This is a genomic window from Jeotgalibacillus sp. S-D1 (assembly GCF_004358665.1).
GTDB lineage: Bacteria > Bacillota > Bacilli > Bacillales > Jeotgalibacillaceae > Jeotgalibacillus.
In genome coordinates this window covers 1-56,740 of sequence record NZ_SMZR01000009.1, presented here as the reverse complement: position 1 = coordinate 56,740, position 56,740 = coordinate 1, and the positions used below count along the sequence as shown (strand labels likewise).

Sequence of the window (56,740 nt, the reverse complement as noted above, 5' to 3'; positions counted from 1 at the left end):
CTTTCAATGGATGAGGCGCGTAAATTAGGCCATTCCTACGTGGGAACTGAACATATTCTTCTGGGGTTGATCCGTGAAGGAGAAGGTGTAGCAGCACGTGTACTGAATAATTTAGGTGTCAGCCTAAATAAAGCCCGCCAGCAAGTGCTTCAGCTTCTGGGAAGCAATGAGGCAAGCGGACATCAGGGCAGTTCAAATGCAAATGCAAATACGCCGACTTTAGATGGCCTTGCCCGCGATTTAACGGTTATTGCCAGAGAGGGCAGCCTGGATCCGGTCATTGGAAGAAGCAAGGAAATTCAGCGTGTTATTGAAGTGTTGAGCCGACGTACCAAGAACAATCCTGTTCTAATCGGGGAACCCGGTGTAGGTAAAACAGCGATCGCTGAAGGGCTGGCGCAGCAGATTGTGCAAAATGAAGTGCCTGAAATTCTTCGCGACAAACGAGTAATGACGCTCGATATGGGTACTGTGGTTGCAGGAACCAAATACCGCGGTGAATTTGAAGACCGCTTGAAAAAGGTTATGGATGAAATACGCCAGGCTGGCAATATTATTTTGTTTATTGATGAACTGCATACACTTATTGGTGCCGGCGGTGCTGAGGGAGCAATCGATGCATCCAATATCCTTAAGCCGTCCCTTGCGCGCGGTGAGCTTCAATGTATTGGAGCTACAACGCTTGATGAATACCGTAAATATATTGAAAAGGATGCCGCTCTGGAACGCCGTTTTCAGCCAATTCAAGTTGATGAACCTACAGCTGAAGAGTCAGTGCTTATTCTGAAGGGTCTTCGCGACCGTTACGAAGCCCATCACCGCGTATCGATTACAGATGCGGCAATTGACGCAGCTGTTAAGCTTTCAGACCGCTATATTTCAGACCGGTTCCTTCCGGATAAAGCGATTGATTTAATTGATGAGGCAGGGTCCAAGGTTCGCCTGCGTTCTTATACAACACCACCAAATCTGAAGGATCTGGAGTCTAAGCTAGAGGGGATCCGAAAAGAAAAGGACGCTGCTGTTCAAAGTCAGGAGTTTGAAAAAGCCGCTTCATTACGTGATTCTGAGCAAAAGACAAAGGAAAAGCTGGATGAGACGAAAAAGATCTGGAAAGAAAAACAGGGCCAGGAAAATACAGAAGTAACTGTAGAGGACATTGCACATGTTGTGTCTACCTGGACTGGTGTACCGGTTTCCCGTCTTGCTGAAACCGAAACGCAAAAGCTGTTGAATCTGGAGGAAACACTTCATGGTCGTGTAATTGGCCAAAGTGATGCAGTAACTGCCATTTCCAAAGCGGTGCGCCGTGCCCGTGCTGGCCTAAAAGATCCGAAGCGGCCAATTGGCTCCTTTATTTTTCTTGGTCCTACAGGGGTAGGTAAGACGGAGCTTGCAAGAGCATTGGCTGAGTCCATGTTTGGTGATGAGGATGCGATGATTCGCATTGACATGTCTGAATACATGGAAAAGCACTCTACCTCCCGTTTAGTGGGGTCTCCTCCAGGATATGTCGGATACGAAGAAGGCGGCCAGCTGACGGAAAAGGTGCGCCGCAAGCCATACTCTGTTGTTCTATTAGATGAGATTGAAAAAGCGCATCCGGATGTATTTAATATTCTGCTTCAAGTGCTTGAGGATGGCCGTTTAACGGATTCTAAAGGCCGTACGGTCGATTTTAGAAACGTTGTGCTGATTCTTACATCTAATGTGGGAGCTAACGCCCTTAAATACAATAAAAATGTTGGGTTCAACGTACAGGACTCCAAGCAGGATTATAAGGATATGAAAGGCCAAGTAATGGAAGAGCTGAAAAAAGCGTTCCGCCCAGAGTTCCTGAACCGGATTGATGAGATGATCGTATTCCACTCACTTGAGAAGAGTCACTTGAAAGAAATTGTGACACTTATGTCTAATGAACTGGTAAAACGTCTGAAGGAGCAGGACATCAACCTGACCATTACCGAGGTTGCCAAGGATAAAATTGCAGATGAAGGATACGATCCTGAATACGGTGCAAGACCGCTGCGCCGCGCAATTCAAAAGCACATCGAAGACCGTTTGTCGGAAGAACTTCTAAAAGGCAAGGTGCTTACCGGCTACACAATCGAAATCGATGTGGAAAATGGAGAATTTGTTGTAAATAGAAAGCAAGAAGCTGGTTCAGCAACGAACTAGAACACCTTAAGGATGGTGCACGTGTTTTAACGCAACACGTGCACTATTTTTTACTTTATTAATATCAGAGGAGCTGAAAGTAAGCGTGGCAAAAAAGAAAACAAAATTCATGTGCCAGTCCTGTGGATATGAATCTGCTAAATGGATGGGGAAATGTCCGGGGTGCGGAGAATGGAACACGATGGTCGAGGACGTCTCGATTACAGGAAAACAACCAAGAAAATCTTTTACTCATACACCTGAAGGAAGCTCGGGCAAAGCTACACCATTAGTATCAGTCGAATCAATTGAAGAGCCGAGGGTGAAAACAAAAATTGCCGAGCTGAATCGCGTACTTGGCGGGGGAGTAGTCCCAGGCTCCTTAATTTTAATCGGGGGAGATCCAGGTATCGGAAAATCCACCTTGCTGCTCCAGGTTTCATCACAGCTTGCGGAAACAGATAATACAGTGCTTTATATTTCAGGTGAGGAGTCAGTCAAGCAGACAAAACTGCGATCTGACAGGTTGAATGTTACATCTAAGGATTTATTTGTGTATGCAGAAACCAATTTAGAGTCCATCCACCAATCCATCGAACAATTATCCCCTGATTTTGTAGTAATCGATTCCATCCAAACCGTCTATCATCCTGAAGTCACTTCGGCTCCAGGCAGTGTAACGCAGGTGCGTGAGTGTACAGCTGAGCTTATGCGGATTGCCAAAATGAAAAATATTGCAATTTTTATCGTTGGCCATGTGACAAAAGAAGGTTCCATTGCGGGTCCGAGAATATTGGAGCATATGGTCGATACTGTGCTTTACTTTGAAGGAGAACGCCATCATACATACCGAATTTTACGGGCAGTAAAAAACCGGTTTGGTTCAACCAATGAAATGGGCATTTTTGAAATGAAAGAAACTGGATTGGAAGAAGTACTGAATCCTTCTGAAATCTTTTTAGAAGAGCGCTCCCAGGGAGCTGCTGGTTCCACTGTTGTAGCATCCATGGAGGGAACCAGGCCGATTCTCGTGGAAATTCAGGCACTTGTTACACCTACCAGCTTTAATAATCCGCGCAGAATGGCTACCGGAGTTGATCAAAGCCGTGTGTCTCTCCTGATGGCGGTGCTTGAAAAGCGTGTAGGCCTATTACTGCAGCAGCAGGATGCTTATTTAAAGGTGGCGGGGGGCGTGCGGCTGGATGAACCTGCGATCGACTTAGCGGTGGCAGTGAGCATTGCTTCAAGCTTTAAGGATCAGCCATCGAATGCATTTGACTGCATTATTGGGGAAGTTGGACTGACTGGTGAAGTCAGACGTGTGTCACGTATTGAGCAGCGGGTGCAGGAAGCGGCAAAGCTGGGATTTAAACGCGTTTTTGTACCGGCTAATAATATTGGCGGCTGGAAGTTTCCTGATGATATCCAGGTGATAGGGGTAGCAGATGTAAATCAGGCCCTGAAACAAATATTGGGGGATTAAATAATGGAAGAGAAAAAGAAGCATGATCGTTCAGTTGATATCGTTCAGCTGGTTGCTCCGGGAACCCCCTTTAGAGAGGGGCTTGACAATGTTCTGCGGGCAAATACGGGCGGATTAATTGTGGTGGGCTACAACGATAAAATGAAAGCGATTGTGGATGGCGGTTTTCAGATAAATTGTCCATTCTCACCAACCTATTTGTACGAACTTGCAAAAATGGACGGAGCCATTCTTTTAAATGAGGCAGGCAATCGAATATTAATTGCCAACGCCCAGCTTGCTCCCAGTCCGAGAATTCCATCATCTGAAACAGGCATGAGACATCGGACAGCTGAACGGGTTGCCCGCGAAACGGATGTTCTGGTTATTGCCATTTCACAGCGCCGGAATGTGATCACATTGTATAAGGCATCTTTCCGTTATGTCCTGAGAGAATTGTCGGTTATTTTGGCAAAAGCCAATCAGGCAGTTCAAACTCTTGAAAAATACCGGGTCGTGCTGGATCAAAGCATATCAAATTTAACTCTGCTGGAATTTGAAGAAATGGTCACTTTCCATGATGTTCTTCAGGTTCTCCACCGGTTTGAAATGGTGCTTCGGATTAAAAATGAATTATTGGTGTATTTGAAGGAGCTCGGAACGGAAGGAAGGCTTGTCCGCCTGCAAATGAATGAGCTTTTGGCTGATATGGAAGAAGAAGCGATGATGATTATACGGGATTATGCCAAAGAAAGACATGTAAAGTCATTTGAACCATTTGAAATGCTGCAGCGCTTTCAGGACCTGGTCACTTCAGATGTGCTCGATGATTCGGTGCTTTTAAAATTGCTCGGTCAACAGGGCTGTTTGGCAGAAGATGCGATCGAACCACGCGGATACAGGGTTTTAAATAAAATCCCCCGCCTTCCGATGGCCATTATTGAAAATCTGATTAACCGCTTTTTAAAGTTGAACCGTGTGGTAAAAGCCTCTGTTCAGGAGCTGGATAAAGTGGAAGGGATCGGAGAGGTAAGGGCAAGAAAAATTAAAGATGGACTGCGACTTATTAAAGATCAGTCGATTGCGGATAATCAGCTCTAATTGACGGATTGTTTCTTTTGTAGATTTATGATATGATATGTCGTTTTGTAAAAATTGACACCTTCTCTAAAATCGTGCTACTCTTTTGACAAGAGAAGGTTTTAATTTATTATTTGGAATATTTTATGATAATCAGGGGTTTGAAAAAAGTAAATTAGTAAATAATGAAACAAGGAGGTGAAGGAATGTTAAGAAGAATAGTTCAATCATGCTTTTTAATTATAGGTGGTACTTTAGGCGTATTTTTAATTCCGGAATTATTGCTGGGACCTTTTAATTTAGACCACGCACTTATTAATAATCCTTATGTCACCGCAATTTTAGGAGCTGTCATATTTTATATCCTTACATTTTGGCTGATTGATTACGTGGTTAATTTTGTAAAATGGTGTGAAGATACACTGGTTAAAGTCCCTGTAACGGATATTTTATTTGGTACGGTTGGTCTTATTATTGGGTTAATAGTGGCATTTCTTATCAGTGTGGCTGTAAATGGGATTGAAATTCCAATTGTTAACACAGTTGTGCCGATCCTGCTGACGCTCCTTTTAGGATATTTAGGTTTTCGGGTCGGGTTCACAAAAAGGGATGAGCTTATACAGCTGTTTACTCGAACATCCCCTAATAAAAAAGCACTGGATATTAATGGGCAGCAGATAACGTCTGAGCACCCTGCATCTAAGCGTCATAAGATCCTAGATACTAGTGTGATTATTGATGGAAGAATTGCAGACATCTGCCAGACCGGTTTTTTGGATGGGGAAATTGTTATTCCTCAGTTTGTACTGGGAGAGCTTCAGCATATTGCTGATTCCTCAGATGCATTAAAGCGAAACCGCGGCCGCAGAGGACTTGATATACTCAAGCGCATTCAGCGGGACATTCCGATTCAGGTGACGATTTATGAAGGTGATTTTGAAGAAATTCAAGAGGTTGACAGCAAGCTTGTTAAACTGGCAAAAGTGCTGAATGGGATTGTCGTAACGAATGATTTTAATTTAAACAAAGTGTGTGACCTGCAGGGTGTTCAAGTCCTAAATATTAATGATTTGGCAAATGCTGTAAAACCTGTCGTTCTTCCCGGTGAAGAGCTCCATGTCCAAATGATCAAAGATGGAAAAGAACAAAATCAGGGAATTGCTTATTTAGACGATGGTACAATGATTGTTGTGGAAGATGGAAAGAATTTTATCGGTAAACATATTGATGTCATTGTGACTAGTGTCCTGCAAACATCAGCAGGCAGGATGATCTTTGCAAAACCAAAAGCGTATGAAAAAGCGTTATAATATTCGCACTTGAACAGGGGTTAATGTGAAATGGAATATGAAGTGGTGATCCCCGCTGCAGGGCAGGGGAAACGAATGGGAGCAGATCGCAACAAGCTTCTGCTTGAAGTGGATGGAACGCCTATAATTGTGCATACGCTGAATGTTTTCGAACAAGACCATCAGTGCCGTGGGATCCTCCTGGCTATACACCCGGATGATCGGGCTCAACTGGAACAATTATTGAAAAAACACCACATTACAAAAGTGACCAGCATGGTGGATGGAGGAAAAGAACGCCAGCAAAGCGTTCATCATGCACTCCAGCACGCAAAAGAACCGATTGTGCTCGTTCATGACGGGGCACGCCCGTTTATCCAGTTAACAACAGTTCAGAAGCTTGTTTTAAAAGCCCATGATACAGGAGCAGCCATTGCAGCGGTGCCCGTAAAAGATACAATTAAAAAGGTGCTTAACGGAGTGGTTGATCAGACGATAGAACGTTCCAGCTTGTGGTCGATTCAGACACCACAGGCTTTTCGTTTTTCTTTGCTCATGAAAGCCTATGATGAAGCACAGCGGACAGGTTTTGCAGGAACGGATGATGCGTCTCTTGTAGAACAGCTGGGTGAAAATATTCAAGTCGTTGAAGCAGACTATGATAATATAAAACTGACAACAAAAGAAGATCTTGTTTTTGCTGAAGCGATCATGCGAAAAAGACGCACATAATTTCAGATCATCAGCTTTTTTAAGTTAACATCGCAGGCTTTCTTTCCGGGAGCGGCATATTAATTGAAGGGTAAAAGGAGGAACGTGAATGTTTCGAATTGGTCAGGGATATGATGTTCATCAGTTAACAGAAGGGCGGCCGCTCATACTTGGAGGAATCACGATCCCCCATGAAAAAGGGCTGCTTGGGCACTCTGATGCCGACGTATTGCTTCATGTAGTAGCAGATGCAGCGCTCGGAGCTATAGGAGCTGGGGATATAGGCAAGCATTTCCCGGACACGGACCCGGCGTTTAAAGGAGCAGATTCAGGCAAGCTCCTGACGCATGTTTGGGAACTTGTTAAAAAAGAGGGCTATTCATTAGGGAATATTGATTGTACAATAATTGCACAAAAGCCGAAAATGGCTCCACATATTGAATCGATGCAAAGACGGATAGCAGAGCTGTTAGAAGCTTCTCCCAACCAGGTGAATGTCAAAGCCACTACGACAGAAAAACTTGGCTTTGCAGGCCGTGAAGAAGGAATAGCAGCGCAGGCAACCATTCTGCTGCAGTCAACAAAATAGAATAAACACTTTTAGGAGGATTATTATGTCATCACAAGTTCGTGTGCGGTATGCACCAAGTCCAACCGGGCATTTACATATAGGAAATGCACGTACGGCATTGTTTAATTATTTATTCGCCAAAAACCAGGGCGGGAAGTTTATCATTCGCATAGAAGATACAGATCAAAAGCGTAATATTGAAGATGGAGAGCAATCTCAGCTGAACTATTTAAAATGGTTAGGAATTGACTGGGATGAAAGCATCGATATTGGCGGTGACTACGGTCCTTATCGTCAATCTGAGCGTAACGATATTTATTCCAAATACTATGATGAGCTTTTGGAAAAAGGCTTAGCATACAAATGCTACTGTACATCAGAAGAGCTTGAAGCAGAGCGGGAAGCACAAACTGCACGAAACGAAATGCCACGATACAGCGGGAAATGCCGCCATCTGACGGAGGAAGAACGCCAGGCACTTGAAGCCGAAGGACGCGAGCCGAGTATCCGATTTGCCGTGCCTGCCGGGAAAGTTTACACATTCAACGATATGGTAAAAGATGACGTATCATTTGAAAGCGACGGCATTGGCGACTTTGTTATTGTTAAAAAAGACGGAATTCCAACTTATAATTTTGCCGTAGCACTGGATGATCATTTTATGGAGATTTCTCACGTACTGCGGGGGGACGACCATATTTCCAATACGCCAAAGCAAATGATGATTTATGAAGCATTCGGCTGGGAAACACCTGTTTTCGGTCACATGACACTGATTGTAAACGAAAATCGCAAAAAGCTCAGCAAGCGCGATGAATCAATCATTCAATTTATCGAGCAGTACAAAGATCTTGGCTATCAGCCGGATGCGCTGTTTAATTTTATTGCCATGCTTGGCTGGTCACCTAAAGGAGAAGAAGAAATTTTTTCTAAAGAACAGTTTATCGAAATTTTTGATGCTGAACGTCTGTCCAAGTCTCCAGCTGTATTTGATACACAGAAGCTTGTGTGGATGAACAATCAGTACTTGAAAAACCTGGACCTGGATGAAGTGGTCGAACTGGCAGTGCCTCACCTAGAACAGGCAGAACGCATTTCTAAAAATCGTACTCCGGAAGAAGATGCATGGGTGCGCAGCCTGGTGGCCTTATATCAGGAACAAATGAGCTATGGCGCAGAAATTGTCGAGCTGTCTGAACTGTTTTTTAAAGAAGAACTTGCATATGATGAAGAAGCGAGTGCAGTACTGGCAGAGGAGCAAGTTCCTGAAGTCATGACTGAACTGCATAAGCAGCTGTCGTCGCTTGAATTATTTGAGGCTGCGGAGATTAAAAAAGCCATTAAGGCAGTCCAGAAAGAAACGGGGCATAAAGGGAAAAAATTATTTATGCCGATCCGTGTGGCTGTAACAGGCCAGACGCATGGTCCGGAACTGCCGAATGCGATTGAAGTATTAGGCAAGGAACGTGTTTTAACACGCATAAGCAAACTTTCAAATTAACATTTCAGCCAAGATAGTATATAGTATAATAAATAATAAATCAGACACCGTTTGCAGCAGCTGACGTTCACGTGAAAAATAGTCGTAAAGCTTAGATGAGGAAAAGTAAAATCAGGAACCCGATAAGAGAGAACCATCGCCAGGCTGAGAGTGGTTCAGGTATTTCCTGTTTTGAAGTGCCCCTCAGAGCCTTTTGCTGAAATTATAGTAAGCAAAAGCGGACCCAGACCGTTATTCTGATTAAGTGGGGAGCAGAATGTTTGCTTCAAACAGAGTGGAACCGCGCCATTACAAGCGTCTCTGTCAAATGACAGAGGCGCTTTTTCTGTCTTTATAAGTTGATATTTCCAATAAGAAAAGTAGGTTTTATCCGTTGGTCGTTATAAAAGGGGGGAGCAAGGTGTTTAAACGCATTAAAGAAGATATTGATACGGTCTTTGATCAAGACCCTGCAGCAAGATCCGCTTTTGAAATCATCTTAACGTACTCTGGTCTTCATGCCATTTGGGGCTACCGAATTGCTCATGTCTTTTATAAGCGAAAATTGTATTTTATTGCCCGGGTAATATCTCAGCTTTCCCGTTTCTTTACGGGTATTGAAATCCATCCTGCGGCTAAAATAGGAAGACGTTTTTTTATCGACCATGGCATGGGAGTAGTGATTGGAGAGACTTGTGAAATCGGCAATAACGTGACTGTTTTTCAAGGTGTCACACTGGGCGGCACGGGCAAGGAAAAAGGAAAGCGTCATCCGACATTAAAAGACAATGTTTTAATTGCTACAGGAGCAAAAGTATTAGGATCGATTGTGATTGGCGAAAATTCTAAAGTAGGTGCAGGTTCTGTTGTGCTGAATGATGTTCCTGAAAACTCTACAGTAGTAGGCATACCGGGGAAAGTGGTTGTGCGAAACGGAATGAAAGTGCGGCGGGATCTGGATCATCAGGATATGCCCGATCCAATATGGGACCGGATGCGTTACTTAGAAACCCAATTGGCTTTTGTAAAAGAGCAGTTGAAGAAGGAAAGAGAGAGGAGCTCGTAACAAATGAGCATTCAACTTTATAATACCGTAACAAGAAACAAAGAACTATTTAAGCCGATAGAAGAAGGAAAGGTCTCCATGTATGTGTGCGGCCCTACTGTTTATAACTATATCCATATTGGGAATGCACGCCCTGCGATTGTATTTGATACAGTCCGGCGTCATTTGGAGTATCGCGGATACGATGTGAAATTCGTGTCGAATTTTACGGATGTGGACGATAAATTAATTCGTGCTGCCAACGAGCTTGGGGAAGATGTCCCTACTGTTGCCCAGCGCTTTATCGAGGCTTACTTTGAAGACGTTGAGGCACTGGGATGCAAAAGAGGAAGCGTGCATCCCCGCGTGACCGAGAACATCGAGTTAATCATTGAATTCATTGAGTCGCTAATTAAAAAGGGATATGCCTACGAATCCAAAGGCGATGTTTACTACCGCACCCGTAAATTCAAGGGATACGGCAAACTCTCCCACCAGTCGATCGACGAGCTGAAAATCGGGGCAAGAATTGAATCGGATGACCGAAAAGATGACGCGCTTGACTTTGTTCTCTGGAAAGCGGCGAAAGAAGGGGAAATTTCCTGGGAAAGTCCATGGGGAGCGGGGCGTCCGGGATGGCATATTGAATGTTCCGCTATGGCAAAAAAATATCTGGGCGATACCATTGATATTCATGCAGGCGGTCAGGATCTTGCATTCCCTCACCACGAAAATGAAATTGCTCAATCAGAAGCGCTGACTGGCAAAACATTTGCAAACTACTGGATGCATAATGGATATATTAATATTGATAATGAAAAAATGTCGAAATCGCTCGGGAACTTTGTCTTAGTGAACGACATTTTAAAAGAGCATGATCCGCAAGTGCTGCGTTTCTTTATGCTGTCTGTCCATTATCGCCATCCAATCAATTATAATCTTGAGCTTTTAAATGCTGCGAAAGCGGGACTGGACCGCATTCGCACCTCCTATGATAATCTGCTTCACCGAAAGGCTTCCAGTGCAGGTCTGACAGAAAATGACAACCAATGGATAGAGGAAATTGATAAAACAAAAGAAGCCTTTGGCGCAGCAATGGATGACGATTTTAACACCGCAAACGCGATATCCATTTTATTTGACGTATCTCGCCAGGCGAACCTTTATCTTCGGGAGAAAAACACGTCATCAAATGTCATAAATGCCTTTATTGCTGCTTTTGATGAGCTCTCGGGCGTGCTTGGATTTTCGATGGTGAAACAAAAAGAGCTGCTTGATGAAGATATAGAAGCGCTAATCCAGAAACGGGAAACAGCGCGTAAGGAAAGAGACTTTAAAACGGCTGATGCCATTCGTGATCAGTTAAAAGATCTTAATATTCTATTGGAGGATACAGCGCAGGGTATTCGTTGGAGAAGAGGGTAAAGATATGAATGCAGAGAAAAATACACTTGATCCAAAACAACTGAATGCATTAGCTCTTGCTTACATGGGGGATGCCGTATACGAGCAATTCGTTCGGCATCACCTCCTACTTCAAGGGAAGGTAAGACCTAATTTCCTTCAAAAAGCATCTATTCAATTTGTTTCAGCCAAGGGTCAGTCTTACACCTTAAAAACTCTTGCTGGCAGAGGATTTTTTACAGAGACGGAAGAAGCGATTATTCGCAGAGGCCGCAATGCAAAATCGGGAACTGTGCCGAAAAATGTCGATGTGCAAACCTATCGTTACAGCACGGCTTTTGAAGCGTTGATCGGCTACTTGTATTTAACAAATCAGCAGGAACGCCTGGAGCAGGTTGTGTATGAATCGTTTGCCATCATGATGGACAAGCAGGAAGGAGAACAGCGATGAGTGAAGAGTTTATCGGCGGTAAAAACCCAGTCATAGAAGCTTTAAAAGCAGGACGGGAAATAAATAAGGTATGGATCGCAGAAGGCTCGCAAAAAGGCCAGATGCAGCAAGTCATTCATTTGGCGAAAGAAGCAGGTGTTCTTGTTCAGTTTGTACCAAAAAAGAAAGTGGATCAGCTGCTCGAAGGTCAGCACCAGGGCGTTGTGGCTTCTGTTGCAGCTTATCAGTATGCTGAAGTGGATGATATGCTCGCGCTTGCAAAAAGCCGGGATGAGCTTCCGTTTATCTTAATTTTGGATGAATTAGAAGATCCTCATAATCTGGGATCAATTATGCGTACGGCTGATGCCATCGGCGTACACGGTATCATTATTCCCAAACGCCGTTCAGTGGGGCTTACTGCCACTGTAGCTAAAGCATCCACGGGTGCCATTGAACATGTGCCTGTAGCGCGTGTAACCAATCTTGCCCGAACAATTGATGACTTGAAGCAGCAGGGCCTTTGGATTGCGGGGACAGATGCAAAAGAAAGTGAAGATTACCGGCGGTTTGACGGGACGATGCCGTTGGGGCTTGTGATCGGCAGTGAAGGTCGTGGTATGGGACGTTTAATCAGGGAAAAATGCGATTTCCTAATTCATCTGCCAATGACCGGACACGTAACATCACTAAATGCTTCCGTTGCAGCGAGCATTTTAATGTATGAAATCTACCGTAAACGCCATCCTTTAGATGGTTAATCAGCCATGAACAATGTTCTTCTTGTCGATGGTTACAATATCATCGGTGCATGGCCGGAACTAAACGCGCTAAAAACTCATAATCTTGCTGCAGCCCGTGACCGATTAATTGAATTAATGGCTGAATATCAGGGATACACAGGATATCGTGTCATTGTAGTATTCGATGCTCAATTTGTTCAAGGAATCGCAAAAAAACATAAAAACTACAAAGTTGATATTGTCTTTACACGCGAAGGTGAAACAGCAGACGAGCGGATTGAAAAACTGGCGATAGAACTAAATGATATTAAAACCCAGGTCATAGTGGCGACAAGCGACTTTACCGAACAATGGGTCATTTTCGGCCAGGGGGCGCTGAGAAAGTCAGCACGTGAATTTTTAATTGAAATGAAACAAATCGAAAAAAAGATAGCCAAAAGGGTCCGTCGGATTCAGGGAGAGCGCCCGGTTTCAAAGATTCCGCTTAGCGAGGAAGTAACCGAAATATTCGAAAAATGGCGACGGGGAGATAATTGAGTGGTTGACGCTTGAAAACATCGCACTGTATAATATTTCTATCTATTGTTTTCTGAGCGGTCGGGGGGATCCATTTGAATGATTACAAGCGGGTAACAAATGATCGGGAAATGTTTCAAGTAATGGAAGACGACTCAATTATTGAACTAGTTCACAATGGCAATACAGAAGCGTTAGATTATTTAATCACCAAGTATCGCAATTTTGTAAGGGCAAAAGCCCGGTCTTATTTTCTGATCGGTGCCGACAAGGAAGATATTATTCAAGAAGGCATGATTGGATTGTACAAAGCGATACGAGATTACAAAGGAGAGAAATTAACCTCCTTTAAGGCATTTGCTGAACTATGTATTACACGTCAGATTATTACGGCTATTAAAACTGCTACTCGGCAAAAACATATTCCTCTTAATTCTTATATCTCGCTTGATAAACCACTGTATGACGAAGAATCAGACCGGACTCTTATGGATGTTATCTCTGGTGCCAAACCAACAGATCCTGAAGCGCTGATTATTCATCGTGAAGAATTCAGCAAAATTGAAGATAAAATGGCAGAGCTGCTAAGCGACCTTGAACGGCAGGTTCTATCACTCTATCTGGATGGTCAATCCTATCAGGAAATTTCAAAAGAGTTGGATCGTCATGTCAAATCAATAGATAATGCACTGCAGCGTGTAAAACGTAAGCTCGAGCGCTATTTGGAGGCCCGTGAACTTACATTTTAAACCATGGTGATATTGACACTATTGTGACTAGATGTTATTTTTTAATGTGTTAGTTGTGCCATTGGCATCAGCATTTCCCTGGCGGATCTTCAGGTTCGTATGGGGGCAATATTTAGCCCAATTGAACTAATATGATTATAGCTGGTTGGAGCTGGATGATCTTTTATGTAACTATGTTTTATGGCCTATTTCCCCAAAAAGGAATGAAAATCGTGAGTAAAAAGTTGATTCTGGCTTGTTCCACTTGCGGTTCGCGGAATTACTCCGTACCTCAAGGGAAAAACAAGCAGTCCGATAGAATAGAAATAAATAAGTTTTGCCGCTACTGCAATGCCCATACATCTCATAAGCAGACGCTTTAGGGATGGGCAGTCCGCCGCTTTTACAAAGAAGGCTGCGGATCACCGAAATAATACTGGTTGGAGGGTACATCAGCATGGGGAAAATCAGCAACTTCTTCCGTAACGTGGCTATTGAAATGCGCAAGGTCAGCTGGCCGAAGCGCAAAGAGCTTACTCGTTATACGATTACGGTTTTAGGAACAGTCGTGTTTGTCGCTATATTCTTTGCAATTATTGACCAAGGTATTAATGCTATCATTAACTGGATTTTGTAATAGAAAATAGAGATTCTCTTCGTATGCGCAGCAATTTCGTGTACAATAGAGTATGAAATGCAGAAGCCCGTTTAACGGGTTTTTTCAATGGGCAAAAATGATAACCCGTGATCAGGCAAATAGTTTAAAGAAATCAGTGGTACCTGGTGCTCAAGTAAAAGGATATTTCAGATAGCATGCCGGCCTTAGCGAGCCGCGTGCACTTAGAGTTAAATCCGGCTGCAGCTTTACATTTAAGGAGGGATATTTTCGTGGAAAAAAATTGGTATGTTGTTCATACGTATTCAGGGTATGAAAACAAGGTTAAAATGAATTTAGAAAAACGCGTAGAGTCGATGGGTATGTCAGATAAGATCTTCCGCGTCGTCATTCCGGAAGAGGAAGAAACCGAGATTAAAGACGGCAAAGCAAAAACCGTTAAACGTAAAACGTTCCCAGGTTATGTGCTTGTTGAAATTGTGATGACGGATGATTCATGGTATGTTGTGCGGAATACGCCGGGCGTAACAGGATTTGTCGGGTCATCAGGCGGAGGCTCTAAACCGACTCCTTTACTGCCTGAGGAAGTGACGCAGCTTCTTAAGCAAATGGGTATGCAGGAACGTACGGTTGAGGTGGACTTCGAGCTTGGAGAAAGCGTAACCGTAAATGAAGGGCCGTTTGCTAACTTTGCAGGTGTCATTGAAGACATTGATACAGCTAAAGGCAAAGTGAAGGTTCTTGTCAATATGTTTGGCCGTGAAACACCGGTTGAGCTTGACTTTACGCAAATCAACAAAATATAATTAGAAAGATCTTGAATTCTGGTTCTAAAGGTGGTAACATCTTTTAAGTCAGTATGTCTCAATAGAGAGACTGAACTAACATTTACATTCTTTATATAAAAGAATTGGATTATTGAGTGGGAGGGTATCAAGCCCTATTACCACATCACGGACTTAAGGAGGTGTGTCTCGTGGCTAAAAAAGTTATTAAATTGGTAAAGCTTCAAATCCCAGCTGGTAAAGCTAATCCAGCTCCGCCGGTAGGTCCTGCATTGGGTCAAGCTGGTGTCAACATCATGGGATTCTGTAAAGAGTTCAACGCTCGTACAGCTGATCAAGCTGGTCTTATTATCCCTGTTGAAATCACGGTTTTTGAAGACCGTTCATTTACATTCATCACTAAAACTCCCCCTGCTGCCGTTCTTCTTAAGAAAGCAGCTGGTATCGAGTCAGGTTCTGGTGAACCTAACCGCAATAAAGTAGCAACTGTCAAACGTGACAAGGTGCGTGAAATCGCGGAAACAAAAATGCCTGACCTTAACGCAGCTAATGTCGAATCAGCTATGCGTATGGTTGAAGGTACGGCTCGCAGCATGGGAATTACGATTGAAGATTAATTGATGCATGTCTTGGACGAGGTTGCGAAGTTGAAAAGATCTTTCACTCGCAACCTTTATTCGTGGGAGGTTATTCCGCTAAAACCACAATCGAGGAGGAAACAACAAAATGGCTAAAAAAGGTAAAAAGTATGTTGAAGCAGCTAAACTTGTAGACCGTACTGCAAACTACGAGGTCAACGAAGCAATTGAGCTTGCAAAAAAAACTAGCGTCGTGAAATTTGATGCAACAGTAGAGGTAGCGTTCCGTCTTGGAATCGATACTCGTAAAAACGATCAGCAAATCCGTGGAGCAGTAGTTCTTCCAAACGGAACTGGTAAAACGCAAAGCGTACTTGTGTTCGCTAAAGGCGAAAAAGCAAAAGAAGCTGAAGCGGCTGGAGCTGACTTTGTCGGCGAAGGTGACCTTGTTCAAAAAATCCAAGGTGGCTGGTTCGATTTTGACGTAATCGTAGCTACACCGGATATGATGGGTGAAGTTGGTAAACTTGGACGTGTTCTTGGACCAAAAGGTTTAATGCCAAACCCTAAAACTGGTACTGTAACTTTTGACGTTGAAAAAGCTGTTAAAGAAATCAAGGCTGGTAAAGTTGAATACCGCGCTGAAAAAGCTGGTATCATCCATGTTCCAATCGGAAAAGTTTCTTTCGAGACTGACAAGCTTGTTGAAAACTTCAAAACAATTTTTGATACAGTGCAAAAATCTAAGCCTGCTTCATCTAAGGGAACTTACATGAAGTCTGTTGCGGTAACAACAACAATGGGCCCTGGAATTAAGATCGACGCATCTTCAGTTTCAGCGAAGTAATAAGCACAGAAAAATAATATTGACAGGACATTATACGTCTGATAAGATGTATAACGTTGTGAAAGTATATAACCATTTGTACCGTAGACAGTAGGTGTCACTTTGTTGACTTAATATCCTGCCGAGGTCATTGCGATTAAAAGAGTCTTCTTTTTATTGAAATGATACGCCTCAATGTCTGCATCAGACATTGAGGCTTTTTGTTTATAATGATCGAACGGTATAAATGACGCTCCAGATAAATCAACAGGAGGTGTTAAGATGAGCAGCATTATCGAGGTAAAGAAACAACTCGTAACAGAAATCCAGGAAAAACTTCAAGGAAGTGTATCAACAATCGTTGTTGACTACCGCGGACTTTCTGTTGCAGAAGTAACTGAACTGCGTAAGTCACTTCGGGAAGCTGGCGTTGAGTTCAAAGTTTACAAAAACTCAATGACTCGCCGTGCGGCTGAAGCAGCTGGTCTTGAAGGGTTGAATGAAAATCTGACTGGACCAAACGCGATTGCATTCTCTACTGAGGACGTAGTTGCACCTGCGAAAATCATTAATGAATTCGCTAAAAAACATGAAGCGCTTGAAATTAAAGCTGGTGTCATGGAAGGTAACGTAATCTCTGTTGAAGAAGTGAAAGCTCTTGCTGAACTTCCATCACGTGAAGGTCTTCTTTCTATGCTTCTTAGCGTGCTTCAAGCACCGATTCGCGGTCTTGCCGTTGCAACTCAAGCAATCGCAGATCAAAAAGAAGAAGAGCAAGGCGCTTAATCTTAAGCTCTTGCAAGCCGGATGACGAATCATCCAAACAAAAAACAAACATCCACTAAGGAGGAACTATATCATGACTAAAGAACAAATGATCGAAGCTATCAAAGAAATGACAGTTCTTGAACTAAACGACCTTGTTAAAGCAATCGAAGAAGAATTCGGCGTATCTGCTGCTGCTCCTGTAGCTGCTGCTGGTGCTGGTGGCGGAGAAGCTGCTGCTGAGCAAACTGAATTTGACGTAATCCTTACAAGTGCTGGATCACAAAAAATCAAAGTTATCAAAGCAGTTCGTGAAATCACTGGTCTTGGCTTGAAAGAAGCTAAAGAAATGGTTGATAACACTCCTAAAGCTGTTAAAGAAGGCGCTTCTAAAGAAGAGGCTGAAGAGCTTAAAGCTAAACTTGAAGAAGTTGGCGCTGGCGTAGAAGTTAAGTAATAACGATTTGAAGGAAAGCTCGCTTGAATAGGCGAGCTTTTTTTTACCTGTTTTATAGGCAGGGCAGCAGGGCTTAAGCAGCCGCCAGAAAATGAAAAAACGGGAGGGTGATCTGAGATGTCAGATCATTATTATTCCAAAACCCCGGGAACAGAAAGCAATCCGCGGTGGTGGAATTTCACTTTGCGCGGCCACACGATGCGTTTTAAAACAGACCAGGGTGTGTTTTCGAAAAATGAAGTTGATTTTGGTTCCAGGGTATTGATTGATGCTTTTAAGGAACCTGATGCAAAGGGGCCGTTTCTCGATGTGGGATGCGGGTACGGGCCAATCGGCCTATCGTTGGCAAAAAGCTTTAAAAATCGGGATGTCCATCTTGTTGATGTCAACAATCGTGCGCTAGACCTAGCGCGAGAGAATGCTGTGCAGAATGAAGTATCTTCTGTAAAAGTATATGAGAGTGATTGCCTTGACCAAGTAACATCTGCAGATTTCGCGGCAATTTTAACCAACCCTCCGATCAGAGCCGGCAAGAAGGTTGTTCACCGGATTTTGGAACAGAGTGCCGAGCGTTTAACTCTTGGCGGAGAGTTATGGGTTGTCATTCAGAAAAAACAGGGTGCACCGTCTGCCAAGGCGAAGCTGGAAGAGATTTTTGGCAACGTTGAAGTAGTTCAAAAAAATAAAGGCTACTTTATACTCAGGTCAAAAAGAGTTTGACCGGCTATTTTTAGTGTGATATTATAATAAGATGTAAAATTATTAAAGTCAGAAAGTATGTCCATTTGTATAAATGGTTCATTTCATGGCAATAATGGTTTAAATAATTGCTCTTTACGTAGAAAATGTGGTTATAATAGCCTCGTTTTCTATTTGTCTTATGTCCATTTTGTGATGACATTGAGCAGAATGGGCTCTATCAAAACGCTTGATTTGAGGGGTGAATCAGTTGACAGGTCAACTAGTTCAGTATGGACGACACCGCCAACGCAGAAGTTTTGCGCGTATCAGTGAGGTATTGGAGCTTCCGAATCTTATTGAGATTCAGACAGCTTCCTATGAGTGGTTTTTAGAAGAAGGATTGAGAGAAATGTTTCGCGATATTTCCCCAATCGAAGACTTCACTGGAAACCTATCACTAGAATTTATTGATTACAGCCTTGGTGAACCAAAGTATTCAGTAGATGAATCAAAAGAGCGCGACGTAACGTATTCTGCTCCGCTCCGTGTAAAAGTTCGACTGTTGAATAAGGAGTCTGGTGAAGTAAAAGATCAAGATGTGTTTATGGGAGATTTCCCTCTCATGACAGAAACAGGAACGTTTATCATTAATGGTGCTGAACGTGTAATTGTTTCTCAGCTTGTTCGATCGCCGAGTGTTTATTTCCACGGTAAATTAGATAAAAATGGTAAAAGAGGCTTTGGTGCAACGGTTATTCCTAACCGCGGTGCTTGGCTTGAGTATGAAACAGATGCAAAAGATGTTGTACATGTGCGTATTGATCGTACACGTAAGCTTCCTGTAACTGTTTTATTGCGTGCGCTTGGCTTTGGAACAGATCAGGAAATCATTGATCTGATCGGAGACAACGAATACCTCCGTAATACACTTGAAAAAGATAATACGGAAACCGTTGATAAAGCGCTGCTTGAAATTTACGAACGTCTGCGTCCTGGCGAGCCGCCAACCGTAGATAATGCAAAGAGTCTTTTAGAGTCCCGATTCTTTGATCCAAAGCGTTACGACCTTGCTAATGTAGGTCGTTATAAAATGAATAAAAAGCTTAATATTAAAAATCGTCTTTTCGGACAGGTGCTTGCTGAAACTCTAGCAGACCCTGAAACAGGCGAAATTATAGCAGAAAAAGGCACTACACTTGATCGACGTAATCTGGATAAGCTGATTCCTTATCTTGAGAACGGTGTAGGCTTTAAGACTGTCAACCATATGGGAAGTGTAATCGAGGAAGATTTAGTTCTTCAATCGATTAAAATTCAGGTTCCAAACTCTGACAGCGACCGTGAGATTAGTTTGATTGGAAATGCGTATGTAGATGATAGTGTCAAAAACATCACTGCTGCAGATATCATTTCTTCTATCAGCTATTTCTTTAATCTATTACATGGCGTCGGACTGACAGATGATATTGACCATCTGGGTAACCGCCGTCTGCGTTCTGTTGGTGAGCTTCTTCAAAACCAATTCCGTATCGGTCTTTCCCGTATGGAACGTGTTGTCCGTGAACGGATGTCCATCCAGGACACTAACACGATCACGCCTCAGCAATTAATTAACATCCGTCCTGTAATTGCGTCTATTAAAGAGTTCTTCGGAAGCTCTCAATTATCGCAGTTCATGGATCAAACAAACCCGCTGGCAGAATTGACTCATAAACGTCGTCTTTCTGCGCTTGGACCCGGTGGTTTGACGCGTGAACGCGCAGGCTTTGAAGTCCGTGACGTTCATTACTCCCACTATGGCCGTATGTGTCCGATTGAAACGCCTGAGGGACCAAACATCGGTTTGATCAACTCTCTTTCAAGTTTTGCCAAGGTTAACCGTTTCGGCTTCATTGAAACACCATACCGACGCGTAGACCCTGAGACAGGGAAGGTCACTGACCGCATTGATTATTTGACTGCCGATGAAGAAGATAACTATGTAGTGGCACAAGCTAATGCTCGTTTAGGGGAAGACGGTTCATTCCTGGATGACGAAGTTGTTTCCCGTTTCCGCGGAGAAAACACCGTTATCAGACGTGATCGTTTGGATTACATGGACGTTTCACCAAAACAAGTAGTATCTGCCGCAACTGCATGTATTCCTTTCCTGGAAAACGATGACTCCAACCGTGCCCTAATGGGAGCGAACATGCAGCGTCAGGCAGTTCCGCTATTGAATCCTGAAGCACCGTTCGTAGGTACTGGAATGGAGCACGTTTCAGCGAAAGATTCGGGTGCTGCTGTAATTAACAAGCACGAAGGTATTGTTGAACGCGTTCAGGCGAGCCAGGTTTGGGTTCGCAGAATTGTCGATGTAGATGGCAAGGAAACAGAAGGCGATGTAGATAAATACAAAATGCAAAAATTTATCCGTTCCAATCAGGGAACATGCTATAACCAGCGCCCGATTGTGGCAGTTGGAGACCGCGTTGTAAAAGGTGAAATTCTTGCGGATGGACCATCGATGGAAAAAGGTGAGCTTGCACTGGGAAGAAATGTGCTTGTTGGCTTCATGACATGGGATGGTTACAACTACGAGGATGCTGTCATCATGAGTGAGCGTCTGGTTAAAGATGATGTATACACCTCTATCCATATTGAAGAATATGAATCAGAGTCGCGTGATACAAAGCTTGGACCGGAAGAAATCACTCGTGATATTCCAAACGTCGGTGAAGATGCACTTCGCAATCTTGATGAGCGCGGAATCATCCGTATCGGTGCGGAAGTAAAAGACGGCGACATCTTAGTGGGGAAAGTTACACCTAAGGGAGTAACGGAATTAACTGCGGAGGAACGTTTGCTTCATGCCATTTTTGGTGAGAAGGCACGTGAAGTTCGTGATACTTCTCTTCGTGTACCTCATGGTGCCGGCGGAATTATCCTTGATGTGAAGATTTTCAACCGTGAAGACGGAGATGAACTTCCACCAGGAGTTAACCAATTAGTCCGTGCTTATATTGTTCAAAAGAGAAAAATCTCTGTTGGGGATAAAATGGCCGGACGTCACGGAAACAAAGGTGTTATCTCACGTATTCTTCCAGAAGAAGATATGCCGTATATGCCTGACGGAACGCCAATTGATATCATGTTAAACCCTCTTGGTGTACCATCACGTATGAACATCGGACAAGTTCTTGAAATGCACATGGGAATGGCTGCGCGCGCAATGGGAATCCATATCGCGACACCTGTTTTCGATGGAGCGAACGAGGAAGATGTCTGGGCAACAATCGAAGAAGCTGGAATGTCACGTGACGGGAAGACGGTTCTTTATGATGGAAGATCCGGTGACCCATTCGACAACCGTGTATCAGTTGGGGTTATGTATATGATCAAACTGGCCCACATGGTTGATGACAAACTTCACGCTCGTTCTACTGGACCGTATTCACTTGTTACTCAGCAGCCGCTGGGTGGTAAAGCGCAATTCGGTGGACAGCGTTTTGGTGAGATGGAAGTATGGGCACTTGAGGCTTATGGTGCCGCTTATACGCTGCAGGAAATCCTGACTGTGAAGTCGGATGATGTTGTAGGACGTGTGAAAACATACGAGGCCATCGTAAAAGGCGACAGCGTACCTGAACCGGGCGTACCTGAATCATTCAAAGTATTGATTAAAGAGCTTCAGAGCTTAGGTATGGACGTTAAGATGCTGTCAAGCAATGACGAAGAAATTGAAATGCGCGACATGGATGATGAAGAAGATATTCATCAGGCAGACGCATTGAACATCGCACCGGAAACCGATGCATTAACATCAGAAACCGTTGCGGCAAAAGAATGATCAAAACAACAACTTTGCAGATAACCGACAATAGGGCAAAACCTGTAAACGAAAAGGGAGGTAGGCTCCTTGATAGATGTTAATAATTTTGAGTATATGAAAATTGGTTTGGCAGCTCCTGACAAGATCCGTTCATGGTCTTTCGGGGAAGTTAAAAAGCCGGAAACCATTAACTATCGTACGTTGAAGCCTGAAAAAGATGGTCTATTCTGCGAGCGTATTTTCGGTCCGCAAAAGGACTGGGAATGTCATTGTGGGAAATACAAACGCGTCCGCTATAAGGGCGTCGTTTGTGACCGTTGTGGTGTAGAGGTAACACGTGCTAAAGTACGCCGTGAGCGTATGGGACACATTGAACTTGCAGCACCTGTATCTCATATCTGGTACTTCAAAGGAATTCCAAGCCGCATGGGGCTTGTTCTTGACATGTCCCCGCGTGCACTGGAAGAAGTAATTTACTTTGCTTCCTATGTAGTAACAGAGGCTGGCGATACAGCACTAGAGAAAAAGCAGCTGCTTTCAGAAAAAGAATATCGTGCATACCGCGATAAATACAGCAACAAATTCCAAGCTGCAATGGGTGCAGAAGCTATCAAAAAGCTTCTTCAGGACCTGGACTTGGATAAAGAAGCTGAAATGCTGAAAGAAGAGCTGAAAACAGCTCAAGGGCAGCGTCGTACCCGTGCGATTAAACGCCTTGAAGTTGTGGAATCATTCCGTAACTCAGGAAACTATCCTGACTGGATGATCCTTGATGTATTGCCGGTTATTCCACCGGAATTGCGTCCGATGGTGCAGCTGGATGGCGGACGTTTTGCAACTTCTGACTTAAATGACCTGTACCGACGGGTAATTAACCGGAACAACCGCCTTAAGCGTCTCCTGGATCTTGGTGCACCAAGCATTATCGTTCAGAATGAGAAGCGTATGCTGCAAGAAGCAGTTGATGCGCTGATTGATAATGGCCGTCGCGGACGTCCTGTAACAGGACCAGGTAACCGTCCATTAAAATCTTTATCTCATATGCTTAAAGGTAAGCAAGGTCGTTTCCGTCAGAATCTTTTAGGTAAACGTGTTGACTACTCAGGCCGTTCTGTAATTGTTGTAGGTCCAAACCTGAAAATGTATCAGTGTGGACTTCCAAAAGAGATGGCGCTTGAACTGTTCAAGCCGTTTGTAATGAAAGAACTTGTGGAACGCGGACTGGCACACAACATTAAAAGCGCGAAGCGTAAAATCGAACGCGTTCATAATGAAGTGTGGGATGTGCTGGAAGATGTAATTAAGGAACATCCGGTATTGCTTAACCGGGCACCAACACTTCACCGTCTTGGAATTCAAGCATTTGAACCAACTCTTGTAGAAGGCCGTGCGATCCGTCTTCATCCGCTTGTATGTACTGCATACAATGCCGATTTTGATGGTGACCAAATGGCAGTACACGTTCCGCTTTCATCCGAGGCTCAAGCTGAAGCGCGCCTGCTGATGCTGGCAGCACAAAACATCTTGAATCCAAAGGATGGAAAACCGGTTGTTACGCCGTCTCAGGATATGGTATTAGGTAACTATTACTTAACTCTTGAACGTAAAGATGCTGTTGGTGAAGGTAAAGTATATCGTGATGCTAATGAAGTGCTTCTTGCTTATCAAAACGGTTACGTCCACCTTCACAGCCGTATTGCGATTCACGCAAGCGCAGTGAAAAAAGAAAACTTTACGGAAGAACAAAATAAGAAACTTCTCTTAACAACACCAGGGAAGATTATCTTTAATGAAATTCTTCCGCAGTCGTTCCCTTACATCAATGAGCCGACGATGGAAAACCTTGAGGTGGCAACACCGGATAAGTTCTTTGTCGCGCCGACTACTGATGTGAAAGAATATATTAAAAACAGCGAATTGGTTTCGCCGTTTAAGAAAAAATATCTTGGAAATGTCATTGCTGAAGTATTTAAGAGATTCCATATCACGGATACCTCCAGAATGCTTGATAGCATGAAATCCCTTGGCTTTAAGCACTCTACACGTGCGGGAATTACAATTGGTATCGCTGATATCGTTGTATTGCCAGAAAAGCAGGGTATCTTAAACGAAGCGCAGGAAAAAGTAGATAAAGTGACAAAACAGTTCCGACGCGGTCTTATTACCGAAGAAGAACGTTACGATCGCGTTATCTCTATCTGGAGTGCAGCGAAAGATGTTATTCAGGATAAGCTTATGCTTACGCTGGACAGCCTGAACCCAATCTACATGATGAGTGATTCAGGTGCCCGTGGTAACGCATCTAACTTTACTCAGCTGGCTGGTATGCGTGGTCTGATGGCCAACCCGGCTGGACGTATCATCGAGCTTCCAATCAAATCAAGTTTCCGTGAGGGACTGACAGTACTTGAGTACTTTATTTCCACTCATGGTGCGCGTAAAGGTCTTGCCGATACAGCCTTGAAAACAGCTGACTCAGGTTACCTTACCCGCCGTCTTGTTGATGTGGCTCAGGATGTTATCGTACGTGAAGAGGATTGCGGCACCGATCGCGGACTTCGCGTAAAAGCATTGAAAGATGGCACTGAAACAATTGAACCACTTGAAGAGCGCCTTGAAGGACGCTATTCAAACCAAACAGTTAAACACCCTGGAACAGGCAAAGCACTTGTAAAACGGAATGAATTGATTACAGAAGATATCGCACGTCAAATTATCGAAGCAGGTATTGAAGAAGTATCGATCCGTTCTGCATTTACATGTAATACACGCCACGGGGTTTGTGAAAAATGTTATGGTAAAAACCTTGCAACTGGTGAAAAGGTTGAAGTGGGAGAAGCAGTTGGTATCATTGCTGCCCAGTCAATCGGTGAGCCGGGAACACAGTTAACAATGCGTACATTCCATACAGGTGGGGTAGCAGGGGACGATATTACACAAGGTCTTCCTCGTATCCAGGAGATTTTCGAAGCGCGTAATCCGAAAGGTCAAGCGGTTATCTCTGAAATCGATGGTGTCGTAACAGCAATCAGCGAAGGAAAAGATCGTCAGCAGGAAATCACAGTTAAAGGCGACGTTGAAACAAGAAGCTACAATGCTCCTTATACAGCCCGCTTAAAAGTGGCCATTGACGATACGATTGCTCGCGGTCAGGAGCTTACTGAAGGTTCGATCGATCCGAAAGAACTGATTAAGATCCGTGACGTTGCAGCTGTACAGGAATACTTATTGAAGGAAGTTCAAAAAGTATACCGTATGCAGGGCGTTGAAATCGGTGATAAGCACGTAGAAGTAATGGTACGCCAAATGCTTCGTAAAGTACGTGTTATTGAAGCCGGAGAAACAGAACTTCTGCCAGGTTCATTGCTTGATGTCCATCAATTTATGGAAGCAAACAGCAAAGTCCTGCTCGGAGGCAAAAAACCAGCTACAGGTCGCCCGCTGATTCTTGGAATCACAAAAGCGTCTCTTGAAACTGAATCCTTCCTTTCTGCCGCATCCTTCCAGGAGACAACTCGTGTCCTTACAGATGCAGCGATTAAAGGGAAGCGCGATGAACTTCTTGGTCTTAAAGAGAATGTTATCATCGGTAAGCTTGTTCCAGCCGGAACAGGTATGCAGCGCTATCGCCAAGCGGAGATCGAATCGGAAGACACTGCTGTTGAAGAAACAGTATCAGTCGAGTAGATCGGTTCATGCTTATGTCAGTCCTTCCTTTAATGAGGCGGGCTGACAGCTCTTAAAAAAGGAGTGGAAATGCGATGCCTGATATTGGCATCGCATTTTCCAATTTCTTTTTAAAGGTTTGTTGACATCACCCAGGTGAGATGATAATATATTCAAGGTTGCTCCTATTCGTAACCTGTTACTTTGGAGGATATGAAGATGTCTTATGAAAAAGTATCACAGGCTAAGCACATCATTGTAGGATCCAAACAAGTCGTAAAGGCCCTCAAGGCAGGATCAATCCGAGAGGTGATCATCGCTGATGATGCGGATGTCCATGTGATCGACAAGATCATACACACCGCTAAAGATATGAACGTGTCTGTTTCCCGTGTTGACTCTATGAAGAAACTGGGGAAAGCATGCGGAATCGAAGTCGGTGCTGCTGCGGTAGCCATTGCAATTTAAAGATGTTTTTGTAGTGCGATACTACAAAGGCTTTGTTTTTACCCAAAAATGAACCACCTGGATGTGTGGGCTTACAACAATTTTGAAGGGAGGAAAAAACTCATGCCAACTATTAACCAATTAGTGCGTAAACCGCGCCAATCAAAGGGCACAAAGTCAACTTCACCAGCACTTAACAAGGGATACAATAGCTTTAAGAAAAAAGCGACTAACGTATCTTCTCCACAAAAACGTGGTGTTTGTACTCGTGTAGGTACGATGACTCCGAAGAAACCAAACTCGGCTCTTCGTAAATATGCTCGTGTGCGCTTAACGAATCAAATCGAGGTAACTGCTTATATCCCAGGTATCGGACACAACTTGCAAGAACACAGTGTTGTTCTTATCCGTGGTGGACGTGTAAAAGATTTACCAGGGGTACGTTACCACATCGTTCGTGGTGCTCTTGATACTGCTGGTGTAGACGGACGCCGTCAAGGTCGTTCTCTATACGGTACTAAGAGACCAAAGGAAAAGAAATAATATAGCTATATAAATAGATTTTTTGAAAGGAGGAACATACATGCCTCGTAAAGGTGCAGTAGCAAAACGTGACGTGTTGCCAGATCCGATTTATAATTCGAAGCTGGTTACTCGTTTAATTAATAAAATCATGGTTGACGGTAAGAGAGGTACAGCTCAAAAGATTCTTTATTCAGCGTTCAATGTAATCCAGGAACGCAGCGGTAAAGACGCTCTTGAAGTATTCGATCAAGGTCTTAAAAACATCATGCCAGTTCTTGAAGTTCGTGCACGCCGTGTTGGTGGAGCAAACTACCAGGTGCCGGTTGAAGTTCGCCCGGAACGCCGTACAACTCTTGGTCTTCGCTGGTTAGTTGACAACGCTCGTAAGCGTGGAGAAAAGACAATGCAAGAACGTCTTGCTAACGAAATTCTTGATGCAGCAAACAACACTGGAGCTGCAGTTAAGAAACGTGAAGATACACACAAAATGGCTGAAGCAAATAAAGCATTTGCTCACTACCGCTGGTAAGATTAAAACGATTTTCTACCATATAACCATTTTAGGAAGGAGAAAGACCCATGCCTAGAGAGTTCTCCTTAAAAAACACTCGTAATATCGGTATCATGGCTCACATTGATGCTGGTAAAACGACTGCAACGGAGCGTATCCTTTACTACACTGGTCGTATCCATAAGATTGGTGAAACGCATGAAGGTGCGTCACAAATGGACTGGATGGAGCAGGAGCAAGAACGTGGAATCACGATCACATCTGCTGCTACAACAGCTTCATGGAAAGACCACCGCGTTAACATCATTGATACACCTGGACACGTAGACTTCACTGTTGAAGTTGAACGTTCACTTCGTGTACTTGATGGTGCAGTAGGTGTACTTGATGCCCAATCAGGCGTTGAGCCACAAACTGAAACTGTATGGCGTCAAGCAACAACTTACGGAGTACCACGTATCGTGTTCGTTAATAAAATGGACAAAATCGGTGCAGACTTCTTATACTCTGTAGGAACATTGCATGACCGTCTTCAAGCTAATGCTCATCCAATTCAACTTCCAATCGGTGCTGAAGACGAGTTCGAAGGTATCATTGACCTGGTTGAAAATGTTGCTTATTTCTATGAAGACGATCTTGGAACTCGTACTGAACAGCGCGAAATTCCAGAAGAGTACAAAGAGCAAGCTGAAGAATATCGCGGAAAGCTAATTGAAGCGGTAGCAGATCTTGATGAAGATCTAATGATGAAATACCTTGAAGGTGAAGAATTCACTACTGAAGAAATCAAAGCTGCAATCCGTAAAGGAACTGTAAACGTTGAATTCTACCCAGTAATCTGTGGTTCTGCTTTCAAAAACAAAGGAGTTCAACTTCTGTTGGACGCAGTTATTGACTACCTTCCGTCACCACTTGATGTAGAGTCTATCAAAGGACATGTTCCTGATTCAGAAGAAGAGATTACTCGTCCGCCAAGCGACGAAGCTCCTTTCTCTGCTCTTGCATTTAAAGTTATGACAGATCCGTACGTTGGTAAACTAACGTTCTTCCGTGTTTACTCTGGTGTTTTACAATCTGGATCATACGTTCAGAATGCTTCAAAAGGAAAGCGTGAGCGCGTAGGACGTATCCTGCAAATGCATGCTAACTCCCGTGAAGAAATTGCTGAAGTATATGCAGGTGATATCGCGGCTGCTGTTGGTCTTAAAGATACAACAACAGGTGATACTCTATGTGATGAAAAGAGTCTTGTTATTCTTGAATCTATGGAATTCCCTGAGCCAGTTATCTCTGTTGCGATCGAACCTAAGTCGAAAGCTGACCAAGATAAAATGGGTCAAGCTCTTCAAAAGCTTCAGGAAGAAGATCCAACTTTCCACGCGCACACTGACACTGAAACAGGTCAAACGATCATCGCAGGTATGGGTGAGCTTCACCTTGATATCCTGGTTGACCGTATGCGCCGTGAGTTTAAAGTAGAAGCTAACGTTGGTGCTCCTCAGGTATCTTACCGTGAGACATTCCGTGGCTCTGCACAAGTTGAAGGGAAATTCGTACGCCAATCTGGTGGACGTGGACAATTTGGACACGTTAAAATCGAATTCTCTCCAAACGAAGAGGGTAAAGGCTTTGAATTCGAAAATGGTATCGTAGGTGGTACTGTTCCACGTGAATACATTCCTGCTGTTCAAGCTGGACTTGAAGATTCACTGGACAACGGTGTACTTGCCGGTTACCCGCTAATCGACATTAAAGCCCGTCTATATGATGGTTCTTACCATGATGTTGACTCCTCTGAGATGGCGTTTAAAATTGCTGCTTCTATGGCATTGAAAAATGCTGTATCAAAATGTAACCCTGTACTGCTTGAGCCGCTTATGCGTGTTGAAGTAATGATTCCTGAAGAGTACATGGGCGACATTATGGGAGACATTACGTCTCGTCGTGGCCGAGTTGAAGGTATGGCGTCTCGCGGAAACGCGCAGATCGTTAAAGCGTTCGTTCCTCTTTCTGAGATGTTCGGATATGCAACATCACTTCGCTCAAATACACAAGGACGCGGAACATTCTCAATGTTCTTCGATCACTATGAAGAAGTACCTAAATCAATCTCCGAAGAAATCATCAAGAAAAATAAAGGGGAATAATTGATTTAGCTCTTCCAATAAAGTATAACTACTATGTAAGCTATGGTGTTTAAGTGGTGCCTGGCACCGCTTGACCCCATAACAATAAAAAATAATCTTTAACTATCTAAAGGAGGATTTCCCAAATGGCTAAGGAAAAATTCGACCGTTCGAAAACCCATGCTAATATCGGTACAATCGGACACGTTGACCATGGTAAAACAACTTTAACAGCTGCAATCACAACTGTACTTCACAAGAAATATGGTCGTGGAACTGCAATGGCATATGATCAAATTGATGGTGCTCCAGAAGAGCGCGAGCGCGGAATCACAATCTCAACTGCACACGTTGAGTACGAAACTGACACTCGTCACTATGCACACGTAGACTGCCCAGGACACGCTGACTATGTTAAAAACATGATCACTGGTGCTGCACAAATGGATGGCGGAATCCTAGTAGTATCTGCTGCTGACGGCCCAATGCCACAAACTCGTGAGCACATCCTTCTTTCTCGTCAAGTAGGTGTACCTTACCTTGTTGTATTCATGAACAAATGCGACATGGTTGACGATGAAGAGCTTCTTGAACTAGTTGAAATGGAAATTCGTGATCTTCTTTCAGACTACGACTTCCCTGGCGACGATGTTCCAGTAATCAAAGGTTCTGCTCTTAAAGCCCTTGAAGGCGATGCAGAATGGGAAGAAAAAATCTATGAGCTTATGGAAGCTGTAGATAGCTACATCCCAACTCCAGAACGTGACACTGAAAAACCATTCATGATGCCTGTTGAGGATGTATTCTCAATCACTGGCCGTGGTACAGTTGCTACTGGACGTGTTGAGCGTGGACAAGTTAAAGTCGGTGACGTAGTTGAAATCATCGGTCTTACTGAAGAGCCAAAATCAACAACTGTAACAGGAGTTGAAATGTTCCGTAAGCTTCTTGACTATGCTGAAGCTGGTGACAACATTGGTGCACTACTTCGTGGTGTATCACGTGATGACATCAACCGTGGACAAGTTCTTGCTAAACCAGGAACAATCACTCCACACACAAACTTCAAAGCTGAAGTTTATGTTCTTTCAAAAGAAGAAGGTGGACGTCACACTCCATTCTTCACTAACTACCGCCCACAGTTCTACTTCCGTACAACTGACGTAACTGGCGTTTGTAACCTTCCTGAAGGAGTAGAAATGGTTATGCCTGGCGACAACATCGAAATGACTGTTGAGCTAATCTCTCCTATCGCAATCGAAGAAGGAACTAAGTTCTCTATTCGTGAAGGTGGACGTACAGTAGGCGCTGGCGTAGTTGCTTCTATCCAGAAGTAATTTCTGCTGATGACTATAATAACCCCTGCATCCTTAATTGGGTGCAGGGTTTTTTTATGTTTAATACTTGAGCTGCAGATGAGCTCCTTGATGACAGAGGTGGGGGAGTAAAGTGGCAGTTCTTCTCTATGGTTTTTGAGTGTATAGTTGCCAGTGTTGATCGATATCGGTGCGAAGATGTGCGATATCCTTCCAAACATCATCGATATAATAAAAAAGCTGCAAGATAAACTTCCTTTAAGCCTCGTGATGAGCGATAAATTTCAATAGAGGTAAGATATTGCCTCCACTGTGAACGATATAAGTGTGCAGCTGATCGATATATCTGTAAATATGTGTGATAAATGAATATTAGTATCTGATTGTATGATAACAGGTACCACCGGATGCCGGAAACGAATCGCCAATGATCGATATCTGGCCGAAGATGTACGATATCCTCCCAAACATAATCGATATAATGCAAAAGTTGCAAGATAAACGCTCTTTAAACGTTGTGATGAGCGATAAAATTAAATAGATGTACGATATAGCCTCCAAAGTGATCGATATAAAGGTAAAGTTGATCGATATATCTGCAAATATGTATGATAAATGATTATTAATATCTGAATGAATGATAATCTGACCACTGTATGCTGGAAACGATCCCCCTATGATCGATTTCGAGCCAAAGATGTGCGATATACCCCCAAACATGATCGATATATTGAAAAGCTGAAAGATAAACCCCCTTTAAGCGTCGAGATGATCGATAAATTTCATTAGCGCTACGATATTGCCCCCCACGTAATCGATTAATATCAGTTGAAAATTCTCCAATCAAATTAAACCGGTTTGGATAAACAAAAACTCTACTATAGAAGAAACAAACCCAAAACCCTGCAAACACCCCGCAAATTGAGCGTATTTAATCGTAAAAGGCCTGTGAATTTTCTGCCTATTTCTATATGACTTGAAACCTGAATCAATCCCTCGTATAATAAAGAAAGTGTGTTAGAAAGTAATTTTGCAAAAAGACTTGCGCGATCCTATTATATTCTGTATAATATCTAATGTTGGTCTTTGACTGCGATGAAGCGGGAGGTTGCCGACACACCCGGCCGCTTTGCCATGGCTGGTGTGTGGGAAATTTTCGCGGAGAATGTCTATTCCTAAATAGGCGAAAAAGGAGGGAAAATAATGGCAAAACAAAAAATTCGTATCCGTTTGAAGGCGTATGATCACAGAATCCTTGATCAGTCCGCAGAAAAAATCGTTGAAACTGCAAAACGTTCAGGTGCTAGTGTTTCGGGTCCAATTCCGTTACCAACTGAAAAGTCAATTTACACGATTCTACGTGCGGTGCACAAATACAAGGATGCTCGTGAGCAGTTTGAAATGCGCACACACAAACGTCTTGTTGATATTGTGAACCCAACACCACAAACGGTAGATGCTCTAATGCGTCTTGACTTACCGTCTGGCGTTGACATCGAAATCAAACTTTAATAACAACAAATAAATTACTAAAACAAATTAGGAGGTGTGACTAATGACCAAAGGAATCTTAGGTAGAAAGATTGGAATGACTCAGGTTTTTGCTGAAAATGGTGACTTGATCCCTGTAACTGTAATCCAAGCAACGCCAAACGTTGTTCTTCAAATGAAGACAGTTGAAACAGACGGATACGAGGCTATCCAACTAGGTTTTGATGATAAGCGTGCTAAGCTTTCAAACAAACCAGAAGGCGGCCATGTTGCTAAAGCAGGAACTACTCCTAAGCGCTTCGTCCGTGAAGTACGCGGTGTTGAACTTGGAGGATATGAGATTGGTCAAGAAGTCAAGGTTGATATTTTCGCAGAAGGCGATGTAATAGATGTGACAGGAATTTCGAAGGGTAAAGGTTTCCAAGGTGCGATCAAGCGCCATAACCAATCCCGCGGACCAATGTCCCATGGTTCTCGTTACCACCGTCGTCCTGGTTCAATGGGTCCTGTAGATCCAAACCGTGTATTCAAAGGTAAACTATTACCTGGACGTATGGGTGGAGAAAGAGTAACAGTTCAAAACCTGTCAATCGTTAAAGTTGACGTTGAACGTAACTTGCTTCTTGTTAAAGGTAACGTTCCAGGCCCTAACAAGACATTAATTCAAGTAAATAGTGCGGTAAAAGCTAAATAATAGACGCTATCGGAAAGGAGGAAACAGGAATGCCTAAAGTATCTCTTTACAAACAAGATGGTTCAACAGCTGGAGATTTCGAGCTTAACGAATCAATCTTCGGTATCGAGCCAAACAACGCTGTGATGTTTGAGGCTGTAGTAATGCAACGTGCATCACTTCGCCAAGGATCACACAAAGTAAAAAATCGTTCTGCAGTACGCGGCGGTGGACGTAAGCCATGGCGCCAAAAAGGTACAGGTCGTGCCCGTCAAGGTTCTATCCGCTCACCACAATGGCGTGGAGGTGGAGTTGTCTTCGGACCAACACCACGCAGCTACAGCTACAAGCTTCCTAAAAAAGTTCGTCGCTTAGCAATTAAATCAGCTCTTTCTTCCAAAGTGGTTGAAGAGAATTTCCTAGTACTAGAGGCGCTTTCATTCGAATCGCCAAAAACAAAGGAATTTGCATCAGTTCTTAAAAACCTTTCAGTAGACAAGAAAGTCCTAGTAGTGACTGACGGTCTTGATGAAAATGTTTCTCTAGCTGGTCGTAATATTCCTGGAGTAACAATCGTATCTGCTACTGGAGTCAGCGTTCTTGACGTGCTTGGACACGACAAGTTAATCATGACAAAAGCTGCAGTTCAAAAAGTAGAGGAGGTGCTTGTATAATGGAAGCTCGTGATATCATTAAGCGCCCCGTAATTACTGAACGTTCTTCAGACCTTATGGGTGAGAAGAAATATACGTTTGAAGTTGACACTCGTGCCAACAAAACACAAGTAAAACATGCTATTGAAGAAGTTTTTGGTGTGGACGTTTCAAAAGTTAACATCATGAACTACAAAGGGAAATACAAGCGCATGGGTCGTTATGCTGGTTATACTAACAAGCGTCGCAAAGCAATTGTAACTCTTACTGCAGCAAGCAAAGAAATCGAATTTTTTGAAGCTTAATAATAACTGATATTTAGAAGAGGAGGGAACAGAATGGCGATTAAAAAGTACAAACCTACCTCCAACGGTCGTCGCGGCATGACAACTTCTGATTTTGCTGAGATTACAACTAGCACACCAGAAAAATCACTTCTTGCGCCTATTAAGCGTAAAGGTGGTCGTAACAACCAAGGTAAGTTAACCGTTCGTCATCAAGGTGGCGGTCACAAGCGTCAATACCGTGTCATCGATTTTAAACGTAACAAAGATGGCATTCCAGGACGCGTTGCCACAATCGAGTATGATCCAAACCGTTCAGCAAACATTGCACTAATCAACTATGCTGATGGAGAAAAGCGTTACATCCTAGCTCCTAAGGGACTAACAGTGGGTATGGAAGTTATGGCTGGTCCAGAAGCTGACATCAAAACTGGTAATGCACTACCACTTATCAACATCCCAGTTGGTACAGTAATTCACAACATCGAGCTTAAGCCTGGTAAAGGTGGTCAACTGGTACGTTCAGCTGGTACATCAGCACAGGTTCTAGGTAAAGAGGGTAAATACGTATTAGTACGTCTTAACTCTGGTGAAACTCGTATGATCCTTGCTACTTGCCGTGCTACTGTAGGGCAGGTTGGTAACGAACAGCACGAACTTATCAACATTGGTAAAGCAGGACGTTCTCGTTGGTTAGGCAAACGCCCAACTGTACGTGGATCTGTAATGAACCCGAACGATCACCCACACGGTGGTGGTGAAGGTAAAGCGCCAATCGGACGTAAGTCACCAATGTCACCATGGGGTAAACCAACTCTTGGTTACAAAACACGTAAGAAATCGAACAAATCCGATAAATTTATCGTACGCCGTCGTAAAAAATAACGGGATTGAGCTACGGTTCAACAGTCGAACCGTAGGACAATCACGAAGGGAGGTTCCAATATGGGTCGCAGCTTGAAAAAAGGACCTTTTGTGGACGATCATTTAATGGTTAAAGTTGAGAAGCTTAATGAAGCAGACAAGAAACAGGTTGTTAAAACTTGGTCTCGTCGTTCAACAATCTTCCCAGCATTCATCGGTCACACGATCGCTGTATACGATGGACGCAAACATGTTCCAGTATACGTCACAGAAGACATGGTAGGACACAAGCTTGGTGAATTTGCACCTAGCCGTACGTACAAAGGCCATGGCAACGATGACAAGAAAACAAGACGCTAATTGAGAGGAGGCTATCCTAATGCAAGCTAAAGCTGTTGCGAGAACAGTTCGTATTGCTCCTCGTAAAGTACGCCTAGTAGTAGATTTGATCCGAGGTAAGCAGATTGGCGAGGCGGTTGCAATTCTTAACCACACTCCACGTTCTGCTTCACCAGTAATTGAAAAGGTATTGAAATCTGCTGTAGCGAACGCTGAGCATAATTACGATATGGACATCAATAATCTAGTGATTACAGAGGCCTATGTTAATGAAGGTCCAACACTTAAACGTTTCCGTCCACGTGCGATGGGCCGTGCAAGTGCAATCAACAAACGTACAAGCCATGTAACAATCGTGGTATCTGAAAAAAAGGAGGGGTAACGCGTGGGTCAAAAAATACATCCAATAGGACTTAGAATAGGGATTATTCGTGACTGGGATTCAAAATGGTTCGCAGGTAAGGACTATGCTGATCTTTTGCACGAAGACCTAAGAGTCCGTGATTATATCGAAGGACGCCTTAAAGAAGCTTCTGTTTCTAAGGTTGAAATCGAGCGCGCGGCTAACCGCGTTAACATTACAATTCACACTGCTAAGCCTGGTATGGTGATTGGTAAAGGTGGAACAGAAGTGGAAGCACTTCGTAAAGACCTTAACAAAATCACTAACAAGCGAGTTCACATCAATATCGTTGAAATCAAAAGAGCTGATCTTGATGCGAAACTAGTAGGTGAAAACATCGCACGTCAATTGGAAAACCGAGTGTCTTTCCGTCGTGCACAAAAACAATCAATTCAACGCACAATGCGTGCTGGTGCTAAAGGGATCAAAACTCAGGTTTCTGGTCGTCTTGGCGGAGCAGATATCGCTCGTGCTGAACATTACAGCGAAGGTACAGTTCCACTTCATACTCTTCGTGCTGACATCGATTACGCTCACGTTGAAGCGGATACTACGTATGGCAAGCTCGGAGTTAAAGTATGGATTTATCGTGGAGAAGTTCTTCCTACTAAGAACAAGAAGAAGTCCGAGGAAGGAGGAAACTAATCATGTTATTGCCTAAACGCGTTAAATATCGTCGTGTACACCGTGGAAAAATGCGCGGTCAAGCGAAGGGTGGTACTGAAGTAAGTTTCGGTGAATACGGCCTGCAAGCAGTTGATGCTAGCTGGATCACAAACCGTCAAATCGAATCTGCTCGTATTGCTATGACTCGTTACATGAAACGTGGCGGTAAAGTATGGATCAAAATTTTCCCACACAAGCCTTACACGAAAAAACCTCTTGAAGTCCGAATGGGTTCTGGTAAAGGTGCTCCTGAGGGATGGGTTGCGGTTGTAAAGCCGGGCAAGATTATGTTTGAAATTGCTGGAGTATCTGAAGAGGTAGCACGCGAAGCTCTTCGTCTTGCAGCACACAAACTTCCGATCAAGTGTAAGTTTGTAAAACGTGAAGAAATTGGTGGTGAATCAAATGAAAGCTAATGAAATTCGTGACCTGACCACTGCCGAAATCGAACAAAAGGTTAAATCACTGAAGGAAGAGCTTTTCAACCTGCGTTTCCAACTTGCAACTGGGCAACTGGAAAACACAGCTCGTATTCGTGAAGTACGCAAAGCCATTGCTCGCATGAAAACCGTGATTCGTGAAAGAGAAATTGGCGCTAACAACTGATAACTGAGAGGAGGTTTGCAGCATGAGTGAACGCAACCAGCGTAAAGTCTACACCGGCCGTGTCGTATCTGATAAAATGGACAAAACGATCACTGTTTTGGTTGAGACACAAAAGAAACATTCACTTTATGGCAAACGAGTAAAGTACTCTAAGAAGTATAAAGCTCACGACGAACAGAATGAAGCTAAGATTGGCGACATCGTTCGTGTAATGGAAACTCGCCCGCTTTCAGCAACTAAACGTTTCCGTCTATTGGAAGTCGTAGAAAAAGCGGTTATTATCTAATATATTGTTCGGATAAGTTAATTCCGAAGGGAGGTAACCTACATGATTCAACAAGAATCCCGTTTAAAAGTAGCTGACAATTCTGGCGCACGTGAAGTGTTAACCATTAAAGTACTTGGTGGCTCTGGCCGCAAAACTGCTAACATTGGTGATGTAATTGTCTGCACAGTGAAACAAGCAACACCAGGAGGCGTTGTTAAAAAAGGTGAGGTTGTGAGAGCAGTAGTTGTTCGCACAAAGAGTGGAGTACGCCGCGTTGATGGTACTTACATCAAATTCGACGAAAACGCTTGTGTCATCATCAAAGATGACAAAAGCCCACGTGGAACACGTATCTTTGGACCGGTTGCTCGTGAACTTCGTGACAACAGCTTCATGAAGATCGTTTCTCTTGCACCAGAAGTTCTTTAATTGATCAATTACCACCGTATCAAGGAGGTGCGATAGGATGCACGTTAAAAAAGGCGATAAAGTAATGGTTATTTCGGGCAAGGACAAAGGCAAGACTGGTACGATTCTTGCTGCTTTCCCTAAGAAAGACCGCGTGCTTGTTGAGGGTGTAAACATCGTCAAGAAGCACTCTAAACCTTCTCAAATGAATCCACAAGGTGGAATCAACAACCAGGAGGCAGCAATTCACGTTTCAAACGTGATGCTAATCGATCCAAAAACAAATGAACCAACACGCGTTGGCTACAAAGTTGAGGACGGTAAAAAAGTACGTATTGCAAAAAAATCAGGTGAATCTCTAGATAAATAGTTCAAGAAGAAGGGAGGTACTCGAGCATGAACCGCCTAAAAGAAAAGTTCAATAACGAAATTACACCTGCTCTAGTTAGCAAATTTGACTACACTTCAGTGATGCAGGTACCAAAAATCGATAAAATTGTAATCAATATGGGTGTTGGCGACGCAGTTCAAAACACTAAATCTCTAGATACAGCTGTTGAGGAACTAGCTACAATCACTGGTCAAAAACCACTAGTGACAAAAGCTAAGAAATCAATCGCAGGCTTCCGTCTACGTGAAGGCATGCCAATCGGAGCGAAAGTAACACTTCGCGGCGAGCGTATGTACGAATTCCTAGACAAGCTTATCTCTGTATCTCTTCCACGTGTACGTGACTTCCGTGGTATTTCTAAGAAGTCATTCGATGGTCGCGGAAACTACACTCTTGGTGTTAAAGAGCAGCTAATCTTCCCAGAGATCGATTATGATAAAGTATCCAAGATTCGTGGCATGGACATCGTAATTGTGACAACAGCGAATTCTGATGAAGAATCTCGTGAGTTGCTTACACAATTCGGAATGCCATTCCAAAAGTAATCTCTATAAAAGGGAGGCGTAAACGTGGCTAAAAAATCAATGATTGCGAAACAAAAGCGCACACAAAAATTTAAAGTACAAGAGTACACTCGTTGCGAACGTTGCGGACGACCACACTCAGTACTACGCAAATTTAAGCTTTGCCGTATTTGTTTCCGTGAACTAGCATACAAGGGTCAAATTCCTGGCGTTAAGAAAGCCAGCTGGTAATACCCGATTTTGGGAAGGAGGTAAAATAATATGACAATGACAGATCCAATCGCAGATTTGTTGACTCGCATTCGTAATGCGAATCAAGTTCGTCACGAGAAGCTTGAGGTTCCTGCTTCCAACATTAAAAAGGAAATTGCAGAAATTCTTAAACGTGAAGGTTTTATCCGTGACGTTGAGTATATCGAGGACAGCAAGCAAGGGATTATTCGTATCTTCTTAAAATACGGTACGAACAACGAACGTGTTATCACTGGCCTTAAGCGTATCTCTAAACCAGGTCTTCGTGTTTATGCGAAAGCTGACGAAGTTCCACGTGTATTGAATGGCTTAGGAATCGCACTTGTGTCAACTTCCAACGGTGTGTTTACAGACAAAGAAGCTCGCTCTAAACAAGTTGGCGGAGAAGTTCTAGCATACGTTTGGTAATATTTTTGAATAGGAATGGAGGTGCAACAGAATGTCTCGCGTAGGTAAAAAACCAATTGAGGTACCTTCTGATGTAACGCTTACTATTAACGGTTCAACCGTTACAACTAAAGGACCTAAAGGTGAATTAAATTTCACTTTCAATTCTGAAATGAAGTTCGAACAAGAAGGCACAACACTTACTGTAGTTCGTCCTTCTGATTCTAAAGAACACCGTACAATCCACGGTACAACTCGTGCGATTTTGAACAACATGATTCAAGGTGTATCGACTGGATTCGAACGCGGCCTTGAGTTAGTTGGGGTCGGTTATCGTGCTCAAAAACAAGGAAACAAACTTATCCTTAACGTTGGATACTCTCACCCAGTTGAGATGACTCCAGAAGACGGAATCGAAGTTGAAGTTCCTTCAAATACAAAAATCATCATCAAGGGTGCGAGCAAAGAGCGCGTAGGTGCACTTGCTGCTAACATCCGTGCTGTACGTCCTCCAGAGCCTTATAAAGGCAAAGGGATTCGTTATGAAGGCGAACAAGTTCGTCGTAAAGAAGGTAAAACAGGTAAATAATGCCGCTTAGGCGCATGAAAGGAGTGACCTTGATTGATTACAAAAGCTGACAAGAATGCGGTTCGTAAAAAACGTCATGCACGTGTACGTTCTAGAATTACTGGAACTGAATCACGTCCGCGTTTAAACATCTTCCGTTCTAGCAAGCACATCTATGCTCAACTAATCGATGATGTGAATGGCGCTACTCTAGCTAGTGCATCTTCATCTGACAAGGAGCTTGACATCAACTCAGGCGGTAACGCTGACGCTGCAGCTAAGGTTGGCGAATTAATCGCTAAACGTGCAGTAGACAAAGGTATGAAATCAGTCGTATTTGATCGTGGAGGATATCTATACCACGGCCGTGTGAAAGCTCTAGCAGAAGCTGCACGCGAAAATGGACTTGAATTTTAATAGAAAAAGGAGGGACAATCCAGATGCGTCGCATTGATCCAAACAAACTCGAACTTGAAGAACGCGTAGTTACGATTAACCGTGTCGCTAAGGTTGTTAAAGGTGGACGCCGCTTCCGCTTTACTGCTCTTGTAGTAGTTGGCGATAAGAACGGACACGTAGGATTCGGTACAGGTAAAGCCCAAGAGGTTCCTGACGCAATCCGTAAAGCAATCGAAGACGCAAAGAAAAATCTTGTTGAAGTACCAATGGTAGGAGGCACTACTCCTCACCTGGTAACTGGTCGCTTCGGAGCAGGTTCTATCCTGATCAAACCAGCATCTCCTGGTACAGGAATCATCGCTGGTGGACCGGTTCGTGCGGTACTTGAGCTTGCAGGTGTCGCTGACATTCTGTCAAAATCTCTAGGATCTAATACACCAATCAACATGGTTCGTGCCACTATTAACGGTCTTTTGCAACTTAAGCGTGCTGAAGATGTCGCGAAGCTTCGTGGCAAAACAGTGGAAGAACTGTTAGGATAAGGAGGGAAATTTGATGGCGAATAAACTAGCAATTACCCTCACTCGTAGCTTGATCGGCCGTAACAAAGATCAACGCAAAACAGTTGAAGCACTAGGTTTGCGCAAAACAAACCAAACGGTTGAGCAACAAGATAATGCTGCGATCCGTGGTATGATTAACAAAGTTTCTCATTTGGTATCAGTCAAAGAACTTTAATATAATGTCTATCAACAAGGAGGTGCCACTATGAAACTTCATGAGTTAAAACCTGCAGAAGGATCTCGTAAAGAACGCAACCGTGTAGGTCGCGGTATCGGTTCTGGTAACGGTAAAACTTCTGGTAAAGGTCATAAAGGTCAAAACGCTCGCTCAGGCGGCGGAGTACGTCCTGGCTTCGAGGGTGGTCAAAATCCACTTGCACGTCGTCTTCCTAAACGCGGATTCACAAACATCCACCGTAAGGAATTTGCAATCGTGAACCTTGATGCTTTGAACCGTTTCGAAGAAGGTACAGAAGTAACACCAGAACTTCTTATCGAGTCAGGTGTTGTAAGTAATGAAAAAGCGGGTATCAAGATTCTTGCAAAAGGGAAGATCGAGAAAAAACTAACTGTTAAAGCTCACAAATTCTCTTCCACTGCTAAAGATGCGATCGAAGCTGCTGGCGGAACAACCGAGGTGGTTTAATGTTTCGGACAATCTCCAATTTTATGCGCGTGGGTGATATAAGAAATAAAATTATTTTCACCCTTTTAATGTTGGTAGTATTCCGTATTGGAACATTTATTCCCGTTCCAGGTGTTGACGCTGAAGTGCTGAAGGCTCAAGATGAAATGTCTGGTCTGATTGGCTTCATGAATACATTTGGCGGCGGTGCCTTAATTAACTTCTCTATACTGGCAATGGGAATTATGCCGTACATCACGGCATCCATTATTGTTCAGCTCCTGCAAATGGACGTTGTACCGAAATTTACAGAGTGGGCAAAACAGGGAGATGTGGGCCGTCGTAAGCTGGCTCAGTTCACAAGATATTTCACAATCGTACTTGGTTTTATCCAGGCGATTGGAATGTCTTATGGGTTTAACCGTATGTACGGAGGATCACTGATTCAGGATACTTCTGTAGGGACGTATCTATTGATCGCGATTGTGCTGACTGCGGGTACAGCCTTTTTAATGTGGTTAGGAGAGCAAATCACGGCAAAAGGAGTTGGAAATGGTATTTCCATCATCATCTTTGCAGGTATCGTGGCAGCTATTCCTAACGCGATTAATCAAATTTATGCTCAGCAAATTCAAGGTGCTGGTGAACAGCTATTCTTGAATATCATTATCCTGGTATTGCTTTTACTGGCGGTCATTGCAATTACGGTTGGAGTAATCTTCGTTCAGCAGGCGCTGCGGAAAATTCCAGTTCAGTATGCAAAACGTGTTGGAGGAAAAAATGCTCCGGCAACGGGTGGTCAATCGACTCATCTGCCTTTGAAAGTTAATGCTGCTGGTGTTATCCCGGTTATCTTTGCGATTTCCTTTATGATAACGCCGCAAACATTAGTAACATTCTTTGGTTCAAATAATGTTACAACAACGATTCAAAATGTATTTGACTATACACAGCCGATCGGTATGACGATTTATGTGGCATTAATTATTGCATTTGCATATTTTTATGCCTTCATTCAAGTCAATCCGGAAAACATGGCTGAGAATCTTAAAAAACAAGGTGGTTATATCCCGGGTATTCGCCCAGGAAAAGCTACTCAGGATTACCTGACAACTGTGCTTTACCGTTTAACGTTTGTTGGAGCAATTTTCTTAGCAATTGTTTCAATTCTACCGATTTTCTTTATTAACCTGGCAGGACTTCCTCAGTCAGTTCAAATTGGCGGAACAAGCCTTTTGATCATTGTAGGGGTCGCACTGGAAACAATGAAGCAGTTGGAAGCACAATTAGTGAAACGTAACTATAAAGGATTTATGAGATAATCACATGGTTTTGGGGGCCCTACGGCTACCCCGGAGCCCATCAAGACTGAGGGGGCTTACTTGTGAATATTGTTTTAATGGGTCTACCCGGTGCCGGTAAAGGCACACAGGCAGAACAAATCATTGAGAAATATGAAATCCCGCATATCTCTACCGGAGATATGTTCCGCGCAGCGATTAAAGACGGCACGGAATTAGGCTTGGAAGCAAAATCGTTTATGGACCAGGGAAATCTGGTGCCTGATGAAGTAACCATCGGGATTGTACGTGAACGGTTAAGCAAGGATGATTGCCAAAATGGGTTTTTGCTTGATGGTTTCCCAAGAACAGTAGCTCAGGCGGATGCGCTTGACTCGTTACTGACTGATCTTGGCAAAAAATTAGACTATGTTCTAAACATCAAGGTGGAACAGGAAGAATTGATGAAACGTCTTACAGGGCGCTGGATATGCAGAACCTGTGGAGCTACGTATCATACGATCTTCAATCCTCCTGCAGTGGAAGGGATTTGTGATAAGGACGGTGGGGAATTGTACCAGCGTGAAGATGACAAACCGGAAACTGTTAAGAAACGTTTAGATGTTAATATGAAACAAACACAGCCGCTTCTTGACTACTATGGTCAACAGGGTGTGTTAAAGGACATTGATGGTCAACAGGATATTAAAAAAGTATTCGTTGATATCGATGACTTGCTTGGGGGCCTTCGCTAATGATCATTTGCAAGACTCCTCGTGAGATCGAGATCATGCGCGAAGCAGGCAAGATTGTTGCGTTAACCCATCAGGAGATGCAAAAGCATATTGCGCCTGGAATCACGACGAAGGAACTGGATGAGATTGCTGATCGGTTTATCCGGCAGCATGACGCTGTTCCGTCCTTTAAAGGATACAATGGTTTTCGCGGAAGCATCTGCGCTTCGGTTAATGAAGAGTTAGTCCATGGAATACCGGGTGACCGGACTTTAAAAGATGGAGACATCATCAGCATCGATATCGGTGCTAAATTTAAAGGCTACCATGGAGATTCAGCTTGGACCTATCCGGTTGGCAGTATAACTGCCGGCGCACAGAAGCTGCTGGACGTCACGGAAGAATCCCTCTTCCTTGGTCTGAAGGAAGCGAAACCGGATGTTCGTCTTTCGAACATTTCTCATGCTATACAAACGTATGTTGAGGACAATGGGTTGTCAATTGTACGTGAGTATGTAGGGCACGGAGTTGGGCAAGACTTGCATGAGGCACCACAAATTCCTCATTATGGTCCACCCAACAAGGGGCCACGCCTAAAGCCCGGCATGGTACTAGCCATTGAACCGATGGTGAATGCAGGAAGTCGTTATGTTAAAACTCTTTCTGATAACTGGACAGTAGTAACTGTTGATGGTAAGATGTGTGCTCATTTTGAACATACAATTGCCATCACTGAGAGCGGTTATGAAATCCTGACAAAAGCCTAAATGAAGGTGATCCTTATTGTTTAAATACGATTCGCCCCCCGGGATAGGGCAGATTGTGCATGTGAACAAGGGCCGTGATACTGGTGTATACGCGGTTGTCATTCATCGGTTGGATGAGAAGTTTGTTTTGATTGCGGACGGTGAACGCCGGAAGTTTGACCGGCCGAAAAAGAAAAACATTCAACATTTGACTTCATGCGATTATGTATCCCCGGAAGTTCAAAATAGTATATCCGAAACTGGGCGTGTGACCAATGGCAAGCTGCGTTATGCAGTGAGAACATTTGTCCATGAGATCCTGGAAGTTTGATAAAGAAGGGAGATTTGTTCAATGGCGAAAGACGATGTTATCGAAATTGAAGGAACCGTAGTTGAGACTTTGCCTAATGCAATGTTTAAGGTAGAATTAGAGAATGGTCATAATGTGCTTGCACATGTATCAGGTAAAATTCGCATGCATTTCATTCGAATCTTACCAGGCGATCGAGTAACAGTGGAATTATCTCCATATGACTTGACGCGTGGCCGTATCACTTACCGTTACAAATAATCTTTTGCACTCCGACCTACTAAGGAGGTTTAGATAAGATGAAAGTCAGACCATCTGTTAAGCCGATCTGCGAAAAGTGTAAAGTCATCCGCAGACGCGGCAAAGTAATGGTGATTTGCGAAAATCCTAAGCATAAACAAAAACAAGGCTAATAAAGAAGGAGGTGCTCTAATAAATGGCACGTATTGCTGGTGTAGACATTCCGCGTGACAAGCGCGTTGTGATCTCTCTAACGTATATCTTTGGTATTGGTAAATCAACAGCAGCTAAAATTCTTGCTGACTCAGGCGTATCTGAAGAAACTCGCGTTCGCGACTTAACTGAAGATGAGCTAAATAAAATCCGTGAAACAATTGACAGCTTGAAAGTTGAAGGTGACCTTCGTCGTGAAGTATCCCTTAACATCAAACGTCTAATGGAAATCGGTTCGTACCGTGGCCTTCGTCACCGTCGTGGACTTCCTGTCCGTGGACAGCACACGAAGAACAACGCGCGTACTCGTAAAGGTCCTCGTAAGACCGTAGCTAACAAGAAAAAATAATTAGTAAAGGAGGTTTCTTCTTAACATGGCACGTAAACAACAAACTCGTAAGCGTCGTGTGAAAAAGAATATCGAAGCTGGTATTGCTCACATTCGCTCAACTTTTAACAATACAATCGTGATGATTACAGATACTCATGGTAATGCAATTGCATGGTCAAGTGCTGGTTCACTTGGTTTCAGAGGATCTCGTAAATCAACTCCATTCGCAGCTCAAATGGCAGCTGAAACAGCAGCTAAAGCTTCAATGGAACATGGTCTGAGAACTCTTGAAGTTACAGTAAAAGGTCCTGGTGCAGGTCGTGAAGCGGCTATCCGTGCACTTCAAGCTGCAGGTCTTGATGTAACAGCAATTAAAGACGTTACTCCAGTACCGCATAATGGCTGTCGCCCACCTAAACGTCGTCGTGTTTAATTTTTCTGTATAAAATCTAGATCCTTGTCGATAATGGATCATAGATTCCTTCGTGCAGAAATGAAAGATCCAGTTGTAAAAGCACATTGGGTAAGGTAAACATGGGGAATGTCGGAATGATTCACAGAATCAATAAGTTCCGAGATTTCGACGTTTTGAAGGAGGGTAAATTTGAATGATCGAAATTGAAAAGCCAAAAATTGAGACGGTTGAGATCAACGATGATGCCAAATACGGAAAATTCGTTGTAGAGCCACTAGAGCGTGGGTATGGTACAACATTGGGTAACTCCTTGCGTCGTATCCTATTATCCTCACTTCCTGGTGCTGCGATCACTTCTATTCAAATTGATAGTGTACTTCACGAGTTTTCAACTATTGAAGGTGTCGTAGAGGATGTAACAACAATCATTTTGAATATCAAGAAGCTGGCGTTAAAGATCTATTCAGATGAAGAAAAAACACTTGAAATCGATGTTCAAGGTGATGGTGTTATCACAGCTGCTGATATTACACATGACAGTGATGTTGAGATTCTCAACCCTGATCTGTACATTGCGACTATCGGTAAAAACGGTCATCTTCGTATGCGTTTAAGTGCGTCACGCGGTCGTGGTTACACGCCTGCAGTACAAAACAAACGTGAAGATCTTCCAATTGGTGTGATTCCAATCGATTCGATCTATACACCTGTTTCACGTGTAAACTATCAAGTTGAAAATACTCGTGTTGGTCAAATGACGAACTTCGATAAGCTTTCACTTGATGTCTGGACAGACGGAAGCATTGGCCCCAAAGAAGCAGTTGCTCTAGGTGCTAAAATTCTGACTGAACACCTTAATATTTTTGTAGGATTAACCAACGAAGCACAGAATGCAGAAATCATGGTAGAAAAAGAAGAAGACCAGAAAGAAAAAGTCTTAGAGATGACGATCGAAGAGCTTGATCTATCTGTCCGTTCTTATAACTGCCTGAAGCGTGCAGGAATCAACACAGTCCAGGAGCTGGCTAGCAAGTCAGAAGAGGATATGATGAAAGTGCGTAACCTTGGCCGTAAATCCTTAGAAGAAGTTAAGGCGAAATTAGACGAACTTGGATTGGGCCTTCGTAAAGAAGACTGATGCAAGGGGTTTGAAAACAACTACTAGCTAGACACAATTTCAACAAAGGAGGGAACCCTTCATGGCTTACAGAAAGTTAGGACGTACAAGCTCTCAACGTAAAGCACTACTTCGTGACCTTACTACAGACTTGATCGTTAACGAGCGAATTGAAACAACTGAAACTCGTGCGAAAGAACTTCGCTCAGTAGCAGAAAAAATGATTACACTCGGAAAGCGCGGAGACTTGCACGCACGTCGTCAAGCTGCTGCTTACATCCGTCGTGATAAAGCAATAACGACAAATGAAGAAGGTGCTGAGTCATCAGTATACGCTCTTCAAAAATTATTTAACGATGTAGCACCTCGCTACGCAGAACGTCAAGGCGGATATACTCGCATCATGAAAGTTGGTCCTCGTCGTGGAGACGGCGCACCAATGGTTATCATCGAATTAGTATAATTCGTACACCACAGAGGGCGGAACAGTTAGAGCCTAACTGCTCTCGCCCTCTTTCTTTAAAAAGCTAAACGATTAATACGACACGCAAAAAGCAGAGTGTTACGATGAGCAGGCATGCCTGACTCGTCTAGCTCTTAGCACCTCATTCATCCATCGTCACAATGGATAGGAACGTTATAGATTTTGATAATCAAGCGAGCGCATTTCCTTGAATGAGGTGCGCGCTTTTTTTGTATAAAAATGTTTTATTTTTGATGAGTTGAGAATAGCAAGTATATAGAGAGAATCTAGCAGTGGCTGCAAGCCTTTTAATTTTCTAGTTTTTCATACGGAAAAAGCAGATAAAAGGGGCCGTTGCGATTGAGGCAGGAGGGTGAAATAGGTGGCACAAGAAATTATTTCATTAGACTCCATTACGTTTCATTACCCGGGTTCAGATCAAGAAGTTCTGAAGAACGTTTCTTTTTCAATTGAAGAAGGGGAATGGGTGGCCATTGTCGGTCATAATGGATCTGGCAAATCAACGCTTGCCAAGTTAATGAATGGACTTTATTTCCCTGATCAGGGGGATATAACGATCGGCGGCATACGATTGGAAAAAGACACTGTTTGGGACACAAGGAAGCATATTGGGATGGTATTTCAAAATCCTGATAATCAATTTGTCGGTACCACGGTACAAGATGATGTGGCTTTTGGCTTGGAGAACCATGGAGTTCCTCACGAAGAGATGGTCAAGCGTGTTCATAGCGCACTTAAACAAGTGAAAATGGATGACTTTCTAAATCAAGAGCCACATCATCTCTCGGGCGGCCAGAAGCAGCGGGTTGCCATGGCGAGTGTGCTTGCCCTTAGACCTGATATTATCATCCTCGATGAAGCTACATCGATGCTCGACCCAACAGGACGGCAGGAAGTCATCTCTCTTGTCCGTAAACTAAAAGAAGACCAGGCAATGACCGTTCTTTCCATTACGCATGATTTAGAGGAAGCAGCAAAAGCAGACCGGATTATTGTAATGAACCAGGGCGAAATCTTTAAAAGCGGTACACCGCAAGAAATATTTGAGCTTGGCGATGAATTAGTAAGGCTTGGACTTGATCTCCCATTTCCGCTTAAAATGAGCAACGCATTTAAAGCAAAAGGGATTCTGCGTGAGAGCCAGCAGCAATTAACAGAAGAAGAGTTGGTGAATGAATTATGGATATCTCACTTCAACAAGTAGAGTATCGTTATGCAGCCGGATCACCTTTTGAGAAAAAGGCCATTGAAAATGTGTCATTTACCATACCAAGTGGGCAATGCGTTGCAATCATTGGGCACACAGGATCTGGCAAGTCCACGCTTTTACTGCATTTAAATGCTCTCCTTAAACCAACCTCCGGATCGGTAAAAATAGGCGACCGGACAGTAAAGGCCGGCCGCAAGGAAAAGGATTTAAAATCAATACGCCAGCATGTCGGGATTGTTTTTCAATTTCCGGAGCAGCAATTATTCGAAGAAACGGTGATGAAGGATATATGCTATGGCCCAATGAACTTTGGGGTAAGTGAGGAAGAGGCAAAAAGAAGAGCGGTTTACTGGCTTGAGCAGGTGGGGCTGCCGCAATCCATTATGGAGGAATCGCCTTTCGATTTATCCGGTGGACAAATGAGACGTGTTGCCATCGCCGGTGTGCTGGCAATGGAGCCGGAGGTCTTAGTGCTCGATGAACCAACAGCGGGACTGGACCCCCGGGGCCGCAAAGAAATGATGGACATGTTTTACCGCCTGCATAAAGAACGTGGACTTACCATGATCCTGGTCACCCACAGCATGGAAGATGCCGCAGCTTATGCCGATAAGGTGGTCGTCATGCATAAGGGAAAGAAAGTGTATGAAGCACCGCCAAGGGAGCTGTTCAGTGATGCAGACCGTCTTGCAGAATGGGATCTGGGCGTACCGGAAGTCGTGCGTTTTCAGCATATGCTCGAGCAGAAAATAGGAAGGACTTTACCAGGTATTTGTTTATCGATTGATGAACTGGTGGATGCTTGGAATGAGCTGTCAGGGGGTCGGTCATTATGATGGAGAAAATGATCTTTGGCCGGTACATCCCCGCTGACTCAATCGCCCATCGAATGGACCCCAGAGCAAAGCTGATCTTTATTTTTGCGTTTATCGCCATTATCTTTTTAGCTGACAGCATTTGGGGTTATGTCGTAGCAGCTGCTTTCACTCTCCTTTCCATTTGGGCATCGGGAATTACCGTACGCTTTTTGATCAGCGGATTAAAACCAGTCATGATTTTAATTGTTCTTACTTTTATCCTGCAGATCTTTTTTGCAAGAGAAGGAAAAGTAATTGTGGATCTCGGTTTTATCACAATCTACGAAGAAGGGATTCGTCAGGCATTTTTTATTTCCACCCGATTTTTATTACTGGTGTTTATGACGTCGCTGCTGACATTAACAACGACACCCATATCCATAACAGATGGGCTGGAAAGTCTGCTTAACCCTTTAAAGAAAGTGAGATTCCCTGCACATGAGCTTGCGTTAATGATGTCCATTGCACTGCGGTTTATCCCGACCCTGATGGATGAAACAGACAAAGTCATGAAAGCGCAAATGGCAAGAGGGTCAGATATGTCAAGCGGCCCGCTAAAGGACCGTCTAAAAGCCGTTGTGCCATTGATGATTCCGCTTTTTGTTAATGCATTTAAACGGGCTGAAGACCTTGCAACCGCAATGGAAGTGCGCGGCTATCGCGGGGGAGAGGGACGGACAAAATACCGGCTCTTAAAATGGGAGCCACGTGATACCTTCGCGCTGCTAACATTAGTTATTTTAGCGGCAGTACTAATCTCTTTAAGGTTTTGGCTGTAAGGAGGAATGATTTGTGGCCAGATATAAATGTATTATCTCCTACGACGGGGCAAACTTTTATGGCTATCAGGTGCAGCCCGGCAAGCGTACGGTCCAAGGAGAGCTCCAACAAGCCCTTACAGAGGTTCACAAGGGTGAAACCACCCGTGTGTCTGCGAGCGGCCGCACAGACGCCCGTGTGCACGCTGTAGGGCAGGTGATTCACTTTGACACCGATTACCGCATACCGGCCGAAAGATGGCCTGTAATCATGAATCAAAAACTGCCAAATGACATTGTCGTAAAAAGTGCCGAACAAGTGGACGAAACGTTTCATGCGCGTTTTGGTGCAACCGGCAAAGAATACAGATATGTGATCGACCGTGCCGAATTCCCGACACCATTCAGACGTCACTACGCTGTCCATCATCCACTTACCGTCGACCTTGAGATGATGAGACAGGCTGTCCGGCATTTTATCGGAGAACACGATTTTACAAGCTTCTCCGTTGCGAAATCTGCCGTGATCGACCGGGTGCGCACCATCGAACGCTTTGATATTATCGAGCAGGGCTCCGAATGGATTTTTATCGTTAAAGGAAACGGGTTTTTATACAACATGGTGAGAATCATGGTCGGGACCCTGCTCGACATCGGAAGCGGAAAGTACCACCCCGATGCCATTCCATCGATGCTAAAAGCCAAAGACCGGAGCGCAGCCGGTAAAACAGCCCCGCCACACGGCTTGTATTTGTGGGAAGTCGAGTATGGGGAGCGGGGGTAAGGAGTTGCTGTGTCTGGATTTGGGAGTGGTGGATTGGAAGGGTCACTGGTCGGGGCGTCAGGTCGTCGGTAGATCAGGGCATCAGGCATGATCGATATAGCTGGGTAGATGATCGATAAATGGTGAGAAGTGATCGATATATCCCAAAAGGTGATCGATAAAAGTGGATCCGCACCCAGTTTGACTGATAAAAATAGATTTTTGATCGATAAACAACTTTTTAAGTTAGATAAAATTAAAAAGATGATCGATAACTTGGAAAAGATGTTAGATAAAATCAACTGGACACCCTATCCGCCCGGGCAGCTCCTCGGATCGTAAGTCACGGTGGCATTTAGGCAAAGAGCGCCTAATAGCCACCGCGCTTTACGTCTGTCGGAGCTAAACGCCCGTTTCCGCTTTTATAATAACAACTCAACCTGGTGTAACATTTCCTTGACATACTGGTTGAAACATTATAATATAGCCTATGGTATGTATTTCACCCCTCTGATGAGACCCGGACCTTATCAGTGCGAAGTGTTCAAATACGGCTCAAAAAGAATAGATGAAACATTTTAAACTTTATTTAGGAGGTAAACTCATGCGTACAACATTTATGGCTAAAGGTCACGAAGTAGAGCGCAAGTGGCTCGTAGTAGATGCTGAGGGTAAAACTCTTGGACGTCTTGCTAGTGAAGTTGCTGCAATCTTGCGTGGTAAAAATAAACCGACATTCACTCCACACGTTGACACAGGTGATCACGTTATCATCATCAACGCTGAAAAAATTCACCTTACAGGTAAAAAGCTTACTGACAAGATCTACTACCGTCACAGCTTGCACCCAGGTGGTTTGAAACAGCGTACTGCATTAGAAATGCGTACAAACTACCCAACGAAAATGCTTGAACTAGCGATCAAAGGAATGCTTCCAAAGAATTCTCTTGGACGTCAAATTTTCAAGAAGCTTCACGTTTATGCTGGAGCAGAACACCCACACGCAGCACAACAACCAGTAGCTTACGAGCTGCGCGGTTAATTTTAATTTAAAGAGGAGGGAATTATCTTGGCACAAGTTCAATATATCGGAACAGGTCGTCGTAAAAGTTCTACTGCACGTGTACGTCTAGTACCAGGTGACGGACAAATCGTGATCAACGGACGCGAAGTTGAAAACTACATTCCATTCGCAGCATTGCGCGAAGTAATTAAACAACCACTTAACATTACAGAAACTCTTGGTAACTACAATATTTTCGTAAATGTTAATGGTGGTGGATACACTGGACAAGCTGGAGCAATCCGTCACGGAATTTCACGTGCATTGCTTCATGTTGACCCAGAATACCGTGGAGCACTTAAGAGTGCGGGTCTATTAACTCGTGACTCACGTATGAAAGAGCGTAAGAAGCCAGGTCTTAAAGGCGCTCGTCGTGCACCTCAGTTCTCAAAACGTTAATTTCTGTTTTTACAAAACTCTCAACTTCGGTTGGGAGTTTTTTTGTGGTTTACGCTCATACCTTTGCTTCTACCCCTGTTAAGACAAGCATATACTGTTCCATCATGCACAAATGACGGGTGGGTGGCAGATGAAAAAGAGTATCATTTCCCTTTTAGTAATCGTAGCGGTAGTCGTTGCGGGTCTTGGTTTGCGAGTCGACCGGATTGTGATAAGTGCGATTGATGAGTGGAGAATGCCATTGGCAGGAAAGGTAATTGTACTCGATCCGGGACATGGCGGAGCAGATGGCGGTGCTTCTTACGAGACCATTTTAGAAAAAAACCTGACTCTGAAAATAGCCAAGCAGCTGCGGGCTTACCTGGAAGAACAGGGAGCGATCGTAAAATTGACGCGGGAACGGGACATCGACCTGGCTGAAGAATCAACAGAGGGCTACCGGGCAAGAAAAAGAGAGGATTTAAAGCGCAGGCTTGACCTTGTCAATAGCAAAGACAATGACTTATTTATTAGCATTCATTTAAATGCTATACCACAAACCCAGTGGAGCGGGGCTCAAACATTCTATACAAGCTTCCACGATGATAATGAGCGGATTGCGCGTTTTGTTCAAAATGAACTTGTCAGGCACTTGCCGAAGAATACGAGACAAGCAAAAAGCATAGAGGGCATCTACGTGTTAAGTAATGCCAAAACACCAGGTGTTTTAGTAGAGGCGGGATTCCTTTCAAATCCGGAGGAACGTTATTGGCTATTGCAGGATGAATACCAGCAGCGTGTAGCAGCGGCGGTATATTTGGGGATATTGCGGCATTATTCCAATGAAGAAGATATAAAAGAAGAGCCAGAATAAGTAAGTACCCTTCGCAGACTTTCACTATTTCCTATGCTATACTTGGTTTGAATGTAAACGAATACAGCGGAGGGGTGTCAATATTGATTACTGAACAACAAGTACACGAACTCATCGGTTCTATGAATGATCCGATCCTACATACAACACTTGCTGAAACTGGCGGGATTGTTGAAATCTCAATCAAAGAAGAAAAAATGCATGTCAGCGTAAAAATTGCCTTGGCAAAGACAGGAACACCTGAACAAATGCAATTGCAAATGGCAGTTGTAGATGCGCTTAAAGGAGCGGGCGCTGAATCGGTTGGTATCCGCTTTACAGAACTTCCTCCAGAGGCGCTTGAGCAATTCAGGGGCAAAGCTGGAGAAGCGGTGGAAGACAATCTTTTGTCTCCGGAAAATAAAGTGCAATTTATTGCCATAGCCAGCGGCAAAGGAGGAGTAGGTAAGTCAACTGTTTCAGTTAACCTTGCTGTCGCTTTGGCGCGTGCGGGCAAAAAAGTAGGACTGATTGATGCTGATATCTACGGCTTTAGTGTGCCTGATATGATGGGAATCAATAAACGCCCGGTCGTTCGTGATGAGCGGATTATTCCGGTTGACCGATTTGATGTAAAAGTTATTTCTATGGCCTTTTTCGTGGAGGATAACGCACCCGTTATTTGGCGCGGTCCTATGCTTGGAAAAATGCTAAACAGCTTTTTTACTGAAGTGGAGTGGGGAGAGCTTGATTATCTCCTGCTCGACCTTCCGCCTGGCACAGGTGATGTGGCGTTGGACGTGCATGCGATGCTTCCGTCAAGTAAAGAAATTATAGTCACTACCCCTCATCCAACAGCCGCTTTTGTTGCAGCAAGAGCAGGGGCGATGGCTTTGCAGACGGATCATTCCATTCTGGGCGTTGTAGAAAATATGTCCTACTATGAGAGTAAAAAAACTGGTGAACGTGAATTTGTATTCGGTCAGGGCGGCGGAGAAAAACTGGCAGATGAATTGAGAACCGATCTGCTGGGAAAATTGCCATTGCAGCAGCCTGATTGGGATGAAAATGATTTTGCTCCTTCAGTCTATGGTGCAGATCACCGGTTAGGTGAAATGTATGCTGAAATTGCCAAGCAGGTAATTGAACGGACTTAACACCTAAAAAACACCTGACATGTTCTATATTGAACACGTCAGGTGTTTTGTTTTTAGCTGGTACCTTATTCTCCAGACCCGCCGCTTCCGGTGTTGCCACCTCCGCCTTCTCCAGACCCGCCGCTAGGACTGCCACCCGAACCACCCGTACCCGGACCAGGACCAGGACCAGGACCTTCTCCTCCGCCACTACCTTCTTCCTGACCCATCTTTTGAGCCGCTTCAAGCAGTATATCCTGCATTTGTTTTTGTACAAGAGGACTTTCCATTACTTCCATCATTAATTTTTTTGTTTCCTCACGATAGGTTTGACTATTTAACAGCGTCAGTGTTTGTTCCTGAATAGAAGGATCTTTTAATAATTCCAACATCATTTTTTGGTACTCAGGATCCTTCATAAGATCTTTTAATAATTCTTGATTTTCTTTTTGCATACTTTTTGCTATGACTTCAGCAAAAGCGGGATCCTTAAAGGACTTCTCCCAAAACTTTTTGCCTTCTTCAGATAAAAGTGTCGTGTCAATTGAATCCGTAACTACCTTCTGATCGAGTACAAGCTCTTTTTTTACGGCTTCATCTGCAAGTAATTCCTGTATCGCTTTTTTACCTTCATTTGTCTTTAATAAATCGATAAACATCTGCTTTGTTTCTTCGTAGCTGGGAGCTTTTTCGCCGCCGCCACAGCCAGACAACATAAGCAGCAGTATCAATCCTGCAGACAACGTAAATATCCTTTTCATTGTCGTTCACCCCCATGTTATTTTCTTTGTTTATAGCTTTTGCAAACAGGGGGAAAATATGCACGTTCACACGGTAGTCATGGATTTTTCAAATGGTGATTGGTACAATCGAAGGAGAGTTTGTAAATTAATTGCTGGGGGATAAATACGTGACTATCCGAAGTTGGATTCGATTTTTTATCATGACATTACTCGTAGGCGGAATCACAACAGGAATTATTGGGATTGCCGTCAGGTGGAATGAACTTGCTGCATTATTAAATGGGCAGGATACCATTGAAGTAATATCGGTTGTAATATGGATGATTGGTGTGGGGATGACATTCAGTGTGATAAGTCAAATGGGGTATTTTGCTTACCTTACCATTCATCAATTCGGTTTAGGGATTTTTCGTTCTTTAAAATTATGGAATGCTGTACAGCTCGTCCTTGTTGCATTCGTTTTGTTTGATTTGGTCTACTTCCGTTTTCAAGCATTTGCTGGGGCAGAAGATTCATTATTGCCATATATAGGTTTAGCTGTTTTTCTTTTGGGAGCGGGTTTACTTGTTGCTTTTTTAAAAGCAAAACAGGCAACAAAGGCTGTATTTCCATCCGCGCTGTTTTTTATGGTAGTGATCACGACGCTGGAATGGCTGCCTGTTCTCAGGAGCAATGAGAGCTACTGGCTGATTACCATTATGTTCACATTGATTGCTACGAATGCATATCAAATGCTGGCATTGCCGAAATACAATAAGCGATCTCAAGTTGAGCGTGAAGAAAGGCTAGCCCGAAAAGCTGCCAGACAAAAAGCTGCGGTGAAATAATGAACACATTTAAAGAAGGTCCTAAAACAGGGACTTTCTTTTTTTTATTCCAAATTGTATTCAAAAAAAGGATTTGTACTGAGTAGAGAGGATTAAATAAAAAAGAAGGACTCAAAAAAGAGTCGCTCCAATTGTTTTTAGATCCATTAATCAAGCAGACGGATTTTACTGTCGGAAGAAGCCAATAATTCAAGCAATGTGACGTAGGAATTGTTTCCCCTGTCATTTAGCACACTGCTCCATTCCTTCCAGCTGCTTTTCATATCCTCCAATTTATTTGGCACCTCAAGTTCCACTACTGCTCCTTTTAGTGTGTTGTTTTTTTTGGCTGAAAGATCTTTGCCATTCAATTGGTGACCCACTACAATAAAATCATGCTTTGCCATTATCTTAATAACGGATGGGGGCAAAAGCTCGTCCTTGGTCCGATAATAGCCTGCTTCAAGGTCATGTTCACTAAAAAATGTGCGTAAATCAACAAGGTGTTTGGCAATATCTTTTTCCTCCAGTGTGTCATAACGGGTAGGGTGAAGGTCATAAATTCCGATATCATAACCGGCAAGCTTAATTTCTTTAACCACGTCTTTTTGCCGGTCAATCCAGGCAGGGTCAAGAAAAAAGGTGGCTTTAGTAATTCCTTCTTTATTCAGCTCTTCCAGCAGCCAAAGGACCGAATCATCTCCAAGCTCCACATTAAATGTCAGGGCAATGCCGTTATCCCCTTTGTAAACAATTCCAGGTGATGGCCAAACCCCCGCTACTTTCATTACATTAGGTGTGGCGGGAATTAACATGACCAACAGTGTGATGATGATCAGAATAATCCCCGTTTCATATCCTTTTTTAAAAAAATGCTCTCTCATAAAAGATGCCTCCTTCACAACCTGCCATTTTTAAAAGCATATGATGGAAAGCGGAAAAATATCTTTTTTCCTAAAAAGTATTGACCAACCATTAAACCGGTGCTATATTTATAAGCGTCGCTTTTGAAGGGCAGCAATAAATCAACAAATAATATTCTTTAAAAAAGTTGTTGACATAACATTTGAAAAAATGGTATGATGTTCTAGTCGCTTGAGAGAGCAACACACAAACGAAACACCTTGAACCTTGAAAACTAAACAACCAAAAACGTCAACGTTAATACAAGTTTTAAATGAAACAAATGAGCTTTATCAAACACTTTACGGAG

The 56,740-nt window shown here is 43.5% G+C and carries 70 protein-coding genes and 2 other annotated features (1 of these 72 cut by a window edge); of the genes, 68 read left to right on the top strand and 2 right to left on the bottom strand.

Annotation, left to right across the window (positions count from 1 at the left end; all coding sequences use genetic code 11):
* From clpC to E2R51_RS17755, 67 genes are all read left to right on the top strand, one after another.
* Positions 1-2,178: the 3' portion of an ATP-dependent protease ATP-binding subunit ClpC gene (gene clpC, locus E2R51_RS18085; protein ID WP_133378491.1), read on the top strand. It extends 267 nt beyond the left edge of the window; the window shows 2,178 of its 2,445 coding nt (coding positions 268-2,445); its start codon lies off the left edge, out of view; its stop codon occupies positions 2,176-2,178.
* Between the two features lie 85 nt (positions 2,179-2,263).
* Complete coding sequence (radA, locus tag E2R51_RS18080) at positions 2,264-3,640, top strand: DNA repair protein RadA (protein WP_133378490.1); 1,377 nt, start codon at positions 2,264-2,266, stop codon at positions 3,638-3,640.
* A 3-nt stretch (positions 3,641-3,643) separates the two neighbouring features.
* Positions 3,644-4,720 carry a DNA integrity scanning diadenylate cyclase DisA gene (gene disA / locus E2R51_RS18075; RefSeq protein WP_133378489.1) on the top strand — a complete coding sequence of 359 codons (1,077 nt, stop codon included), beginning with the start codon at positions 3,644-3,646 and terminating at the stop codon, positions 4,718-4,720.
* A 185-nt stretch (positions 4,721-4,905) separates the two neighbouring features.
* Positions 4,906-6,009, top strand: coding sequence for a PIN/TRAM domain-containing protein (locus tag E2R51_RS18070; protein ID WP_133378488.1), 1,104 nt, complete (start codon positions 4,906-4,908; stop codon positions 6,007-6,009).
* A 30-nt stretch (positions 6,010-6,039) separates the two neighbouring features.
* On the top strand, positions 6,040-6,720 hold the full coding sequence (gene ispD, locus E2R51_RS18065) for a 2-C-methyl-D-erythritol 4-phosphate cytidylyltransferase (RefSeq protein WP_133378487.1): 681 nt from the start codon (positions 6,040-6,042) through the stop codon (positions 6,718-6,720).
* Positions 6,721-6,808: 88 nt separating this feature from the next.
* A complete protein-coding gene (ispF, locus tag E2R51_RS18060; protein ID WP_133378486.1) occupies positions 6,809-7,288 on the top strand; it encodes a 2-C-methyl-D-erythritol 2,4-cyclodiphosphate synthase in 480 nt (159 codons plus the stop codon).
* Between the two features lie 25 nt (positions 7,289-7,313).
* Positions 7,314-8,771: a glutamate--tRNA ligase gene (gene gltX / locus E2R51_RS18055; protein WP_133378485.1), complete on the top strand. Its 1,458-nt coding sequence runs from the start codon at positions 7,314-7,316 to the stop codon at positions 8,769-8,771.
* Between the two features lie 83 nt (positions 8,772-8,854).
* Positions 8,855-9,076 (top strand) — a binding site (T-box leader).
* Between the two features lie 95 nt (positions 9,077-9,171).
* Positions 9,172-9,816, top strand: coding sequence for a serine O-acetyltransferase (gene cysE, locus E2R51_RS18050; protein WP_133378484.1), 645 nt, complete (start codon positions 9,172-9,174; stop codon positions 9,814-9,816).
* Positions 9,817-9,819: 3 nt separating this feature from the next.
* Positions 9,820-11,220: a cysteine--tRNA ligase gene (cysS, locus tag E2R51_RS18045; RefSeq protein WP_133378483.1), complete on the top strand. Its 1,401-nt coding sequence runs from the start codon at positions 9,820-9,822 to the stop codon at positions 11,218-11,220.
* A gap of 4 nt (positions 11,221-11,224) precedes the next feature.
* Entirely contained in the window at positions 11,225-11,650 is a 426-nt protein-coding gene (locus tag E2R51_RS18040) for a Mini-ribonuclease 3 (RefSeq protein WP_133378482.1), read from the top strand.
* Complete coding sequence (gene rlmB, locus E2R51_RS18035) at positions 11,647-12,390, top strand: 23S rRNA (guanosine(2251)-2'-O)-methyltransferase RlmB (RefSeq protein WP_133378481.1); 744 nt, start codon at positions 11,647-11,649, stop codon at positions 12,388-12,390. The genes E2R51_RS18040 and rlmB overlap by 4 nt, the downstream gene beginning before the upstream one ends.
* Positions 12,391-12,396: 6 nt before the next feature.
* Positions 12,397-12,909, top strand: a complete 513-nt coding sequence (locus E2R51_RS18030) for an NYN domain-containing protein (protein ID WP_133378480.1) — start codon at positions 12,397-12,399, stop codon at positions 12,907-12,909.
* Between the two features lie 74 nt (positions 12,910-12,983).
* Positions 12,984-13,637 carry an RNA polymerase sporulation sigma factor SigH gene (gene sigH / locus E2R51_RS18025; protein WP_483299962.1) on the top strand — a complete coding sequence of 218 codons (654 nt, stop codon included), beginning with the start codon at positions 12,984-12,986 and terminating at the stop codon, positions 13,635-13,637.
* Positions 13,638-13,849: 212 nt separating this feature from the next.
* Complete coding sequence (gene rpmG, locus E2R51_RS18020) at positions 13,850-13,999, top strand: 50S ribosomal protein L33 (protein ID WP_368773689.1); 150 nt, start codon at positions 13,850-13,852, stop codon at positions 13,997-13,999.
* A 74-nt stretch (positions 14,000-14,073) separates the two neighbouring features.
* On the top strand, positions 14,074-14,253 hold the full coding sequence (gene secE, locus E2R51_RS18015; protein ID WP_133378479.1) for a preprotein translocase subunit SecE: 180 nt from the start codon (positions 14,074-14,076) through the stop codon (positions 14,251-14,253).
* Between the two features lie 251 nt (positions 14,254-14,504).
* Positions 14,505-15,038 carry a transcription termination/antitermination protein NusG gene (gene nusG, locus E2R51_RS18010; RefSeq protein ID WP_133378478.1) on the top strand — a complete coding sequence of 178 codons (534 nt, stop codon included), beginning with the start codon at positions 14,505-14,507 and terminating at the stop codon, positions 15,036-15,038.
* Between the two features lie 170 nt (positions 15,039-15,208).
* On the top strand, positions 15,209-15,634 hold the full coding sequence (rplK, locus tag E2R51_RS18005) for a 50S ribosomal protein L11 (RefSeq protein ID WP_165967272.1): 426 nt from the start codon (positions 15,209-15,211) through the stop codon (positions 15,632-15,634).
* A 109-nt stretch (positions 15,635-15,743) separates the two neighbouring features.
* Positions 15,744-16,442 (top strand): 50S ribosomal protein L1, encoded by a 699-nt coding sequence (rplA, locus tag E2R51_RS18000; RefSeq protein ID WP_133378476.1) that lies wholly within the window; start codon positions 15,744-15,746, stop codon positions 16,440-16,442.
* A gap of 63 nt (positions 16,443-16,505) precedes the next feature.
* Positions 16,506-16,653: a sequence feature (ribosomal protein L10 leader region), on the top strand.
* A gap of 50 nt (positions 16,654-16,703) precedes the next feature.
* The gene (rplJ, locus tag E2R51_RS17995; protein WP_133378475.1) at positions 16,704-17,207 is read left to right on the top strand and encodes a 50S ribosomal protein L10; all 504 of its coding nucleotides are present in this window, start codon (positions 16,704-16,706) and stop codon (positions 17,205-17,207) included.
* Positions 17,208-17,280: 73 nt separating this feature from the next.
* On the top strand, positions 17,281-17,643 hold the full coding sequence (gene rplL, locus E2R51_RS17990; RefSeq protein ID WP_133378474.1) for a 50S ribosomal protein L7/L12: 363 nt from the start codon (positions 17,281-17,283) through the stop codon (positions 17,641-17,643).
* Positions 17,644-17,760: 117 nt separating this feature from the next.
* Positions 17,761-18,363: a class I SAM-dependent methyltransferase gene (locus E2R51_RS17985; RefSeq protein ID WP_133378473.1), complete on the top strand. Its 603-nt coding sequence runs from the start codon at positions 17,761-17,763 to the stop codon at positions 18,361-18,363.
* A 229-nt stretch (positions 18,364-18,592) separates the two neighbouring features.
* Positions 18,593-22,153 carry a DNA-directed RNA polymerase subunit beta gene (rpoB, locus tag E2R51_RS17980; protein WP_133378472.1) on the top strand — a complete coding sequence of 1,187 codons (3,561 nt, stop codon included), beginning with the start codon at positions 18,593-18,595 and terminating at the stop codon, positions 22,151-22,153.
* Positions 22,154-22,222: 69 nt separating this feature from the next.
* Positions 22,223-25,822, top strand: a complete 3,600-nt coding sequence (gene rpoC / locus E2R51_RS17975; protein ID WP_133378471.1) for a DNA-directed RNA polymerase subunit beta' — start codon at positions 22,223-22,225, stop codon at positions 25,820-25,822.
* 198 nt (positions 25,823-26,020) lie between these two features.
* Entirely contained in the window at positions 26,021-26,269 is a 249-nt protein-coding gene (locus E2R51_RS17970) for a 50S ribosomal protein L7ae-like protein (RefSeq protein ID WP_133378495.1), read from the top strand.
* Positions 26,270-26,371: 102 nt separating this feature from the next.
* Positions 26,372-26,791: a 30S ribosomal protein S12 gene (rpsL, locus tag E2R51_RS17965; RefSeq protein ID WP_133378470.1), complete on the top strand. Its 420-nt coding sequence runs from the start codon at positions 26,372-26,374 to the stop codon at positions 26,789-26,791.
* Positions 26,792-26,831: 40 nt separating this feature from the next.
* A complete protein-coding gene (rpsG, locus tag E2R51_RS17960; protein WP_133378469.1) occupies positions 26,832-27,302 on the top strand; it encodes a 30S ribosomal protein S7 in 471 nt (156 codons plus the stop codon).
* 50 nt (positions 27,303-27,352) lie between these two features.
* Complete coding sequence (gene fusA, locus E2R51_RS17955) at positions 27,353-29,431, top strand: elongation factor G (RefSeq protein ID WP_133378468.1); 2,079 nt, start codon at positions 27,353-27,355, stop codon at positions 29,429-29,431.
* Positions 29,432-29,556: 125 nt separating this feature from the next.
* Complete coding sequence (gene tuf, locus E2R51_RS17950) at positions 29,557-30,747, top strand: elongation factor Tu (RefSeq protein WP_133378467.1); 1,191 nt, start codon at positions 29,557-29,559, stop codon at positions 30,745-30,747.
* A 1,182-nt stretch (positions 30,748-31,929) separates the two neighbouring features.
* Positions 31,930-32,238 carry a 30S ribosomal protein S10 gene (rpsJ, locus tag E2R51_RS17945; protein WP_104059792.1) on the top strand — a complete coding sequence of 103 codons (309 nt, stop codon included), beginning with the start codon at positions 31,930-31,932 and terminating at the stop codon, positions 32,236-32,238.
* 43 nt (positions 32,239-32,281) lie between these two features.
* A complete protein-coding gene (gene rplC / locus E2R51_RS17940; RefSeq protein ID WP_133378466.1) occupies positions 32,282-32,911 on the top strand; it encodes a 50S ribosomal protein L3 in 630 nt (209 codons plus the stop codon).
* Positions 32,912-32,940: 29 nt separating this feature from the next.
* A complete protein-coding gene (gene rplD, locus E2R51_RS17935; RefSeq protein WP_133378465.1) occupies positions 32,941-33,564 on the top strand; it encodes a 50S ribosomal protein L4 in 624 nt (207 codons plus the stop codon).
* Positions 33,564-33,848: a 50S ribosomal protein L23 gene (gene rplW / locus E2R51_RS17930; protein WP_133378464.1), complete on the top strand. Its 285-nt coding sequence runs from the start codon at positions 33,564-33,566 to the stop codon at positions 33,846-33,848. Before rplD ends, rplW begins: the two co-directional genes overlap by 1 nt.
* 33 nt (positions 33,849-33,881) lie before the next feature.
* Entirely contained in the window at positions 33,882-34,712 is an 831-nt protein-coding gene (gene rplB, locus E2R51_RS17925) for a 50S ribosomal protein L2 (RefSeq protein ID WP_133378463.1), read from the top strand.
* A 60-nt stretch (positions 34,713-34,772) separates the two neighbouring features.
* Positions 34,773-35,051 (top strand): 30S ribosomal protein S19, encoded by a 279-nt coding sequence (gene rpsS / locus E2R51_RS17920; protein ID WP_104059742.1) that lies wholly within the window; start codon positions 34,773-34,775, stop codon positions 35,049-35,051.
* Between the two features lie 19 nt (positions 35,052-35,070).
* A complete protein-coding gene (gene rplV / locus E2R51_RS17915; protein WP_133378462.1) occupies positions 35,071-35,412 on the top strand; it encodes a 50S ribosomal protein L22 in 342 nt (113 codons plus the stop codon).
* Between the two features lie 3 nt (positions 35,413-35,415).
* On the top strand, positions 35,416-36,078 hold the full coding sequence (rpsC, locus tag E2R51_RS17910; protein ID WP_133378461.1) for a 30S ribosomal protein S3: 663 nt from the start codon (positions 35,416-35,418) through the stop codon (positions 36,076-36,078).
* Positions 36,079-36,080: 2 nt separating this feature from the next.
* Complete coding sequence (gene rplP / locus E2R51_RS17905; protein WP_133378460.1) at positions 36,081-36,515, top strand: 50S ribosomal protein L16; 435 nt, start codon at positions 36,081-36,083, stop codon at positions 36,513-36,515.
* On the top strand, positions 36,505-36,705 hold the full coding sequence (rpmC, locus tag E2R51_RS17900; RefSeq protein WP_104059745.1) for a 50S ribosomal protein L29: 201 nt from the start codon (positions 36,505-36,507) through the stop codon (positions 36,703-36,705). The genes rplP and rpmC overlap by 11 nt, the downstream gene beginning before the upstream one ends.
* Positions 36,706-36,727: 22 nt before the next feature.
* Positions 36,728-36,991: a 30S ribosomal protein S17 gene (gene rpsQ / locus E2R51_RS17895; RefSeq protein WP_104059746.1), complete on the top strand. Its 264-nt coding sequence runs from the start codon at positions 36,728-36,730 to the stop codon at positions 36,989-36,991.
* Between the two features lie 42 nt (positions 36,992-37,033).
* Positions 37,034-37,402 carry a 50S ribosomal protein L14 gene (rplN, locus tag E2R51_RS17890; RefSeq protein WP_041054699.1) on the top strand — a complete coding sequence of 123 codons (369 nt, stop codon included), beginning with the start codon at positions 37,034-37,036 and terminating at the stop codon, positions 37,400-37,402.
* A gap of 37 nt (positions 37,403-37,439) precedes the next feature.
* On the top strand, positions 37,440-37,751 hold the full coding sequence (gene rplX / locus E2R51_RS17885; protein WP_133378459.1) for a 50S ribosomal protein L24: 312 nt from the start codon (positions 37,440-37,442) through the stop codon (positions 37,749-37,751).
* A gap of 26 nt (positions 37,752-37,777) precedes the next feature.
* On the top strand, positions 37,778-38,317 hold the full coding sequence (rplE, locus tag E2R51_RS17880; RefSeq protein ID WP_133378458.1) for a 50S ribosomal protein L5: 540 nt from the start codon (positions 37,778-37,780) through the stop codon (positions 38,315-38,317).
* A gap of 24 nt (positions 38,318-38,341) precedes the next feature.
* The gene (gene rpsN / locus E2R51_RS17875; RefSeq protein ID WP_010285078.1) at positions 38,342-38,527 is read left to right on the top strand and encodes a 30S ribosomal protein S14; all 186 of its coding nucleotides are present in this window, start codon (positions 38,342-38,344) and stop codon (positions 38,525-38,527) included.
* A gap of 30 nt (positions 38,528-38,557) precedes the next feature.
* Entirely contained in the window at positions 38,558-38,956 is a 399-nt protein-coding gene (gene rpsH, locus E2R51_RS17870) for a 30S ribosomal protein S8 (protein WP_133378457.1), read from the top strand.
* Between the two features lie 31 nt (positions 38,957-38,987).
* Positions 38,988-39,524: a 50S ribosomal protein L6 gene (rplF, locus tag E2R51_RS17865; protein WP_133378456.1), complete on the top strand. Its 537-nt coding sequence runs from the start codon at positions 38,988-38,990 to the stop codon at positions 39,522-39,524.
* 33 nt (positions 39,525-39,557) lie between these two features.
* Positions 39,558-39,920, top strand: coding sequence for a 50S ribosomal protein L18 (rplR, locus tag E2R51_RS17860; RefSeq protein ID WP_133378455.1), 363 nt, complete (start codon positions 39,558-39,560; stop codon positions 39,918-39,920).
* 23 nt (positions 39,921-39,943) lie between these two features.
* Positions 39,944-40,444: a 30S ribosomal protein S5 gene (gene rpsE / locus E2R51_RS17855; protein ID WP_133378454.1), complete on the top strand. Its 501-nt coding sequence runs from the start codon at positions 39,944-39,946 to the stop codon at positions 40,442-40,444.
* A gap of 13 nt (positions 40,445-40,457) precedes the next feature.
* Positions 40,458-40,640, top strand: coding sequence for a 50S ribosomal protein L30 (gene rpmD, locus E2R51_RS17850; RefSeq protein WP_041054725.1), 183 nt, complete (start codon positions 40,458-40,460; stop codon positions 40,638-40,640).
* Between the two features lie 30 nt (positions 40,641-40,670).
* Positions 40,671-41,111 carry a 50S ribosomal protein L15 gene (rplO, locus tag E2R51_RS17845; protein ID WP_133378453.1) on the top strand — a complete coding sequence of 147 codons (441 nt, stop codon included), beginning with the start codon at positions 40,671-40,673 and terminating at the stop codon, positions 41,109-41,111.
* Positions 41,111-42,412, top strand: a complete 1,302-nt coding sequence (gene secY, locus E2R51_RS17840) for a preprotein translocase subunit SecY (RefSeq protein WP_133378452.1) — start codon at positions 41,111-41,113, stop codon at positions 42,410-42,412. Before rplO ends, secY begins: the two co-directional genes overlap by 1 nt.
* Before the next feature lie 62 nt (positions 42,413-42,474).
* Positions 42,475-43,125: an adenylate kinase gene (locus E2R51_RS17835; RefSeq protein ID WP_133378451.1), complete on the top strand. Its 651-nt coding sequence runs from the start codon at positions 42,475-42,477 to the stop codon at positions 43,123-43,125.
* Positions 43,125-43,871, top strand: coding sequence for a type I methionyl aminopeptidase (gene map, locus E2R51_RS17830; RefSeq protein ID WP_133378450.1), 747 nt, complete (start codon positions 43,125-43,127; stop codon positions 43,869-43,871). Before E2R51_RS17835 ends, map begins: the two co-directional genes overlap by 1 nt.
* Positions 43,872-43,887: 16 nt before the next feature.
* Complete coding sequence (locus E2R51_RS17825) at positions 43,888-44,181, top strand: KOW domain-containing RNA-binding protein (RefSeq protein WP_306462135.1); 294 nt, start codon at positions 43,888-43,890, stop codon at positions 44,179-44,181.
* Positions 44,182-44,202: 21 nt separating this feature from the next.
* Positions 44,203-44,421: a translation initiation factor IF-1 gene (gene infA / locus E2R51_RS17820; RefSeq protein WP_041054740.1), complete on the top strand. Its 219-nt coding sequence runs from the start codon at positions 44,203-44,205 to the stop codon at positions 44,419-44,421.
* Between the two features lie 38 nt (positions 44,422-44,459).
* Positions 44,460-44,573: a 50S ribosomal protein L36 gene (rpmJ, locus tag E2R51_RS17815; RefSeq protein WP_000868344.1), complete on the top strand. Its 114-nt coding sequence runs from the start codon at positions 44,460-44,462 to the stop codon at positions 44,571-44,573.
* A 23-nt stretch (positions 44,574-44,596) separates the two neighbouring features.
* A complete protein-coding gene (rpsM, locus tag E2R51_RS17810) occupies positions 44,597-44,962 on the top strand; it encodes a 30S ribosomal protein S13 (RefSeq protein ID WP_133378449.1) in 366 nt (121 codons plus the stop codon).
* Between the two features lie 25 nt (positions 44,963-44,987).
* Positions 44,988-45,377, top strand: coding sequence for a 30S ribosomal protein S11 (gene rpsK / locus E2R51_RS17805; RefSeq protein WP_041054868.1), 390 nt, complete (start codon positions 44,988-44,990; stop codon positions 45,375-45,377).
* Positions 45,378-45,552: 175 nt separating this feature from the next.
* Positions 45,553-46,497 carry a DNA-directed RNA polymerase subunit alpha gene (locus E2R51_RS17800; RefSeq protein ID WP_133378448.1) on the top strand — a complete coding sequence of 315 codons (945 nt, stop codon included), beginning with the start codon at positions 45,553-45,555 and terminating at the stop codon, positions 46,495-46,497.
* 61 nt (positions 46,498-46,558) lie between these two features.
* A complete protein-coding gene (gene rplQ / locus E2R51_RS17795; protein ID WP_133378447.1) occupies positions 46,559-46,939 on the top strand; it encodes a 50S ribosomal protein L17 in 381 nt (126 codons plus the stop codon).
* A gap of 382 nt (positions 46,940-47,321) precedes the next feature.
* Positions 47,322-48,164, top strand: coding sequence for an energy-coupling factor ABC transporter ATP-binding protein (locus tag E2R51_RS17790; protein WP_133378446.1), 843 nt, complete (start codon positions 47,322-47,324; stop codon positions 48,162-48,164).
* Positions 48,140-49,006: an energy-coupling factor ABC transporter ATP-binding protein gene (locus E2R51_RS17785; RefSeq protein WP_133378445.1), complete on the top strand. Its 867-nt coding sequence runs from the start codon at positions 48,140-48,142 to the stop codon at positions 49,004-49,006. The genes E2R51_RS17790 and E2R51_RS17785 overlap by 25 nt, the downstream gene beginning before the upstream one ends.
* Positions 49,003-49,806, top strand: coding sequence for an energy-coupling factor transporter transmembrane component T family protein (locus tag E2R51_RS17780; protein WP_133378444.1), 804 nt, complete (start codon positions 49,003-49,005; stop codon positions 49,804-49,806). Before E2R51_RS17785 ends, E2R51_RS17780 begins: the two co-directional genes overlap by 4 nt.
* 13 nt (positions 49,807-49,819) lie before the next feature.
* Positions 49,820-50,569, top strand: a complete 750-nt coding sequence (gene truA / locus E2R51_RS17775; RefSeq protein WP_133378443.1) for a tRNA pseudouridine(38-40) synthase TruA — start codon at positions 49,820-49,822, stop codon at positions 50,567-50,569.
* Between the two features lie 583 nt (positions 50,570-51,152).
* On the top strand, positions 51,153-51,590 hold the full coding sequence (gene rplM, locus E2R51_RS17770) for a 50S ribosomal protein L13 (RefSeq protein ID WP_041054879.1): 438 nt from the start codon (positions 51,153-51,155) through the stop codon (positions 51,588-51,590).
* 27 nt (positions 51,591-51,617) lie between these two features.
* A complete protein-coding gene (gene rpsI, locus E2R51_RS17765; protein WP_133378442.1) occupies positions 51,618-52,010 on the top strand; it encodes a 30S ribosomal protein S9 in 393 nt (130 codons plus the stop codon).
* Positions 52,011-52,140: 130 nt separating this feature from the next.
* The gene (gene cwlD / locus E2R51_RS17760; protein WP_133378441.1) at positions 52,141-52,863 is read left to right on the top strand and encodes an N-acetylmuramoyl-L-alanine amidase CwlD; all 723 of its coding nucleotides are present in this window, start codon (positions 52,141-52,143) and stop codon (positions 52,861-52,863) included.
* A gap of 83 nt (positions 52,864-52,946) precedes the next feature.
* On the top strand, positions 52,947-53,999 hold the full coding sequence (locus tag E2R51_RS17755) for a P-loop NTPase (protein ID WP_133378440.1): 1,053 nt from the start codon (positions 52,947-52,949) through the stop codon (positions 53,997-53,999).
* Between the two features lie 65 nt (positions 54,000-54,064).
* On the opposite strand, the gene gerD is transcribed toward E2R51_RS17755, so the two are convergent.
* On the bottom strand, positions 54,065-54,739 hold the full coding sequence (gene gerD / locus E2R51_RS17750) for a spore germination lipoprotein GerD (RefSeq protein ID WP_133378439.1): 675 nt from the start codon (positions 54,737-54,739) through the stop codon (positions 54,065-54,067).
* Between the two features lie 149 nt (positions 54,740-54,888).
* Here gerD and E2R51_RS17745 point away from each other — a divergent pair, with 149 nt between their 5' ends.
* Complete coding sequence (locus E2R51_RS17745; protein ID WP_133378438.1) at positions 54,889-55,548, top strand: KinB-signaling pathway activation protein; 660 nt, start codon at positions 54,889-54,891, stop codon at positions 55,546-55,548.
* A gap of 146 nt (positions 55,549-55,694) precedes the next feature.
* Here E2R51_RS17745 and E2R51_RS17740 read toward each other — a convergent pair whose 3' ends face one another.
* Positions 55,695-56,411 (bottom strand): polysaccharide deacetylase family protein, encoded by a 717-nt coding sequence (locus E2R51_RS17740; protein ID WP_133378437.1) that lies wholly within the window; start codon positions 56,409-56,411, stop codon positions 55,695-55,697.
* Positions 56,412-56,740: the final 329 nt, after the last annotated feature.

Coding starts and splice junctions, on each gene's coding strand:
- disA (WP_133378489.1), top strand. CDS start 3,644: ATGGAAGAGAAAAAGAAGCATGATCGTTCAGTTGATATCGTTCAGCTG.
- E2R51_RS18070 (WP_133378488.1), top strand. CDS start 4,906: ATGTTAAGAAGAATAGTTCAATCATGCTTTTTAATTATAGGTGGTACT.
- ispD (WP_133378487.1), top strand. CDS start 6,040: ATGGAATATGAAGTGGTGATCCCCGCTGCAGGGCAGGGGAAACGAATG.
- ispF (WP_133378486.1), top strand. CDS start 6,809: ATGTTTCGAATTGGTCAGGGATATGATGTTCATCAGTTAACAGAAGGG.
- gltX (WP_133378485.1), top strand. CDS start 7,314: ATGTCATCACAAGTTCGTGTGCGGTATGCACCAAGTCCAACCGGGCAT.
- cysS (WP_133378483.1), top strand. CDS start 9,820: ATGAGCATTCAACTTTATAATACCGTAACAAGAAACAAAGAACTATTT.
- E2R51_RS18040 (WP_133378482.1), top strand. CDS start 11,225: ATGAATGCAGAGAAAAATACACTTGATCCAAAACAACTGAATGCATTA.
- rlmB (WP_133378481.1), top strand. CDS start 11,647: ATGAGTGAAGAGTTTATCGGCGGTAAAAACCCAGTCATAGAAGCTTTA.
- E2R51_RS18030 (WP_133378480.1), top strand. CDS start 12,397: ATGAACAATGTTCTTCTTGTCGATGGTTACAATATCATCGGTGCATGG.
- secE (WP_133378479.1), top strand. CDS start 14,074: ATGGGGAAAATCAGCAACTTCTTCCGTAACGTGGCTATTGAAATGCGC.
- rplA (WP_133378476.1), top strand. CDS start 15,744: ATGGCTAAAAAAGGTAAAAAGTATGTTGAAGCAGCTAAACTTGTAGAC.
- rplJ (WP_133378475.1), top strand. CDS start 16,704: ATGAGCAGCATTATCGAGGTAAAGAAACAACTCGTAACAGAAATCCAG.
- rplL (WP_133378474.1), top strand. CDS start 17,281: ATGACTAAAGAACAAATGATCGAAGCTATCAAAGAAATGACAGTTCTT.
- E2R51_RS17985 (WP_133378473.1), top strand. CDS start 17,761: ATGTCAGATCATTATTATTCCAAAACCCCGGGAACAGAAAGCAATCCG.
- E2R51_RS17970 (WP_133378495.1), top strand. CDS start 26,021: ATGTCTTATGAAAAAGTATCACAGGCTAAGCACATCATTGTAGGATCC.
- rpsL (WP_133378470.1), top strand. CDS start 26,372: ATGCCAACTATTAACCAATTAGTGCGTAAACCGCGCCAATCAAAGGGC.
- rpsG (WP_133378469.1), top strand. CDS start 26,832: ATGCCTCGTAAAGGTGCAGTAGCAAAACGTGACGTGTTGCCAGATCCG.
- fusA (WP_133378468.1), top strand. CDS start 27,353: ATGCCTAGAGAGTTCTCCTTAAAAAACACTCGTAATATCGGTATCATG.
- tuf (WP_133378467.1), top strand. CDS start 29,557: ATGGCTAAGGAAAAATTCGACCGTTCGAAAACCCATGCTAATATCGGT.
- rpsJ (WP_104059792.1), top strand. CDS start 31,930: ATGGCAAAACAAAAAATTCGTATCCGTTTGAAGGCGTATGATCACAGA.
- rplC (WP_133378466.1), top strand. CDS start 32,282: ATGACCAAAGGAATCTTAGGTAGAAAGATTGGAATGACTCAGGTTTTT.
- rplD (WP_133378465.1), top strand. CDS start 32,941: ATGCCTAAAGTATCTCTTTACAAACAAGATGGTTCAACAGCTGGAGAT.
- rplW (WP_133378464.1), top strand. CDS start 33,564: ATGGAAGCTCGTGATATCATTAAGCGCCCCGTAATTACTGAACGTTCT.
- rplB (WP_133378463.1), top strand. CDS start 33,882: ATGGCGATTAAAAAGTACAAACCTACCTCCAACGGTCGTCGCGGCATG.
- rpsS (WP_104059742.1), top strand. CDS start 34,773: ATGGGTCGCAGCTTGAAAAAAGGACCTTTTGTGGACGATCATTTAATG.
- rplV (WP_133378462.1), top strand. CDS start 35,071: ATGCAAGCTAAAGCTGTTGCGAGAACAGTTCGTATTGCTCCTCGTAAA.
- rplP (WP_133378460.1), top strand. CDS start 36,081: ATGTTATTGCCTAAACGCGTTAAATATCGTCGTGTACACCGTGGAAAA.
- rpmC (WP_104059745.1), top strand. CDS start 36,505: ATGAAAGCTAATGAAATTCGTGACCTGACCACTGCCGAAATCGAACAA.
- rpsQ (WP_104059746.1), top strand. CDS start 36,728: ATGAGTGAACGCAACCAGCGTAAAGTCTACACCGGCCGTGTCGTATCT.
- rplN (WP_041054699.1), top strand. CDS start 37,034: ATGATTCAACAAGAATCCCGTTTAAAAGTAGCTGACAATTCTGGCGCA.
- rplX (WP_133378459.1), top strand. CDS start 37,440: ATGCACGTTAAAAAAGGCGATAAAGTAATGGTTATTTCGGGCAAGGAC.
- rplE (WP_133378458.1), top strand. CDS start 37,778: ATGAACCGCCTAAAAGAAAAGTTCAATAACGAAATTACACCTGCTCTA.
- rpsH (WP_133378457.1), top strand. CDS start 38,558: ATGACAATGACAGATCCAATCGCAGATTTGTTGACTCGCATTCGTAAT.
- rplF (WP_133378456.1), top strand. CDS start 38,988: ATGTCTCGCGTAGGTAAAAAACCAATTGAGGTACCTTCTGATGTAACG.
- rpsE (WP_133378454.1), top strand. CDS start 39,944: ATGCGTCGCATTGATCCAAACAAACTCGAACTTGAAGAACGCGTAGTT.
- rpmD (WP_041054725.1), top strand. CDS start 40,458: ATGGCGAATAAACTAGCAATTACCCTCACTCGTAGCTTGATCGGCCGT.
- rplO (WP_133378453.1), top strand. CDS start 40,671: ATGAAACTTCATGAGTTAAAACCTGCAGAAGGATCTCGTAAAGAACGC.
- secY (WP_133378452.1), top strand. CDS start 41,111: ATGTTTCGGACAATCTCCAATTTTATGCGCGTGGGTGATATAAGAAAT.
- map (WP_133378450.1), top strand. CDS start 43,125: ATGATCATTTGCAAGACTCCTCGTGAGATCGAGATCATGCGCGAAGCA.
- infA (WP_041054740.1), top strand. CDS start 44,203: ATGGCGAAAGACGATGTTATCGAAATTGAAGGAACCGTAGTTGAGACT.
- rpmJ (WP_000868344.1), top strand. CDS start 44,460: ATGAAAGTCAGACCATCTGTTAAGCCGATCTGCGAAAAGTGTAAAGTC.
- rpsM (WP_133378449.1), top strand. CDS start 44,597: ATGGCACGTATTGCTGGTGTAGACATTCCGCGTGACAAGCGCGTTGTG.
- rpsK (WP_041054868.1), top strand. CDS start 44,988: ATGGCACGTAAACAACAAACTCGTAAGCGTCGTGTGAAAAAGAATATC.
- E2R51_RS17800 (WP_133378448.1), top strand. CDS start 45,553: ATGATCGAAATTGAAAAGCCAAAAATTGAGACGGTTGAGATCAACGAT.
- rplQ (WP_133378447.1), top strand. CDS start 46,559: ATGGCTTACAGAAAGTTAGGACGTACAAGCTCTCAACGTAAAGCACTA.
- E2R51_RS17785 (WP_133378445.1), top strand. CDS start 48,140: ATGGATATCTCACTTCAACAAGTAGAGTATCGTTATGCAGCCGGATCA.
- E2R51_RS17780 (WP_133378444.1), top strand. CDS start 49,003: ATGATGGAGAAAATGATCTTTGGCCGGTACATCCCCGCTGACTCAATC.
- rplM (WP_041054879.1), top strand. CDS start 51,153: ATGCGTACAACATTTATGGCTAAAGGTCACGAAGTAGAGCGCAAGTGG.
- cwlD (WP_133378441.1), top strand. CDS start 52,141: ATGAAAAAGAGTATCATTTCCCTTTTAGTAATCGTAGCGGTAGTCGTT.
- gerD (WP_133378439.1), bottom strand. CDS start 54,739: ATGAAAAGGATATTTACGTTGTCTGCAGGATTGATACTGCTGCTTATG.
- E2R51_RS17740 (WP_133378437.1), bottom strand. CDS start 56,411: ATGAGAGAGCATTTTTTTAAAAAAGGATATGAAACGGGGATTATTCTG.